Genomic DNA, 54837 nt, shown 5'->3' on the forward strand with positions numbered 1-54837 from the left:
TGTGCATTAGCAATACAGTCGGCGACAGCGGCAAGAATATTCCGGCAGATGTACGCAGCCTTCAGTTTCTGCTCAACCTCAACAGCGGCCAACATGGCCTGGTCTGCAACCTAGCCACTGATGGGGCGTGGGGGAGCGGCTCCCGTGGGGCGCTGAAGGCTTTCCAGCAAGGTGCAGGGGTTACTCCGGGGGCTCTGGTAGCGCCGTGTGACCAGACAATGGCGGCGCTGCGCAGGGGGCTGCCACCAGGCCTGACGGTAGAAAAGTTGCGCATCATCATGACCACCGCCAGCGCCTCGCGCGTTGCCGAGTTTTTCCAGCCGATTGTCGATGTGCTCAATCGCTACAAGATCAATACACCGCTGCGCATTGCACATTTCCTGGCGCAGATCGCCCACGAAAGTGGCTGCCTGGTTTACACCGAAGAAATCGCTTCTGGTGCTGCTTACGAAGGGCGCAAAGACCTTGGCAATACGAAGCCAGGCGATGGAAAGCTGTTCAAGGGCAGGGGGCTGATCCAGCTCACGGGCCGTGCCAACTATCGCCAGTACGCCCTGGCCTGCCACCGGGATTTCGAGGGCACTGATGCGCCTGGGCAGGTGGGCACAGACCCCTACCTGTCGGTAGACGTTGCGGGCTGGTTCTGGTCCAGCAGGAACCTCAACGACCAGGCCGATGCCGACAATGTGAAGGAGGTCACGCGACTCATCAACGGCGGCGCCAATGGCCTTGCCGATCGAATGGCCTACCTCGAGCGAGCCAAGTGGCTGCTGATGAATTAACCCCGTTTAAGGCCTTCCTGCGCTGCGAGGCGCGGGAGAAGGGCGCAACCGCGCCATCCCCTTTAAAAGGGGAATAGATGTGAACGCAACCTCTCTCAATGTTCGCAACCTCATGCAAGGAGCAAGACCATGAGCACAACCCTGCTTTGCTGGTGCCGTGATGACAGCCAGCTAACCGCCGCCGCGCGTAATTTTCGCGCTGATTATCGCTACAGCGGCTGCCGCCGCGCCGCCCTGCCGCAGACACTCGGGCGCTTGCGCAATGGCGATGTCCTGGTCATCACCGCGCACGGCTCCCCGCAAGCCTTCGGCGAAGAAGGGGTCAACTTCACCGACTTCACCCCTCGTCAGTTCGCTGACGCATTGCTGGCCAACCCGCCGGGAGGGTGGAGCGGCAGCTTGTACTTCGATATCTGTAACGGTTATGCCTTCGCCCAGAACGTACGCCCGCTGATTAGCGCCGGGCTTCCAAACCTGCGCCTGTTCGGATGCGAAGGTGATACCGATATGGCTGTCGACTTGAGCCGTCATCGTGAGGCCACGGCGTAAGCCAACAACCCTGCCGTGTTTCCATTGGAACACGGCAGGACCATGGTCCAGGTACTTGGCGATGTTGTACACATCCGGCAAGACGGTTAGCCTTGCGCTCCGATGTCATCAGCCATTTCAAGGAAGGAAGCGCGTGTGAAGGTTTTTCAAGGAGTGATCGGGCTATCGCTATTGAGCTTGCTGTTCGGCTGCAGCACCGGGCCTGTGCAAACGCTGAAGTTCAATGTGCCACACGGTTATTACGGCAACTACCTCAAGCAGAAAGTCGGAAATCACGGGCAGTTGACCTGCAACGTGACCACTGAAAAAAACAATCTCGGTGAGGAATGGGTGTCTTCGGTCATTCTCGGAGCGGGCGAGGACGATGCCCAGGACAATATCCTGTTTCTCTCCAGCTACCCGCTAGGTACCGACGACCAACGGGCTTTCCAACTGCGGCTGTTCAACAAGGCACAGCGGGTCACTGATAGCCTGGTCCTGACCACTCCCGATCACAACGGGGTCTACTCACTGCGCCTGGCTTGGGCCGCCGATGGCTCCATCAGCTACCAGGTCGCCAGTGGTGGGCCATGGTCTGAAAAGAAAACGGTGACGCACCCCGGCTTTTCCGTGCGGTACGTCAGCATGCAAGCCTCGGGTATAAAGGGCACGGCTGTCTGTGAACTGGCGGCTGATCGTTGAGAATCTTCGCGCTCATCTTTGCCTTGCTCGTCACCACCTCCGCCCAGGCCAAAGACGGCATCTCCTTTGCCGACGATCCGCTGGGCTGGTCATGCCTGAGGTTCTCCACCTTCACCTTGCTGACGTCGGAACTGACGACGCGCCCGGGCAGCTTTCTTTCGGCCAAGAATGACGCATTGGCGTTTGTAGGGTCCGACGGCGAGATTCGTGGCGCGTATTTCGAACAGGCGCTGCTGAGTTTTCGCAGCGCTGGCGGTAACGCTGATGTCAGCGATGCGCAGTTTGCCGAGGCGGTGGCGGTAATTCAGTGATGCATACGATCAGGCTATGAATACCTTCTTGGATCAGGAATTTACAGAAAGCTGAATGCCGTCGACATTAGCGGTTTTTTGAGCCGCTGATCCGGTTTCTTCAGGGAGTCTTCACTATGCCATTCATCCATACCCAGCTCCCCATGACCGTCGACGGCGTACCGTTGAACATCGCCGCGATCCACCGCGCGGGTACCCTGGCGCCAATCGTGTTCCTGCATGGCTTTGGCTCGACCAAGGAAGACTACGCCGACATCGTCCAGCAACCTGCCTTCGACGGTCATCCATTTTTGGCTTATGACGCCCCGGGTTGCGGTGAGAGCCATTGCGATGACCTGTCGAAGATCTCCATCCCGTTCCTGCTGCAAACCGCCTTGCAGGTGCTGGAGCATTTCAACATCGAGCGCTTCCATCTGGTAGGCCACTCCATGGGCGGGCTTACCGCGCTGATGGTGGCGCACCGGTTGCCGGGCCGGGTGCTGAGCTTTGTCGATATCGAAGGCAATATCGCCCCGGAAGACTGCTTTCTCAGCCGGCAGATCGTCGACTACCCGGCGGATGATCCCGAGGCGTTTTTCAGCGCCTTTATCGAGCGCACCCGGCAGGCACCGGCCTACGCCAGCGCGCTGTATTCGGCGAGCCTGCGGCACAAGGTGCGTGCCGGGGCGGTGCGGGGGATCTTCCAGTCGATGGTCGAACTGTCGGATAACGCCGACTTGATGGGCAAGTTCCTCGGCCTGGAATGCCCGCGCATGTTCATGTACGGCGAGCAGAATGCCCATTTGTCGTACCTGGCGCATATCCAGGCGCAAGGCGTGCGGTTGGCGCCGATTGCCCGGTGCGGGCACTTCCCGATGTACTCCAACCCGATCGCGATGTGGCAGCAGATTGCGGACTTTCAACACGGCTGATACCCATCGCCAACGATCGGCCAGGCCCGAAAGCACAAGACTTACGCCTCGAAACCCGGATAATGGCGGCCATATTTTGCTCGCTATTCTGGTAATCCCGCATGGAAATCAAGGTCAATTTTCTCGACAACCTTCGACTTGAAGCCAAGTTCGACGACTTCACCGTGGTGGCCGACCAGCCTATTCGCTACAAGGGCGATGGCTCGGCCCCCGGTCCGTTCGATTACTTCCTGGCGTCGTCGGCGTTGTGTGCGGCTTACTTTGTGAAGTTGTACTGCGAAACCCGCAACATCCCTACCGACAATATTCGCCTGTCCCAGAACAACATTGTCGACCCGGAAAACCGCTACAACCAGATCTTCAAGATCCAGGTCGAATTGCCGGCGGACATCTCCGATAAAGACCGCCAGGGCATCCTGCGTTCCATCGACCGCTGCACCGTGAAAAAAGTCGTGCAGGCCGGGCCGGAGTTTGTCATCGAGGAAGTGGAAAACCTGGATGCCGATGCCCAGGCATTGCTGATGCCGAGCGCGGCGTCCGACGCGGGCACCTACATCGCGGGCAAGGACCTGCCGCTGGAAACAACCATCGCCAACATGTCGGCCATTCTGGCGGGCCTGGGCATGAAGATCGAGATCGCTTCGTGGCGCAATATCGTGCCCAACGTATGGTCGCTGCATATCCGCGACGCGCACTCGCCGATGTGCTTTACCAACGGCAAGGGCGCGACCAAGGAAGGCGCATTGGCGTCGGCATTGGGCGAGTTTATCGAGCGGCTGAACTGCAACTTCTTCTACAACGACCAGTTCTGGGGTGAAGACATCGCCAACGCGGCGTTTGTGCATTACCCGGACGAGCGCTGGTTCAAGCCGGGCCGCAAGGACGAACTGCCACCGGAGATACTCGACGCGCATTGCCTGCACATCTACAACCGTGACGGCGAGCTGCGCGGCTCACACCTCTATGACACCAACTCCGGCAACGAGGAACGCGGCATTGTTTCGCTGCCGTTCGTGCGCCAGTCCGATGGCGAGGTGGTGTATTTCCCGTCCAACCTGATCGAGAACCTGTACCTCAGCAACGGCATGAGTGCCGGTAACACCCTGGCTGAAGCGCAGGTGCAGTGCCTGTCGGAAATCTTCGAACGCGCGGTAAAACGCGAAATCATCGAAGGTGAATTCGCGCTGCCGGATGTACCGCAGGAAGTGCTGGCGAAATTCCCCGGTATCCTGGCCGGTATCCAGGGCCTGGAAGCCCAGGGCTTTCCGGTACTGGTGAAGGATGCGTCCCTGGGCGGTGAATTCCCGGTGATGTGCGTGACGTTGATGAACCCGCGCACCGGCGGCGTATTCGCCTCGTTCGGCGCGCACCCAAGCCTGGAAGTGGCGTTGGAACGCAGCCTCACCGAACTGCTGCAAGGCCGCAGCTTTGAAGGCCTGAACGATCTGCCGCAGCCGACGTTTGAAGGCCATGCGGTGACCGAACCGAACAACTTTGTCGAGCACTTCATCGACTCCAGCGGTGTGGTGTCGTGGCGCTTCTTCAGCTCGAAGTCGGATTACGAGTTCGTCGAATGGGACTTCTCCGGCCAGGGTGAAAACTCCAATGCCGAGGAAGCCTCCACGTTGTTCGGCATCCTCGAAGGCATGGGCAAGGAAGTCTACATGGCGGTGTACGAGCACATCGGCGCGACCGCCTGCCGCATCCTGGTGCCCGACTATTCGGAGATCTACCCGATCGACGACCTGATCTGGGACAACACCAACAAGGCGCTTTTTTTCCGCGAGGACATCCTGAACCTGCATCGCCTCGACGAAGCGGAATTGAAGGGGTTGGTTGAGCGCCTGGTGGAAAGCGAACTGGACGACTACACCGACATCACCACCTTGATCGGCATCGAGTTCGATGACAATACGGCGTGGGGTCAACTGACCATCCTGGAACTGAAGCTGCTGATTTATCTGGCCCTGCAGCAGTTTGAAGAAGCCAAGGAACTGGTGGAGATGTTCCAGCAGTACAACGACAACACCGTCGAGCGCGGCTTGTTCTATCAGGCCGTGAATGCGGTGCTGGAGATGGAGCTGGACGAAGACCTGGAACTGGCGGACTACGAAGTGAATTTCCGCCGGATGTTTGGCAACGAGCGGATGGACGCGGCGATTGGGTCGGTGAATGGCAGTGTGCGGTTCTATGGTTTGACGCCGACGAGCATGAAGCTGGAAGGGCTGGACCGGCACCTGCGGTTGATCGACAGCTACAAGAAGCTGCACGCGGCGCGGGCCAATACGGCCAATTAAAAGCTGACACCGTACCTGTGGTGAGAGGGCTTGTTGTGGCGAGGGGGCTTGTCCCCCGTTGGACTGCGTAGCAGTCCCTCTTTTTTGGGGCCGCTGCGCAGCCCAACGGGGGACAAGCCCCCTCGCCACAGGTCAGTGGTCACTCGGGTTATTTGTCACAACGTCCATCCCAACCCCAGCGCCTTGTGCAATGACGCAAAGTCCTTGAGCAACAGCGCATCCCCGGAAATCCGGCTTTCCTGCGCCTGGTACCGCGTACGCTCCGCGTCCAGCCAATCCAGCGTGCTCGCCGTACCTGCCTTATAACGCTGGCGCGTCAGGTCCGCAGCCCGTACTGCCGAAGATTCCACGTTACGCAGCAGCACCACGTTCTGCCGCTGGTTGCCATACCGCGCCAGGGCCACATCCGCATCACGCAACGCACTCAACACCACGCTTTTGTAATGGGCCAGGGCCTCGTCGCGCCCGGCTTCCGCACCTTTGACACTGGCCGCCACCCGGCCGAAATCCAATGCGTTCCAGGTCAGCCGCGGCAACAGCAGCCAGGTGCCGCTGTCCTTGCGCGCCAGGTGCCCGGGATCGGCCGCCGAGAACGACAAGTCGCCCATCAGGCTGAGCTTGGGAAACCAGTCGGCGGTTTTCTCGCCGATCTGCGCGTTGCTGGAAGCCAGTTGGCGCTCGGCCACCCGGATATCCGGGCGTGCTTTCAGGATCGCCGCCGGGTCGGCAAATGGCACTTGGCTAGGGATAGCGGGCAGGGCGCGGGGAGTGTTGAGGCTCGCGTCCAACTCGCCCGGTTCCAGGCCGCAGAGCAGGTTCAAATGGTCAATCGCTTCGACGATTGACGCTTGCAGCGGCAGGCGTTGGGCCCGGGTGTTTTCGGCCTGTGTCAGGACCTGCTCCAGCTGTAACTGCGAGGCCACGCCACGGCTGCGTCGCTGCTGGGTCAGGTCCAGCGCCTGTTCCTCAATCTCGACACTGGCGTCCACCAGCGCCAGTCGCGCCTGCTGGTCACGCACGTCGGCATAGGTCTGCACCACCTCGGCTGCCAGTTGCACCTGGGCATCGGCCAGTTGCGCCTGCGAGGCGTCGTTTTCCGCCTGGGCCGCCTCGATTGCACGCCGGGTGCCGCCGAACAGGTCGGCCTCCCAGCTGGCATCAAAGCCGGCGAGGTACAGGCTCAATGGCCCGCGACCACCGCCACTGCTGCCACCCAGCGCCGAGGTGTCGGGGGAGCGCAGCTTCAGCATCGCTGCATCGCCGGTGATCTTGGGCAGGGCGTTGGCGTTGGCGCCACTCAGGCTGGCTCGCGATTGCTTGAGGCGCGCCTGGGCGGTCGCCATGTCCGGGCTGTTTTGCAGGGCCTGGGCCACCAATTGGTTGAGCTGCGGATCGCCCAGGGCTTGCCACCACTGGGCGACCGCCGGTGTGCGCGGCAGGCCTATGTCGGCGTGGGGCAAGCGCCCGGCCGCGAGGGTCTTTGGCGAGGCATCCGGCGCGCCTTGGTAGTCCGGCCCCACGGTACACGCCGTCAGCAGGCCGACGGTGAAGAGCAAGGGAAGTGAGCGATAAATCATGTTCGTTGGCCTGCCTGCGCCGCGCGCTTTTTCAGGATGAAGATCAGGGGAAGGCACGCCAGCATGGCGAGTCCCAGCACGTAGAACGCGTCGTTGTAGGCCATCACCGCCGCTTGTTGGGCGATGTCGTTGGCCAGATGACTGAGGGCCTGCAGCGAGGCGGTGGACGGGTCGCCGGTTTGCGCCAGGTAGCTGGCGGTATCGCTCGCCATTTGATCCTGGGTCAGCTGGGTGTTGGCCTGGATGCCTTCGCGCAACATATCGTCGTGGAAGTGGCTGCGCCGGTCCATCAGTACGCCGAGCAGCGCCAGCCCCAAGGTACCGCCGAGGTTGCGTGACATGTTGTAGAGCCCGGCCGCGTCACCCGCATCGCGGGTTTCCACCGAGCGCATCGACAGTTGGCTGAGGGGCATCATCACCAGGATCTGCCCAAAGCCCCGCAGGATCTGCGACCCGTAGAAATCATGGCCGACACTCTGGGCGGTGAGCTGGGTGTCGAGAAAACAGCTGGCCCAGTACATCAACAAACCCACGCCGACCATCATCCGCAGGTCCAGGCGGCCAAGCATTCGCGGCAGTATCGGCATCAGCAGGAACGCCGGAATCCCCGACAGCAACATGATCGAACCCGACTGTTGCGCGTTATAGCCCGACAGGATGCCGAGGAACTGCGGCACCAGGTACGCCGTGCCATACAGCCCGGCGCCGACCGCCGTGGCGATCAGCAGCACGCTGCCAAAGCTGCGGTTGAGCACCAGTTGCAGGCGCAGGATCGGCGTACTCGAGCGGAGTTGCCCGACGGCAATCAGGAAAAAGCCGATGACCATCGTGATGCTCAACCAGATGATCAACTGCGAGTCGAACCAGTGTTCGCGCTGGCCTTCTTCCAGCACCACGGTGAGTGAACTCAGGCCCATGGCCAGGCCAATGATGCCCAGCCAGTCGGCCTTGATGAATTGCTGGAGGTTCATGCGGTCGCTGGGCAGGCCGGTGATCAGCAAGGTGATCAAGGTGATGCTGACGGGCAGGTTGATGAAGAAGCACCAGCGCCAGTTGATATTTTCCGTGAGCCATCCGCCAATCACCGGGCCCAGCAGCGGACCGAGGATCACCGTCATGCCGAACATCGTGGTGCCGATTGCCAACTGATGGGCAGGCAGGCGGGTGCGCACGATGGTCTGCGCGGTCGGGATCATCGCGCCGCCGGCAAAACCCTGGCCGATACGCCCGGCGATCATCGCGCCGAGGCTTGAGGAGAGCCCGCAGAACATCGAGAAAAACGTGAACATCAACGCGGTGCCGATCAGGAACCGGCGCAGGCCGAATACCCGGGTCAGCCAGGCGGCGAGGGGAATCATGACGATTTCCGACATCAGGTAACCGGTGGCGATCCACGTGCCCTCGGTACCGGTCGCGCCGATCTGGCCCTGGATCTGCGGCAGCGCCGAGTTGGTGATCGAGATGTCCAGAGTCGCCAGCAAGGCGCCCAGCGAGCCGGCGGCGACTGCGATCCAGTCGGTCAGCGAAGCGTTGCGCGGTTTGTCCGCGGGCACTTCGGTCAAGATGGCTTCAGCCATGGTTGGCGTCTGCCTTGTGGGTGCGGGTGTCGACTTCCACGGTGGCGGACAAGCCGGGCACCAGTGCCTGGCGCACGTCGTCATCCGGTACATCCAGGGAAATCCGCACCGGCACGCGCTGCACGATCTTGGTGAAGTTGCCGGTGGCGTTGGACGGCGGCAGCAACGCGAACTGTGCGCCGGTGCCGGGGGACAGGCTGTCGATATGGCCCTGAATATCATGGCCTGGCAGTGCGTCCACATGCACGGTGACGGTCTGCCCGGCGCGCATCTCGCCGATCTGGGTTTCCTTGTAGTTGGCGGTCAGGTAGATCGCGCTCACCGGCACCACGGTCAACAAGCGTGTGCCTGGCTGCACGTATTGGCCGACGCGTACACCGCGATCAGCGACGCGGCCATCGAGCGGGCTGCGAATCACCGCGTCGTCCACGTCCAGCTGGCTCTGGGCTTCGCTGGCCTTGGCCACGCCGAGTTGCGCCTGGGCTTGCTTGAGCTGGGCTTCGAGGGTGCCGTAGCGGGTCTGGCTGGAGCGCAACGCGGCCTGCTTGGCGGCCACGGTGCTGCGGGCCTGGGCGAGCTGGTTGTTGAGCTGCGCCAGGCGTTCTTCCGGCTCGGCCCCGGAACGCGCCAGCGGCGCATAACGTGCGACTTCGGTTTGCGCGTGCTGGGCGTCGGCCTGGGCGCCTTGCAGTTGGGCCCGTGCTTCGGCGATGGTCGAGTCCTGTTGTACCAGGTCGGCCTGGGCCTTGGCAAAGTCAGCCTCGCGGGCCGCAATCGTCGCCGAGGCTTCGTCACTGACTGCCTGGTATTTGCGCGCATCCAGGCGCACCAGCACGTCGCCACGCTTCACGTTCTGGTTGTCGGCCACCAGCACCTCGGCGACGTAGCCGTTGATTTTCGGCGCCACGCTGATGCTGTCGGCTTGCAGATAGGCGTCGTCGGTGGTCTCGATAAAGCGCCCGGTGAGCCACCACCAGGCGCCCCACGCCAGCCCGGCCAACAGCGCCACGCCGGCGAGTGACAGTAGAATCCGTCGGGCTTTGCCACGTTGGCCGTTGACGGTGGTTTCAGGAATGACCTGAGGAGAGGGAGGTGCAGCGGACATCAAGTCACTCCAGTTTTATATCAGTTGGAATAAATTCGTTTTTTCGCGAATTTTTGTCAACTGGTATATTTTGGATACGTTAAAAAAATGGAGTGGCACATGGCACGACACAAACCGGCCGCCGAAGGGGGTTATCAGCGGGGTGAAGAAACCCGCGCACGCATTATCGAGGCGGCTGTCGAGGTATTTGGCGAGCGTGGCTACGACGGCGCGTCCACGCGAGACATCGCGAATGCTGCCGGCGTCAATGCGCCCGCGATCCAGTACTACTTCGATGGCAAGGAAGGCGTGTACCTGGAATGCGTCGAGCACTTGATCGCGCTGTTGTGGCAGAAGATGGCGCCCACCGTTGAAGCCGCAGAAGGTGCGCTGGCCGATCCCGGGGTCGACGATCAGAGGTTGATCGAAGCCTCACTGGGCATTCTCGGCGCGGTGGTTTCAACGATCCAGGACAGTCCCCAGACCACCGCGTGGCGAGCGTTTCTTGATCGCCATCAAGCCGGGCTCTGCCCTGAAAGCGCGACCATGGCGTTCGAGGAACGCTTCAAGGCGCGCATCGCCAACGTGATCCGCCTGCTGATCGCGCGCGTTGCCGGCCTTGCCGTTGACGACGAGCGCACGGTGATCCACTCGATGGCGCTGTTCACCCAGGGCCTGGCGTTTCGGGTGCAGAAACCCAAGCTGCTCTCCGCCTTGAACTGGACCGAAGTGAGCCAGAAGGAAATGGAACTGGTGCGGGATGTGGTGCTGATGCAGGCGCGGTTTACCCTGGAAGGCCTGGTACGGCATCGGGACCGGCGCTGACTTCAGCGCTTGCTGAAGGCCAGCCGGGCCGCGAACAGCACGAATATCATGCCGGTGGTGCGGTCCATCCACTTGATCACCTTTTCACGCCGCAGCATGCCGGCCAATGGCTGCGTGGCACCGATCAGTATCAGTGACCAGGCCAGGCTGATCACCACGTGGATGCTCACCAGCCCGAACGTCCACGCCACCAGCGGATGCCCCTGGGGAATGAACTGCGGCAGGAAAGACACGTAGAAAATCCCGATCTTGGGGTTGAGGACGTTGCCCATCATGCCTTTCAGGAACCAGTTGGCGCCGGGCTTTCCATCGGCCTCGACGGACGCCAGCGAACTGCGCGGACGCAGCAGCATGTTCAAGCCCAGCCACGCCAGGTAAGCCGCGCCGCAGTACTTCAAGACGTTGAAGGCCACCTCGGACACGGCAATCAACGCGCCCAGCCCAAAGGCCACCGCTGCACCCCACAGCAGGCAGCCGGCATTGATACCCAGGGTGGCGCGCAAGGCTTGTTGCTTGCCCTCCACCGTTGCAGTGCGCAATACCAGGGCCGTGTCCAGTCCGGGCGTCAACGTGAGCAACGTGGCGGCGAAGGTGAAGGCGAGCAGGTTGTCGGTGATGGACATGGATATTTACCTGAAATCAGAAACTCTCAAGACTGGCATTGATACCGGCGACACGCGCCAGTTCGATGGTTGCCGCGACCTGTTCAGCATCGATGATAAAGCCCTGGAAATCGTCATCTCCCGAGTCCAGATGAACGTAACGCTTGCCGAACCGAGCCAGCCATTGGTCGAAACGGTCCAGCACCTCAGCCATTGATGACCTGCATACGTTGTGTTCATCGTTCGTGGGGCAGATTACGGTCATGGGCGCGCGGCTGTCGATATTTAATCAAGAGCGTTGTGGCTTTCTGGAAAGGCTCATGACGCATTACACCGTCACGCCACGCGATTGCGCCCCGACGACTTGGCCCGATACAACTGCTGATCCGCACGCTTGATCAGCACTGTGGTGTCGCTGTCCGACGCTTCAACGAGCCCGACGCCAATACTCACCGTGACCTGCCCAGCGGTCTCGAAATACGCTCCGGCAATTGCCGCGCGAATCTTCTCGGCCACCACATCCGGGCTGTCCGGCGCTTCGATTTCCGGCAACAGCACCGCAAACTCTTCACCGCCGTAACGGGCGACGAAGTCAGTGGCGCGGGTGGCGTCCTGAATCAACTGCGCGAGCTGGCGCAGTACATCGTCCCCGACGGCATGCCCATGGGTATCGTTGATCCGCTTGAAATGATCAACGTCGATCAGCAGCAAGGCAAATGCGCGCCCGCTGCGCTGGAACAGCAGGCTGTACTCCGCCAGTTTTTCATCGAAGCGCCGACGGTTGTAGACGCCGGTCAGGGCGTCATGGCTGGCCAGGTTCAACAGCTCGGCATTGGCCTGGGTGAGGGCGGCAGTACGCTGGGCGACGGTGGCTTCCAGGGACGCATTGGTGTCCTGCAGTTCGCGCTCTTTGCCAAGCAGCGATTGGGTCATGCCCTTGATGGAGCGCCCGAGCTGGGCGATTTCCAGTACGAAATGGTCTTGAGGGAAATACGCGCCAGGCTGTTGGTTTTGGACCTGCTTGGCTGAACGCGCGAGTTCTTCGATGGGCCGGCTGAGGTACGACGCCAGGTAATACGCCACGAGGCCGAAAATCACCGCGGCAATGACGCCCAACAGCAGCAGTTTGTAGAGCAATACGCGGGCAGGGTGCAGGGCGATTTCCAGCGGCTGGCGCATCACGATGTACCAGGTCAGGCTGGAATTCGACGGGCTGGGCACCGCCACGGCGCTGGTCACGTAGCCGTTGTCGACCGACCAGCCGGTGTCATTGGCCAGGCGGTCCTGGGGCAGTTGCTGGCCGGCCAGTTGTTCCGGGTAGAGCACCTTGCCGTCGTTGTCGATGATCAGCGCCTCGATGTCCGGCGTATTGCCTTTGGCCGCTTCGACAATTTGTGTCACCCACGTCCAGTGGGCGTGAGCCCCCAGTACGCCGATCACCTGGCCCCCGGCATTGCGAATCGGTGCGGCAAAGTCGATGAAGCGCCAGGGCTCACCGTTGGAGCCCGGCAGCAGCTTGGCAAGCAGTACCGCCTCGTGGGGATCGCCGGTGTAGTTGCCCTGCAAACCCGCCTGGAACCAGGGCCGTGCCGTTACGGATTGGTTGACCAGCAGCCCATTCACCGCCTGGCGCACACGCCCGTCGGTGTCGGCGACGCCCATCCATGCGTACTCGGTGCGGGACTGGGTGCGCTGTTCCATGGAGGTCAGTATGTCCGGATCGTCCAGGTTGCCCCGTCTGAACAGCGGTGCGCGGCTGAGCAGCGACACTTCGAGCTGGCGTTCACGCAGCTGCACCGCCAATAGCGCGGCGGTGGAGCGGGCAGTGCTCAACAAGGTATTGCCACTGGCCAGTTTCAGTTGCTCGGTAGCGATGTGCCCAACGTAGAACCCTACGCTCACCAGGGTGAGCAGCGACAAACCGGCAAACCAGAGGGTCAGGTGACTACGCAGGCTGGCTTTGATCATTGGGGGCTATCTGAAAGGAGTGTGACTACATGGTAGTCGTACCATTCGGATAGTTGCCATAGCCTGAAGGTTTATACGCACATTGATTTCCCACCTGCTTTCCCATGACGGGCATGCCAGAATATGGCGCTTAGCCACTTAGGGAACTCAAGGATGAAAACGCTGTGTGCTGCGCTGTTGTTGATGGTTGTCACCGGGCTGGCTCAGGCCAGTGAGGTGAGGACCGGGTTCCAGGAAATGGTGATTCCCGACGCTGAACACGGCAGACCGTTGCAGGTGGCGGTGTGGTACCCGACCGATGCCACCGGCACGCCACAACTGATCGCCGACAATCCGGTTTTCTACGGCGCGCCGGCCTTGAAGGACGCCGCACCGGCCGCCGGCGAGCATCCGTTGGTGGTGATCTCCCACGGCATCTTTGGCAACTGGATCAACCAATCGTGGCTCGCCAGTGCGTTGGCCGGGCAGGGTTACATCGTCGCCTCGCCCAACCACCCCGGCACCACCAGCAAGGACCGCACACAGCCTGCCGCTTCCGAGCTGTGGAAACGGCCCCTGGATATCCATCGGGTGATTGATGCCGTGATTGCCCAGCCCAAGCGTTTTGGCGCGGTGGCCGACCACAGGATCGCGGTAGTGGGGCACTCACTCGGCGGCTGGACCGCGATGGAAGTTGGCGGCGCACGCTTCGACCCGCAGCGCTTCACCGAGGATTGCAAAGTGCATCCCGAGATTGCCCCTTGCAAAGCGTACGACCTGATCGAGGTGGGTCGCACGGAGCAGGCCAAACAGCGCCTGGCCGAGGACTTGAGCGACAAGCGCGTGGCGGCCATCGTTTCGCTGGACCTGGGCTTCGCCCGCGGCTTCAGCGATGCCAGCCTCGCGGCGCTGAACCGCCCCACGCTGGTGATTGCGGCGGGCACGCCGTCGCCGGAATTGCCCGCCGCACTCGAGTCGGCCGACTTGGCCAAGCGCCTGCCGCAGAAGACTTCACGCTACGTGGAAATCAGCGACGCCACGCACTTCAGCTTCCTGCCCCTCTGCAAGCCGGGCGCGGTGGAGCGGATTGAACAGAGCGACCCCGGCGAAGGCTTCATTTGCCTGGATGCCAAGGGTGCTCGTCCCAAGCCGCAGATCCAGCAGCAGGTACTCAGCCTGATCAGCGAGTTCCTGCAGCAGTCCCTGCACTAGCCGTCAGATGTCTTCGGACAACACACAGCCTGTGGCGAGGGAGCTTGCTCCCGCTGGGGGTGCGAAGCGCCTCCAACGACAGGACCGCTACGCAGTCCAACGGGAGCAAGCTCCCTCGCCACAATGGTATTTGCATTGGATCACTTCCCCACCCGCCCCGGAATCGCCACCCGACTTGTCGCCTTCACCTCCCGCAACGCCAGGCTCGACTGAATCGACGCAATCCCCAACTGCCGCCGCAACACGCTCTCCACAAAATCGCTGTAGGCGTCCAGATCCTCCGCCAGCACCTGCAGCAGATAATCCGCATCCCCGGTGATCTTGTGGCAGGACTGCACCTGCGGCAGCTCCTTGATCACGGCCTCAAAGTCCTCTGGCGTATGGTCGGAATGCACGGCAAACCGCACATGCACAAACGCCATGATCTCCAGGCCCAGCATCTTGCGATCGAGGTTGGCCTGGTAGTCCTTGATCACGCCTTCTTCCTCCAGCCGCTTGCGCCGTCGCCAGCATGGAGTGAGGCTCAATGACAGCCGCTCGCTGAGTTCGGCGTTGGAAATACTCGCGTCTTCCTGCAGCAAGGCGAGGATGGCGAGATCGGTGTCGTCAAGTGCGACCTGTCTGGTTTTATTTTTCTTCATGGCGGCTCTTTGGGGTAAAAAATCCCGATTACGCTAGCATCGGCGCACGTAAAAGCAAAGAAAGCCCACCGCAGCCAGAACAAAATAATCACCTGTCTTTCACGGGTGGATGTCTTTCATGTTGACTGTTTTCAGCGACTCTCATCGTTTGCACCATGGCACCGAACTCAAGGATGGCGTGCTCAAGCCGTCCTTCGAACAACCCAGCCGCGCCGACACGGTGCGTGATCGGGTCAAGCACGTTGGGCTGGGCGATATCATCGTGCCGCGCACGTTCGACCGGGCCTGTTACGTCAATGCCCACAGCGAACGCTACGTGTCCTTCCTGGAAACTGCCTGGGCCGAATGGACGGCGATTGGCCGTGCCCATGACGCCTTGCCGCTGGTGTGGCCGGTGCGGGACCTGGCCAATGAGCAGGTGCCGGAATTCATCGACGGCAAGCTCGGGTTTTTCGCGATGGATGCCGGTTCACCGATCACCAGCACCACCTGGGAAGCGGTGAAGACCAGCGCCGATATCGCGCTCACCGGCCTGGCATTGATTGATGAAGGCCACGACAGCGCCTTCGCCCTGTGCCGGCCACCGGGCCACCATGCGGCGCGGGAATACATGGGCGGTTATTGCTACCTGAATAACGCAGCCATTGCCGCGCAACAGGCGATCACCCAAGGCGCCAAACGGGTCGCGGTGCTGGACGTGGATTTCCACCACGGCAACGGCACGCAGAACATCTTCTACAACCGCAATGACGTGATGTTCGTCTCGCTGCATGGCGATCCGTCCGTGTCGTATCCCTACTATTCGGGCTTCAGTGCCGAGCGCGGTGCCGGGGCGGGCGAGGGGTTCAACCTGAACTACCCGCTGGCGAAAAACACTGGGTGGAGCACCTACAAAGAAGCGTTGCTCGACGCCTGCAATCAACTCAGAACGTTCTCGCCGCAAGTGCTGGTGATTTCCCTCGGCGTCGACACCTTCAAGGACGATCCCATCAGTCATTTCCTGCTGGAAAGCCGCGACTTCCTCGGCATCGGCGAGATCATCGCCAGCGTCGGCGTGCCCACGCTGTTTGTGATGGAAGGCGGCTACATGGTCGATGAAATCGGCATCAACGCGGTCAACGTGCTGCACGGTTTCGAGAACAAACACGCCTGACCCCGATGCCATTCCAACAATAAACAACGCCTGACTTTTTTCTGCCAAAACTCAAAAACATAACAAGAGGTTTTGTGATGAAAACAACCGTGCCCGGGCTGATTGAAAAGCCCGCTTTGCAACGCACCCTCAACAACCGCCATATCCAACTGATGGCCATGGGCGGTGCGATCGGCACCGGCCTGTTCATGGGGTCGGGCAAGATCATCGCGCTGTCCGGCACCTCGATCATCCTGATCTACATGATCATCGGGCTGTTTGTGTATTTCGTGATGCGCGCCATGGGTGAGCTGCTGCTGTCCAACCTGAACTTCAAGAGCTTCGCCGACTTTGCCGGTGCCTACCTGGGGCCGCGTGCGGCGTTTTTTCTTGGCTGGTCGTACTGGCTGAGCTGGAGCGTGGCGGTGGTGGGGGATGCGGTGGTGGTCGGGGGCTTTTTCCAGTACTGGTTCCCGCACGTGCCGGCCTGGATACCGGCGATTGCAATGCTGCTGACCCTGTTTGCCTTGAATGTGCTGACGGTGCGGCTGTTCGGCGAGGTGGAGTTCTGGTTTGCGATCATCAAGATCATCGCCGTGGTGACCCTGATCAGTGTGAGCGTGGTGTTGATTGCCAGCTCGTTTGTGTCGCCCACCGGCGTCACGGCTTCCCTGAATCATTTGCTGGATAAACAGGCGGCGTTTCCCAATGGCGTGTTCGGCTTCTTTGCCGGGTTCCAGATGGCGATCTTCTCGTTTGCCGGTACCGAGTTGATCGGCACGGCGGCGGCCGAAACCCGTTCGCCGGAGAAGACACTGCCCAAGGCAATCAACTCGATTCCGCTGCGGATCATCCTGTTCTACGTGCTGGCCTTGGCCTGCATCATTGCGGTGACATCCTGGGAGCAGGTGTCGCCCAGCAAGAGCCCCTTTGTCGAGCTGTTCCTGGTGGCCGGCTTTCCCGCCGCCGCCGGGATTGTGAATTTCGTGGTACTGACCTCAGCGGCTTCTTCGGCCAACAGCGGGGTGTTTTCGGCGAGTCGCATGTTGTTCGGCCTGGCGGACCTGGGAGACGCACCCGGGATATTCCGACGACTGTCGAAAAACAGCGTGCCGTTTATCAGCCTGGCGTTTACCACCTTCCTGATGCTGCTGGGCTTGTTGCTGCTGTTTATAGTCCCGGAAGTGATGACGGCCTTTACCATCGTCTCCACCGTTTCGGCGATCCTGGTGATCTTTACCTGGTCGACCATCCTGGCGTCCTACATCGCCTATCGGAAAAAGTGCCCGGAGCTACATGAAAAATCCCTCTACAAAATGCCCGGTGGCGTGCCGTTGGCGTGGGTTTCACTTGGCTTCCTGGCGTTCGTACTTTGCCTGCTGGCACTTCGCCCAGATACCCGCCTGGCCCTTTGCGTGATGCCTGCATGGTTTATGTGGCTGGCGGTTGCCTACCATTTCTCGCATTTTCGCCACCGACTCCAGCCTGATCAGCGCACGGCGCAGTAGCGGTTGTCGTACAACCGCAGGCCATTCAACCCTCGAAAAAGGCCGGCTTGTACGGCCTTTTCATGACGGTTTTTTCATCGGTACATGACAAAAATTTCACATTCTGCGCCATCAGCCCCATGCCACAATCCGCAGCGTTTGCAGGGCCGCAACGGTATTCGCTCGAAGGACAGTAAAAAAATAATGTTCACAGGGGCGCAGTAAATGAAACTCTCTACATTAGCGTTGGCCATCACGGCGGCTGTCCTTGCACAACACGCCAGCGCAGACGGCTTTGGTCTTGGCTCACTCGGCACGGGTGACGGCCATAGCGGCTTCCTCGAAGACAGTCATTCTTCGATCAGTTCGCGCACCATGTACTACAACGCCGACGTTCACTCCGGCACGGCGAACGACCTGCGGGAAGCGGCTCAAGTACTGCGTTTCGACTATAAATCCGGTTACACCCAGGGCACCGTCGGCGTAGGTTTCGACGTGATGGCTTTCGGCGCGTTGCGTCTGGACGGTGGCGATGGCCACGCAGCGGGCAATGGCCTGTCGGGTAACGGCAACAGCTTCTTCCCGGTGAAGAACAATGGCACCGAGCCTGCTGACAGCTTCGGTCGCGCAGCCGGCAACGTTAAATTCCGTATTTCCCAGACTGAATTGCACGTGGGCGGTGGTTTGGCGCCGATCCTGCCGATCCTGGTGTCCAACGACAGCCGTGCCGCGCCGCAGACCTTTGACGGCGGTATCCTGACCTCCAAGGACATTCCCAACGTCACCTTCACCGGCGGCGAGCTGAACAAGGCTGAAGGTCGTGCATCGAGCAACTCCACGGGCTTGAGCGTGGCCGGTGCCACTCGCGACAGCGACAGCTTCCGTTTCGGTGGTGTCGACTACCAGCCGTTTGGTTCTTCTGACAACGTCATCGCTAAAAACCTGACGTTGCAGTACTACTACGCCAACCTGGAAGACTTCTACAAACAGAACTATTTCGGCCTGGTCCACGTATTGCCGTTGGGCAATGACCAGTCGTTCAAGACTGACCTGCGTTATTTCGACAGCACCAGCGACGGCAAAAACGGTTCGGCCGGCTATGCGTTCAACAACAACGGCGGCTATGCCAAGCACGCCGGTGAAGTCGACAACAAAACCTACAGTGCTGCCTTCACCTATCAGTTGGGCGGCAGCCAGTTGATGCTCGGCCATATCGGCGTGAGTGATGACGGTGGCTTCGTCTGGGTCAACCAGGGCAGCATCGCCGATCCAACCGCCCAAGGCGCGGCCGGTTCCGACTTCTACCTGTTCACCGACGCGGTGGTTGGCCAGTTCTCCCGTGCGGGCGAGCAGGTCAATTTCGGTCAGTACCTGTATGACTTCAGAACCCTGGTGCCGGGCCTGAAAGCCTCGATTGCCTACCTGAACGGCAGCGACATCAAGGCCAAGGTTGCCGGTGGCAGCGATCAGTCGGAACGCGAAACCGATTTCCGTCTTGATTACGTCGTGCAGGAAGGCCCGCTGAAAGGCTTCGGTACTACGTTCCGTACCGGCAGCTACCACGGCCATAACACCGGCACCGCCGACCAGGATCAGACCCGCCTGATCTTCAACTACACCTACGCGCTGTTTTAATCAGTCGTCGGTAACTGCTCCAGATGAAGGCCGCCCATTGGGCGGCCTTCTTTATTGGCGTGGGGTTCCAGCCAGAGCAGGGCGCTACAGTTGTTTTTACACAAGGCAACGTTTAATCATGCGCGGCAATTCCCAACCTACAAGTCAAGACAAGAACCGTTTCCATGAAAGTCAGTGCACGCAACGTATTCAAAGGCCAGGTCAGCCAGGTCCAGCACGGCGCGGTCAATGCCGAAGTGGTGTTGACCCTGCCCGGCGGCGAGCCGTTGGCGGGCGGTTCGAAGGTGTTTTCCATCGTGACCCGCGACGCGGTGGCCGAGTTGGGCCTGAAGCCGGGCGTGAGCGCCACGGCGTTTGTTGTTGAAAAGGGCTATTGCGCTAAGGCGCCAGCCGGGTGAACACATAATCGTGGTTCTTCACCAGCGCCTGATGGCAGGCAAAGCACGTCTCATGCTGCGCCTGGTCCACCGGCTTGCCATTGATGAACCGTCCAAAGCCCCAGCCTCCGGTCGCTGCGTATTTCTTCGAGTCCTTGACCATGAACTGCACGGTGGTCGCCGCGCCGGGAATCGACGCGGTCTTGAACTCCGGCGATTGCACATGTTTCCAGGCCAGTTTCGCCAGCACAGTGCCGTCGGGGAAGGGCAGCGTGCCGTCGCGGTACGCCTTGAGCGCCACTTTATTGCCCAGCACCACCCGCAGTTCATTCAGCGGGTCGGCTTCCTGGGCCGGCGCGATCAGCTCCCATTGACGGTAGCCGTCGGGAATGGTCACGCCGTAGATCGGCGAAGGCTCGCTGGTGGCCGGGCCGCCAAAGGCGAACCCGGTAGCGGTGGCCACCACGGCAGCTGTTGCAGCGACGAGTGCAGCAAGATGCAGGCGCTTCATCACAGGTGGTCCGCATCGATCACAGCCTTGGCAAAGGCTTGCGGTGCTTCCTGCGGCAGGTTGTGGCCGATGCCGCCGGTGATCAGCCGGTATTCGTATTTGCCGGTAAAGCGTTTGGCATAGTCCTCTGCGGCCGGGTGCGGCGCGCCGTTGGCGTCGCCTTCCATGGTGATTGTGGGCACGTTGATGGAGGGTGCAGTGGCGAGTTTGTGTTCCAGCGCAGCGTATTTTTTCTCGCCCTGCACCAGCCCCAGGCGCCAGCGGTAGTTGAAGATCGATACGGCGACGTGGTCGGGGTTGTCCAGGCCTTTGGCGCTGCGGTCGAAGGTGGCGTCGTCGAATGCCCATTTTGGCGAGGCGATTTGCCAGATCAACTTGGCAAAGTCGTGGGTGTTTTTCGCATAGCCGGCGGCGCCGCGATCGGTGGCGAAGTAGAACTGGTACCACCATTGCAACTCGGCCTTGGGCGGCAATGGGTTCTTGCCCGCGGCCTGGTTGCCGATCAGGTAGCCGCTGACCGATACCAGCGCCTTGACCCGCTCAGGCCACAACGCCGAGACGATGTCGGCGGTGCGCGCCCCCCAGTCATAGCCGCCGAGCACGGCCTGCTTGATCTTCAGCGCGTCCATGAAGTCGATCAGGTCGACGGCGAGGGCGGCCGGCTGGCCGTTGCGCAGGGTCTTTGCCGACAGGAAATGGGTATCGCCATAGCCGCGGGCGTAAGGCACCAGCACCCGGTAGCCCTGGGCGGCCAGCAGCGGCGCTACCTCGGAGTAGCTGTCAATGTCGTAGGGCCAGCCATGCAGCAGGATCACCACCGGGCCATCGGCCGGGCCGACTTCGGCGTAGGCCACATCCAGCAAGCCGGCTTTCACATGCTTCAACGGGCCGAGCGCGCTGCGGGCAGTTGCGCTGGCAGCCGCCGGTGCTTGCGCGTCCTGTGCACTGGCGACGCCGAGGGCACCGAACTGCAACAGCGCAAAGGCCAGCAGCGACGCGCCCATCAGGCGGCGGGGTGGGGTGTTCAACTGTGTGTGCATGGTGAGTCTCCGGCGGCGGGTGGTGTGCCTGGCTCACAGTTGAACGTAGTTGTGTATCCCGTCTGTTTCGAGAAAACCCGTGGGTTAAAGGTTTTGTATCGCAGCGGTGTTTGGACACACTGCGATACAAAGGTCAGAGGGCCCGCCGGGCCACATACACCAGGCTCGGCGCCTGACCGGGTACATCGTCCAGCTCATCGATGTACTGCATGCCGATTTTCTCCAGCACCTTGATCGACGCTGTATGCGCCGGACGCACCACGCCGTACACCTGCGGCTGGTCCAGTTCGACAAAGGCAAACTGCAACGCCGCCCTGGCAATCTCGGTTGCAAAGCCCTGGCCCCAGGCGCTGACCGCAAAGCGGTAGCCCAGGTTGATCCGCTCAACGTCGTTGTAGGGGTACAAGGTGATGCCACCAAAGCCGATCACGCGGTCCGGCGCCTCTTGTGTGGCAATCGCCCATTGGCCGAAACCATGTTCTGTCCAGTGCAGCAGCCAGCGAGCCAGGGCGGCCTCGGCTTGGCCCAGGTCCGTCAAGGGGCCCGCCGGGTTGTAGCGGTTGGTCTCGGGATCGCCATAAATGGCAAATACACTGGCCACATCGTCGGCCGCTGCGGGCCTGAGAATCAGGCGTTCGGTGGTAATCGGGTGGGTATTCATGGGTGGACTCTGATCCTTGGAGCGAGCGAGAAGGTGTTCACCTATATTTATCCTGCTTTCGGCGCTCTAGCACGCTTGATTCAGTTGTTAGGGCTACTGGCAGGATGCCACAATGGCACTTTGTCGCGGCAGTAAGATCAGGCGGACCAAATGAATGGCCTTGGGCGTGGGCAGGACCAGGATTGCTTCATCGAGGAGCAGGTACGAACAGATCGATTGCACCAGCTGTTTCGCCAGTCATTCTCTGCAGTGTTCGGCAGTTATATGGCGGCCGCCATGCTGTGCTGGCTGTGCTGGGAACGTTTTGATCACCGGGTAATGCTGGTCTGGCTGGTGGTATTGGCGGGGACGTCGTTGCTGCGGGTGTGGATGTTCATGGACTGGTTTCGCTGCCCCAACAGTGAACGCACCCCCGCGCGCTGGGAGCGGCGCTACTGGGTAACGCTGATGTTGTCGGCCGGGGTCTGGGGCATCGGCGCATTCGCCCTGATGCCCACCGACGACCGCCTGTCCCAGGCCCTGGTGATGTTGTTCACCGTGGGCATGTCGGTCAGCGCAGTCTCGTGTTATTCAGCCTATCGCTACATGACCCTGGTCTCCATGGGCCTGGTGCTGCTGCCGTGCACCCTGTGGCTGCTGTTTCAACCGTCGTCGATGCAAGTCGGCATGGCCCTGGCGGTGCTGGTGTTCTCTTCGTTTGTCGGTGGCGCCACGCGCAAGCTGTCGGATGCCCTGGAAAAAGCCTTTCGCCTGACCCGGCAAATGGAACGTGCCCACAACATCTCCGCCCGCGCCGCACAAACCGACGAACTCACCGGCCTGATGAACCGCCGGGCGTTTTTCGAGCATGCGCAGTTGCTCTACGAACAGTGCCGGCATAACCAGCAGCCGTTGTGCGCGCTGATGATGGACATGGACCACTTCAAGGACATCAATGACACCTACGGCCACCAGGCCGGGGACCAGGTGCTGCGCCAGATCGGCGGGGTGATCAGCGCGTCGTTTCGCCAGGCCGATGTGTACGGGCGGCTGGGGGGCGAGGAGTTTGCGGTGTTGCTGCCGGATACGTCGCTGGAGACCGGGCGGGACATCGCCGAGCAGTTGATCAAGGCCATTGCCGGGCTGACCAGCGAGCCGGTCAAGGGGTTGACCGCAAGCCTCGGCGTGGCCTGGGCCCGCGCGGTGGACCAGGACCTGCACGGCCTGATGAACACCGCAGACAAGGCGCTGTACCGCGCCAAGGCCCTCGGGCGTAACCAGGTGGCCGTCGCGGAATAGGCCTCAGCCCTTGAGCAGCGCCTTGGCCAGCACCTGTGAGACCTGGTCGGCCGAGTAGGGCTTGGGCAGGAACACCAGGCCTTCATAGCCGCTTTCCGCCAGCTCCTCGCTGTAGCCCGAGGTCAGTACCACCGGCAGGCCGGGCCGGCGGCGTCGCAGTTCCCTGGCCAGGGCCACCCCGGTGATGCCGGGCATCACCACGTCGGAAAACACCGCATCGAACCCCAACGCGTCTGCGCCGGCCAGTTCCAGCGCCTGTTCGGCATTGGTTGCCCAGGTGGTCTGGTAGCCGAGGTCCTGGAGGATCTGATTGGCAAAGCGGCCCACTTCCAGGTTGTCTTCCACCACCAGGATATGGCGCTGGGCGCATTCGGTGATCAGCCCGCAGGTGTCCGGGGTGTCACGTTGGAAGGTCTCTTCAGGTACCACTTGCGGCAAGTACAGGGTAAACACCGTGCCCTGGCCGACCTGGCTGGCCACATCGACGTTGCCGCCCGATTGCTTGGCGAAGCCGAACACCTGGGACAGTCCCAGGCCGGTGCCCTTGCCGACTTCCTTGGTGGTGAAGAAGGGTTCGAAGATGCGCTCGAACGTCTCCCCGGGAATCCCGCTGCCGGTGTCGGTGAGTGAAATGGCGATGAACGCCTGGCGTGAACCGGCGTCACCACGGATGCTCGGCAGTGCTTGATCGGCGTCCAGTCGCAGGGTCAGGCTACCCTGGCCGTTCATCGCGTCCCGGGCGTTGAGGGCGATGTTGATCAGGGCGGTTTCAAACTGGCTGGAGTCGGCGCGGATGTAGCACGGCTGCCCGGGCAGTTCGACGTGCACATGAATCCGCGCGCCAGTCACCGTCTCGAGCATCTCGCCGATGTTTTTCACCCGCAGGCCTGCATCGAACACTTCCGGGTTCAGCGGCTGGCGCCGGGCAAATGCGAGCAACTGGCTGGTCAATTTGCCGGCCCGGTCCACGGTGTCGGTGACCGCGCTCATGTAGCGCTGGCGACGCTCTTCGGACAGGCTCGGCATCCGCAGGAAGTCGACGGATGAGCGAATGATGGTCAGCAGGTTGTTGAAGTCGTGGGCCACGCCACCGGTCAACTGGCCGATGGCTTCAAGCTTTTGCGATTGACGCAAGGCGGCTTCGGTCTGGGTCAGCAGGGTGGTCCTTTCGGTGACGCGCTGCTCCAGGCTTGCATTCAGCTCGGCCAGGCGCTGGGACAAAACCACGGTGGCGGTGGTTTCGGTCACGGTGTCGAGCATGCCGACCACCTTGCCCTGTACGTCGCGGATCGGGCTGTAGCAGAAGGTGAAGTACGCCTGCTCCGGCGCGCCGCCGCGTTCGATCGTCAGCGGGAAGTTTTCGATAAAGGTGGCTTCACCTGCGAAGGCGGCATCCGCGATCGGACTGATCTGGGGCCAGGCTTCCTGCCAGATCTCGTTGAATGGCCGCCCGAGGGCATCAGGCTTGTCGCCGAGAATCGGGATAAACCCGTCGTTGTAAAGCGTGATCAGCGCAGGCCCCCAGACGATCGCCTGGGGGAAACTGGAGGCAAGGCACAGGGCGACGGTGGTCTTCAGTACGTCCGGCCAGTGTTCCAAAGGCCCCAATGGCGTATTGGCCCAGTCGTGATGCCGGACCCGTTCGGCCATTTCGCCGCCGCCTTGCAGCCAGTTTGTCATTCGGTGAACGCCTTCTTGCCACGGTTCGCTGAGGTAGGGATGCCAAGCTACAGACATCCCGGGACTCAGCCAGTTCAGCGGGATTATCCACTAGATGGCACTTTAATTTCTCGGCCGGATAATGCTTCGCTGAGCTCCCTTCAGGCCACCGTAATCGTTACCGCGATATTGCCGCGGGTGGCCTTGGAATACGGGCACGTCTGGTGGGCACGGTCCACCAGTGCCTGCGCCGCCGAGTGTTCGATACCCGGCAGGCTGACCCGCAGGCGCGCCTGCAGGTAATAGCCATCTTCCGGGCTGTTCACCAGGTCCACTTCGGCACTCACTGCCGTGTCGGCGGGCAGGCGGATGTGAAGGGTTTGTGCGGCTTTGCCCATTGCGCCGATAAAGCAGGCGGACCAGCCGGCACCAAACAGTTGCTCGGGGTTGGTGCCGGGAGCCTTGGAGCCGGGCGGCGACAGCTTGATGTCCAGGTGCAGGTCATCGCTGTGGGACGCGCCTTCACGCCCGCCGGTGGTGTGGGTTCTGCCGGTGTAGAGCACGGTGCTGTTCTGGGACATGACGGTTTCCTCGCAAGTGGCCCGGGGTGGGCCGGTGTGCACAGGAAACCGCGCCGGCGTATCCGCAATGTGTCATCGCCGGGGGCCTGCACCTCGCAGTGTGTCGCCTCGCCGGGAAGATACGTTGGGATACAAACCGTTATTGCTGCTGCACGCCAAACAACCCGGTCCAGTAGATGCCGGCATCACTTTTCGGGTCCATGGCGTAGGCGGCGCCCATTTCGCGGAACTGCGGGTTCATCAGGTTGGCACAGTGCCCGGGGCTGGCCAGCCAGCCGTCGACCACCTTGCGTGGGGTGTCCATGCCGGCGGCGATGTTCTCGCCGATCTGCTGGCCGATGTAGCCTGCCAGTTCAGCCCGGTCACCCGGGGTGCGGCCATCGTGGTCCAGGTGATCGAAGAAGTTGCCGTTGGCCATGTTGCGCGCGTGGCCGGCGGCGGCGTTGGCGAGTGCTTCGTTCCAGCTCAGGGGTGTGGTGGCGGCAAAGGCCTGGGCGCCACATTGGCGTGGTTGCTGGCGGGCGGTGTTGATCAGGTCGAGCACCTTCTTGCCTTCGGTCTGGGTCTCGCCCAGGCCGCTGGTCAGCAGCGGGCGGGCCAGCACGATGCGCCAGTCCTGGCCGCTGTTGCTCACGCCGATATCAATGAACTGCGGGTCGAGCACCACCCGGCAAAAACTTTCGCGCACGGCTTTCATCGCGGCTTCGGCGTTCCTGGGCCCGGACAGGCTGATGGCCTGGACGTTGACCATCGGGTACGCCGCTCGCGCCAGCGCCTGCTGCAAGTCGCCGACACTGTTGACCGGCAACACCAGCCGCGTGTCGCTGGCCAGCGGTGGCAATTCCTGGGAACCCTGGTTGCCGCAGCGCTGGACCTGGCTGCGGTATTGATTGATCGAGTCGACCAACAGGCTTTCTTCACCCGCCTGCGCCTGGGCGGTAAACACCAGACTGGCGGCCAGCGTCGTAAGACCCATCATCAATGACAGAACGCGCATGGACGTTTCCCTTGAGCTTGAAAGTGCCCATGATGCGCGATGAAGGGGCATCCATGCACCCGTTGGTCCGAACTTTTTGCCTCAGTTCTTGAATGCCGAGTGTTTACGGCCCTGATCGCACAAGGCGAACACCACCACCAGCAGGGACGAGATCGCGAGGATTATCACAACGCCATCAGTGGAGTGAGTGGCCGACGCCGCCACCATCGACAACGCCCCTAATGGCGCCAGGCCACCTGCGATCGCGGTGCCGATTTCCCGCCCGGTGCCAAAGCCCGAGGAGCGGGTCTGGGTCGGGAACTGGCGGCTCAGGAACGAACCCTGCGGCGCAAACATCATCGGCGCGAGGATGCCGGTGCCCACGCCAATGGCGACGTAGATCATCAGGCTTTCACCGGTATTGAGCAGCGCAAGGAACGGGTAGGCAAACAGCAGCGACAGCAGGCCGCCGAGCATCAGCACGGTCTTGCTGCTCCACTTGTCGCACAACCAGCCGAAGCATGGCACGGCGACGATGGCGATCAGGCTGGCAATGGTCACCGACAGCGACGTGACGTGCACATCGACACCCTTGAACTGGGTGAGGTAAGCCAGGGAAAAGGTCTTGAAGATGTAGCTCAGCGCGTTGTAGCCAATCGCCACGAAGAACACCACGGCCAGGCCCTTGAGGTCGTTCTTGAACAGCGCCTTGAGCGGCGACGCCTTGGCCTTTGCGGTTTCCTTGCTCAGTTCCTTGAATTCCGGGGTTTCCGGGATGCTGTTGCGCACCCATAGGCCCACACCCACCAGCGCGATGCTGCAAATGAACGGAATCCGCCAGCCGCCGGCCAGCAGGAATTCATTGCCGTTGATGGTCAGCAGGTACACGGTCAGCGAAGACAGCAGCAAGCCCAGGTTCAGCCCGAGCGCCGGCCATGCACCCTGGCTGCCGCGCTTGCCTTCTGAGGCGTGCTCGTAGGAGGTAACCGCCGCGCCGGACAGTTCGGCACCGGCCCCCAGGCCCTGGATGATGCGGATAAACACCAGCACGATCGGCGCCCAGATGCCGATGGAGGCGTAGCTGGGGATCAGCCCGATCAGTGTGGTGCACACGCCCATCATGCAGAAGGTCAGCACCAGCACTTGTTTACGCCCGAACTTGTCGCCCAGGTAGCCAAACAGAATGCCGCCGAACGGGCGCGCGATGAAGCCGATGGCAAAGGTGGAAAACGCCATCAGCGTAGCGGCTTTCGGGTCGCTGTTATCGAAGAAAATCTTCGAGAACACAATCGCCGCCATGGTGGCGTACAGGTAAAAGTCATACCACTCCAGCATCGAACCGAAGATCGTCGCGGCCGCGACTTTGCGCAGGCGTTTCCTGGTTTGCTCGGGGGTTTCAACGTCCGGGGTGCGGGCTGTAGCCGTCATTCTGTACTTCCTTATGAGTCATTATATTTATTGTCAAAGTGAGGCGTGGTGCGGTGCGTCAGTGGGGCTTGGACATGCGGTCGGCGATCATTGCGCCGATGGGAATCGCGGAGGTGGCAGCGGGTGAGGGCGCATTGCACACGTGGAGCATTCGCGGGGTCTGGGCGAACAGGAAGTCGTGCACCAGGGTGCCGTCGCGCATCACGGCCTGGGCGCGGATGCCGGCTTCATAAGGCAGCAGGTCTTCGATGTTGAGCGATGGGCAGTACTTGCGGCACTGCTCCAGGTAGCCGGACTTGAACAGCGAGTTCTTCATCTCGACGCTGCCCGAACCGAGGTTCTGCCAGATGGTTTTCCAGAAGCCCGGGAAGCTCGCGTACTGCGCCACGTCGCGCCAGTTCACCGAGAATTTGCGGTAGTTCTCGCGACCCAGGCCGAGTACGGCATTCGGGCCAACGGTGACGCTGCCGTCGATCATGCGGGTCAGGTGCACGCCGAGGAAGGGCAGCTCCGGGTCGGGAATCGGGTAGATCAGGTGGTTGACGATGGTGTTCTTCGATTCCGGCAAGCGGAAGTATTCGCCACGGAACGGGATGATCTGGTGGTCGATCTTGACGCCGGCCATCACGGCCAGGCGGTCCGATTGCAAACCTGCACACACCACCAGATGCCTGGCCTGCCAGCTTTCGCCCCGGGTGCTGACGGTGACTTTGTCGGTGTCCTCGACGATCGCAGTGACGGTGCGTTCCAGGCAGATTTCCCCGCCGGCGCGACGAATTACCCGGGCCATGGTTTCGCAGACTTCGCGGTAATCGACAATGCCGGTGGCGTCGAGAAACAGCCCGCCCAGCCCGACGATGTTCGGTTCGCGCTGGCGCAACTGGTCGGCGTCCAGGCGTTCGACTTTCATGCCGTTGAGCTGCGAGCGGGCGTACAGCGCTTCCATCCGTTGTACTTCCAGATCAGTCGAAGCCACCAGCAACTTGCCGCACACCTCGAACTTGATCCCGTGCTCGGTGCAGAACTGCTTGGTCGCTTCGGCGCCACGCTTGCACAAGTCGGCCTTGAGGCTGCCCGGCGCGTAGTAGATGCCGGCATGGATCACGCCGCTGTTATGGCCGGTCTGGTGTTTGGCCAACAGGCTTTCCTTCTCCAGGATCACCAGCGAGGCGTTGGGCTGGCGCTTGAGCAACTCCATCGCGGTGGCCAAACCGACGATGCCGCCGCCGATGATGCAAAAGTCATAAATCATTATTTTGAGTACCTACGCATTTCAGTCTGCTTATCAGGTTGTCAGACTAATGGTTTTGTTAAAAAAACAGCGCGCCATCGGCACGCTTTAAAAGGGTTCGGATCGGTCAATTGATAGCGGGCAGTTCCAGATGCAGGCGCCTTGCTGCGGCGCGCAAGTGAGCCTCGGCACAGGCGGCGGCGCCTTGGGCATCACCGTCGACGATGGCCTGGTAGAGCGCAGTGTGTTCCTGGGTGGCATCGGCCGAGCCGCTGACAAAGCGGGTGGCGGAGTTTTCCCAGGCGGTCTTGCGGGCGCTGGCCAGTTGGCTTCTGAGGAAGTCATGGAAGGCCACGAAATAGTCGTTCTTGCTGGCCTCGGCGATGGCGCGATGGAATTCCACATCGGCCAGGGCGGCGGCGTCGAAGTCGGCGCGCTTGTCGTGCATTTCCTGCAGGGCGGTCTTCATGCGCTGCAGGTCGGCGGCGTCGCGGCGTTGGGCGGCAATCGAGGCGGCCTGGGTTTCGATCCACAGGCGCACTTCGAACATTTGCGCCAGGTCCGGGCGGCGACCTTTTTTTTCCGGGAAGCGGAACACGGTGCCGGCCGGGGTTTGCGAGATAAATGAGCCCAGGCCACGCCGTGCGGTCAGTACGCCGTCGGCCTTGAGCTGGGCAATCGCTTCGCGCACCACCGAACGGCTGACATTGAGTTGTTCAGCCAGTTGCTGTTCGGTGGGCAGGCGCGCTTCGGGCGCCAGTTGGCCGGAATCGATTTCTGCACGAATGGCGCTGACAACGCGCATAACGAGCGAATCAGGGCGCTGGAGCTCAAGCATGGGAAAACCTTGGTAATCAGGTTGTCAGACAATAGTCGTTACGATTTTACCTTGTCAAGACAGGTGTGGTGCCGAGGCGGGTGCGCAGGGCCAGGAAAAGACCTGCACCAATCAGTGCCAATGCCACGCCGAACGTGGCTTGCATCCCACTTCCCACGTCGCCGGGAGTGGCCGTGGAGAGGTCACCTGAAACCTGCGAAAACACTGCGCCCAAGGCCGAAGCCCCGGCGATCAGGCCCAGATTGCGCGACAGATTAAGCAAGCCGGCGATCACGCCACGGCGGTCTGCCAGTACGTCGCTCATCACCGCGGTGTTGTTGGCGGCCTGAAACTGGGCGTAGCCGAGGGTGAGGATGATCAGCGGGGTGATATACCCGGCAACCCCAAGGTTCAGCGGCGCCAGCGAGAGCAGCAGGCAGCCCGCCAGCATCGCCAGCAGCCCGGCGATGGTCATCGGGCCGCTGCCGAAACGGTCGGTCAAGCGTCCCGCAGGGATGCCCGTCAATGCCGAAACGCAGGGCCCGACTGCCATTGTCAGGCCCATCCAGGCGGGGTTGAGGCCTGCACCGTGGGTCAGGTAGAAGGGCCCGACCACCAAGGTCGCCATCATCACCGCCGATACCAGGGCGCTCATGGCCAGGCCAGCGCTTAGCGTTGAATCCCGTAAAGTCGACAAGAAACTGAACCCGGATTGCGCGGGCTGTAGCCCATGGCGGTCGACGCGCAGATAGCGCCGGGCGAGGGCAAATGTCAGCAAACCCAGCGGCACGGTGATGAAAAACAGCGCGCGCCAGCCAAACCCCGCGATCAACACCCCGCCAAGGCTTGGCCCCAGCGCGGTACCCATGGCCGACATCGTGCCCAGCAATCCCATGGCGCGGCCGGTGCGTTCCTTGGTCACGGTGCCGCCCACCAGCGCCATGGTCATCGCCATCATGACCGCCGCGCCCAGGCCTTGCAGGGCGCGGGCCGCAATCAACAGCCCGAGGGACGGAGCCATGCCGCACAGGGCCGAGGCAACGGTGAAAAGCAACAACCCGGCCAAGAGCAGGCGGCTGCGGCCCATCAGGTCGCCCAGTCGCCCGACGCTGACGATCACCGCGGTAATCGCCAGCAAGTAGGCGAGCACCACCCACTGCGCCGCCTGGAACGATGCATCAAGCGCCTGCACCAGGCTCGGCAGGCCGACGTTGGCGATGCTGGTGCCCAAGGACGCCAGCAACATGGACAGTGACAGGGCGACGAGAGCGCCACGGGGTGCAGGTGATTTCATCAAGAGGCTCCTGGGTTTGACCGCTGTCAGAAATCTACGCCGTCACCTAACATGGCGGAAGGCGCAGCATTTGCACTTTATACGTGCGCCAAACGCCCTATGAGGTTTGCCGTGTCGACACCTGATTTCAATCTGCTGGTCACCCTGGATGTGTTGCTCGCCGAAGGCAGCGTCGCCCGTGCCGCTCAACGCTTGCGCCTGAGCCCGTCGGCGATGAGCCGGGCGCTGGCGCGACTGCGGGAAACCACCGGCGATCCGTTATTGGTCCGTGCCGGCCGCGGCCTGGTACCCACGCCGCGCGCTCTGGCGTTGCGCGAACAGGTCAGTCAGTTGGTGCAGGACGCCGAAGCGGTGTTGCGACCCGCTGCGACGCTGGATGTGAGCCAACTGGTACGCACCTTCACCTTGCGCACCAGCGACGGATTTGTTGAAAACTTCGGCCCGGCGCTGTTGACGCGGATCGCCCGGGAAGCGCCTGGCGTGCGGTTGCGCTTCGTGCACAAGCCGGACAAAGGCAGTACGCCGCTGCGCGATGGCAGTGTCGACCTGGAAACCGGCGTGGTCGACAGCAGCGCCAGCCCCGAGGTGCTGACCCAGGCGCTGTTCCGCGACCGGTTTATCGGCGTGGTGCGCAAGGGCCATCCGCTCAGCCAGGGCGAAGTCACGCCGCAGCGCTTCGCCGAAGGCCAGCACATCTACGTGTCCCGGCGTGGCCGTGATCAAGGCCAGATCCATCAAGCCCTTGAAGCGCTCGGGCTGACCCGGGACGTGGTGACCATCGTCGCCGGCTTCTCGACCGCCCTGGCCCTGGCCCGCAGCACCGACCTGATCGCCAGCGTGCCGGAGCGGCATACCGCCAACCTGCACAGCGACCTCTACCGCTTTGCGCTGCCGTTCGTGTTCCCGGACTTCACCGTATCGATGCTCTGGCACCCGCGCCTGGACGCCGACCTGGCCCATCGCTGGCTGCGCGGTTGCCTGCGGGAGGTATGTGCGCAATGAGCCGAGCAGCCCCCCTGTGGCGAGGGAGCAAGCTCCCTCGCCACAATGGGTGCTTGCGGGTCCACGGCGGCCCTTCAGCAGGTACAATCCGCCGGGCCTTAAAATGAAACACCAGGAATTCAAATGTTCAGCCTTACCCATTACGAAACCCCATGCCCCGAGCCGATCAACGCGCAGATCCTGCAGATGGTGGTCGACTACCTGACGGACATCAGCATGGTCGCCATCCCGCCAAGCAATCTGCTGTACAACGTCTACCAGTACGCCATCGGCTACGAGGTGCACCTGTACCTGGAAGCGCTGGACGGGTCCAAGGGCATTGCGGTGGAATTGATCGTCGCGCTGGACGCGCAGGAGCAGGTGATCGGCTTCCTGCTGTACCTGCCGGTGAAGGACGATCCCGAGGCGTGCGGCGTGGCTTACATGGCGGTGCACGCCAGCCATCGGCGCAAAGGCGTGGCGCGGGCGATGATGCAGGACATGCTGGCCCGCTACCCCCATGCCGAACTGACCTGCGCAGTGGAGAAGGTCCCGGCGTTCGAGTCCATGGGCTTTCAACTGCGCGGTGTGCGCGGTACCCAGGTGTTGATGAACACCCGCGACTACAGCACTGACGGCTTGATGGGGTTGCTGGATGTGGCGTCGATCTACAGCTCGCTGGAGGTGCGGCAGATCCACACCTACCTCCTGCAAAAGCACGGCAAGCGGGCGATGGTCGATGCCGAAAAACAGCGTGATCGTCACTTCGACCAGATGACCCACAAGGCTCGGATGTTCGTGCACGCAAGGCTGGGCTAACGCGCTCCTCGACTCACCATCGACTTGATGCTCGCAAACAGCTCCTCTTGCGCCTCCAGCGGGCTGATCTCCCCGCTGGCCGCAGCATGGGACAAGGCGTCCGCCGCGCCCAGCATTGCGCGTAAACCGGGCTGGCCAATCACACCGTCCACGGCAAAGGGGGAGAGGGCATCGCGACACTTACCAAGGAAAATTGCGTCGTACTCACGCTTGATGGTCTCCAGTTCCGGGCTGCCGGCCAGGGCCGCAATCACTCCCGGAATTTCCCGCCCTTGTAGCAACACACAATCGACGTAGCACGAGGCGATCACCCAGGCGCGGTCGTCCAGGGTGGGTTCGCTGGCCTCGATTGCGGCGGCAAATACCTGGTTCTGACGGGCGTCGAAATCTTCATACAGCGCGGCCAACAGCCCCGCGCGATCGCCAAAATGGTCATACACCACCGGCTTTGTAACGCCGGCCAACTCAGCCAGATGCCCCAGGGTCAGGGCATCGGTGCCTTCTTCTCGCACCAGTTGCCAGGCCACGTCGAGCAGCTGGCGCAACCGGTCATCCCGGGACAGGCGGCGGCGAGGGGCAGGGGATTGATCGCTTGACATGCTTATATACCAAAAGTAACTTACCAACGGTAACTTAGCTCAAGCCTACTCAATTTGCCTTCTCATCGCTACCCCGACGGAGTCACTGCCATGCACGCGCTGATCGTTGTTGCTCACCACGACTCACACTCCCTGACCCACAGCCTCGCCAAACAGGCGGCTGCCGGCATAACCGCCGCCGGCCACACCTTTGAAATCGCCGACCTCGCCGCTGAAGGTTTCGACCCGCGTTACAACGCCGCCGACCATAAAGTGCATCGCACCCGCGCCACGCCGCCGGCCGACGTACTGGCCGAACAGGCCCGACTCGACCGCGCCGACGCCTTGGTGCTGGTGTACCCGATCTTCTGGTGGTCGATGCCGGCCTTGCTCAAGGGCTGGATCGACCGGGTATTCGTCAACGGTTGGGCGATCGACTACAGCCTTGAGACGAAGGTGGTGAAAAAACTCGGCCACTTGCAGGTGCACTTACTGGGCGTTGGCGGGGCGGACGAAGGGGTGTTTGAACGCCACGGCTATGCCGACGCCATGCGCACGCAAATCGACCATGGGATCTTTGATTACTGCGGTGCGAAAGTGCTGACATCCGAGCTGCTGCTGGACTCGGAAAGCGGCGCTGCCGAACAGCATCTGGAGACGGCGACGAAGTTGGGGCGACAACTGTTCGTCACCCTGCAACCCTGCGAAACCGCCTAAACCAGGCTGCTCTGTATGAGCGCTGCCAGCTGTGCGACCGCAGCGCCTGGCGCTGGATGGCTGCAATGCAATTCATAGCCAAGGGACGGCACCGGCGGCAGACCGTCGAGTACACGCAGGTGCGCAGGCAAACCGATACGGGTGCGCAAGGTCACACCCAACCCGGCATCGACCGCCGCCCAGATCCCACCCACGCTGGGGCTGGTCAAGGCAATGCGCCAGGCAATGCCGGCGCGGTCCAGGGCTTCGGTGGCGGCGCTGCGCAATACGCAGGGTGCCTCGAACATCACCAGCGGCAGCGGCGCGTCCTCGGCGCGCGGTAGTTGGGGTTTGTCCCGGGGCCCGATCCAGTGCATGGGTGTTTGCCCCAGGAGGGTGCGGCAGGACGATGTCTGACCGGTTTCCCAGGTCAGCGCCAGGTCCAGGCTCGCGCTGTCGATCAGGGTCAACAGCTCGGCATTGCGGCCTATCCGCACTTCAAGGCTGATCATCGGATAAAGCCTGGCGAAGCGCCGCAGGATGTCACTGAGCACATGCTCGCCGAAATCCTCCTGCAAACCGAGGCGCAAAGTGCCTGCGGTTTGGGTTTCGTTAAGGCTGCTGAAGACAGTGTCATTGAGGTCCAGCAACCGCCTGGCGTGGCCGAGCAGCGCTTCACCCACGGGCGTCAGCACCAGCCCGCGCCCGGATTTGCTCAGCACCGGCGCGCCGACCTGTTCTTCGAGTTTCTTTAATTGCGCGCTGACGGCTGAGGTCGAACGGCCCAGGCGATCCGCCGCCTTGGCAAAGCTGTTCAGCTCGACGCCGGTGACGAAGGTGCGCAGTACATCAAGGTCGAAGGTGGGGCGGCGCATTGAATGGTCCATTAAAACGGGATGGTTGATGCTATTAAATCTGATATTCGGAATGATCCTGGCTTGCTAGTTTTTGCCCGTCAACTGAATTGTCGGAGCGAGTGCCCATGAGCAACAAATTTACCGAGCTGACCCGCGACGTGCTGTTCGCCGATATCTGGGAGCGCGAGGACCTGTCGCCCAGGGAGCGCAGCCTGATCACCGTGGCGGCACTGGTGGCGATGTACCGTCTGGAGCAACTACCGTTTCACTTGCAGCGGGCGGTTGGCAATGGCTTGAGCGTCGAGGAACTGGGTGAAGTCATCACTCACCTGGCGTTTTACTCCGGCTGGCCGACAGCGGCGTCGGCACTGAACCTGTTGGCAGCCATCCATCCTGCGGAGTAACCACCATGCCTTACGCCCGAATCTCCCTGCACCGCGGGAAATCCCCTGAGTATCTGCAAGCACTTTCACAGGGATTGCATGACGCTCTGGTTGAAAGCTTCAAGATTCCTGACGCGGATCGCTTCCACGTGATCCACCAGCACGAAATTGGCGAGATGATCATCGACCCCAACTATTTGGGCGGCCCGCGCAGCCACGACTATGTACTCATCGCGATCACGGGCGGTAAACCTCGTGATACCGAGACCAAACGGCGGTTTTACCAGGTGTTGGTGGAGCGGCTGGAGGCTGCGATTGGGCTGAGCCCTGAGGATGTGATGGTGGTGATTACGACGACGGCGGCGGATGAGTGGTCGTTTGCGGGGGGAAGAGGGAATTAGTAGCACGGGCGTACTTTTCCAATTGGAATGATTGCCCACAAGGTATGGAGAGGTGATCGGGAAATGTCAGTCTGGAAAGGAGGACCTTTCTGACAACCTTTCAGGCGGCTCAGTCTTACTCTTTGCGTTCTCGTGGAATCCAGGAGTAAAGGAATGACTTCCAGCGTCTTGAAGGACGGTTTTCCAGCTGCCTATCGCACCACCCGCAAACGGATCGAAGGCAGTATCGACCTCGGCCCGTTGTTTGCCGCGATCGATGCTGACTCGGCGATTGCGGGGGCAGGAGTGGGTGCAACTATGAGTGTCATAGGCAGCGGCGTCTCCGGGAATATCCGGACACTGGCCATCGGCCTATATGAAGAGTTTGAATAATGGAGCTGAGAAATTCCCCTAGAGCTTTTATGGCTCACTATTTCCCTGTTTTCATCAGTGCTTTTATGTTTGCGCTTTTTGCTCTTGCGGTAGCGGGGTCGTCGATGGGTAGTACCTACATGCGAGGCGTGCCTGCTTATCGTAGTTACACGGGGCTGGATGTGGGCATCGCTTCCATTATCTTGTCAGCGGGCAACTTTCTTATCCTCCGAGGTCGCGACTGGGGCGTCTGGATACTGGCAGGCAGTTGTGTGATGAGCTTTTTCATTGTGCTGTTCACCTACAGCTATCAGCCCCATGTTTTTATCTACACAACGGGGCTGCTGTTCCCGCTGCTAAGCCTCTACCTGCTCAATACCCACCGCCACCGCCAAATGCGCGCAGAACTCGTCCTGCTTCGTCATGAACGCAAGCGCTACAAAGCCGGCCTTCGGCCCCCGCGTACTCAGGAGATGGCCCAGGCTCGCCTCGAATACCAACAGGCCCGCAGACTCAAGCGAGAAAATCGCCGCAAATGGAAGGCGGCCCTCAACCCTCGCGAAACAAGTCATGAGCATCCAGCAACCGATACGCAATCTCCGGGCGCTTCTCCATGCCCTTGCGAATCGCCGCTGGAATCGACTGCCGGGTCTTGCGACACAACCCCGGCAAGTCATCGATAACGATCTGAATCCCGCGCATTGTCTTCACTTCCGTATGGCCCGGCGCGACATGCACGCGAATGCCCAGTTGCTGGTGCATCAGCTGTTGCATGCGCTCAAGGTCGGGCAGGCTTTGCAGGTTTTCGAGGCGTTCGAGCAGGCGTTTTTCTTCCTGGCGCGTCAGGTGCAGGATGCGTGCATCGGCGCCGGGAAGGTCGAGCAGTTGCTCACGATTGCAGTCGCAGACGCCGGGTGGGCAGGGTTGGCGAATCGTCATGCAGTCTCCCTCCCGTTATCGGCGCCGGCGGCTTACCAGGTCAAATGGACCCCAAGGCTTTCCAGCTCTTTCCAGTACTCAGGATAGGTCTTGCCGACGCAGTCCGGGTCCTGGATCCTGATCCCCGAGACCTTCAGTCCCGCCAGGGCAAAGCACATCGCGATGCGGTGGTCGGCGTGGGTGTCGATCAGCGCATTGCACGTGGTGCCCGCCAGGGCCGGGTCGCTGGCCACCAGCAAGTCATCACCTTCAATGGTCGCCAGGCCCGGACGGATTTCATTCAGACCGTCATGCAGGGCCTGCACCCGATCACATTCCTTGACCCGCAGGTTGGCCAGTTCGGTGAAGCGCACCGGCGTGTTGTTGAACGCGGCGAGCACGGCGAGGGTGGGGATTGCGTCCTGCATCTGCGAACCGACAACCACCGGTTGCATGTGCGGGAACTGCGCGATCACTTCCTGGGCCTTGGCATCGGGCTGGGTGAAATCCTGCGGGGCGACACCGAGGTCGATGCGGCCACCGGTCAGCACTTCAGCGGCCCACAAATAGGTGGCGGCGGAAGCGTCAGGCTCGATCAGGTAGTCGTGGGCGGTGTAGCCGGTCGGGGCCACGCGCCAGGTGCTTTCATCAACGATGTCTACCTGGGCACCGAAGGCGCGCATGCAGTCCAGGGTCAGGTCGACATAGCCACGGGCGCCAATGTCCTTGCCGGTCAGGGCCACTTCAATCGGGGCTTCGCCGCACGCCGCCAGCATCAACAGTGCCGACACGTACTGGCTCGACAGGCCACCGTCGATCTCGAAACGCTTGGATTGCACGCGGCCAGTGCCATGGACGGTCACGGGTGGGCAACCGCTAGGGCTGTCGACCTGGATGCCATTCTGGCCGAGGGTCGCCAGCAGCGGGCCGATCGGGCGTTTTTGCATGTAGGCGTCGCCGTCCAGCACCACGGTGCCTTGTACAGTGGCCACGGCAGCGGTGAGAAAGCGCATCGCCGTGCCGGCGTTGCCGAGGAACAGCGGCTGCGCCGGCAATTGCAGCTTGCCCACGCTGGTGACGACGAACGTGGTGTCGTCCGGTTCATCGATCACCACGCCCATCTGCCGCAGGGCCACCGACATGTGGCGAGTGTCATCGCTTTTCAGCGCGCCGCTCAAGCGACTGGTGCCCTTGGCCAGGGCCGCCAGCAGCAAGGCACGGTTGGTAATGGATTTGGAGCCGGGGGGCGCTACCTTGCCGTTCAGAGGAAAGTTGGGCGGTGTAACGGTCACGGTTTTCTGCGAACTCAAGGTACAAGGCTCCTGCTTCAAGGCGGGTGGCGTTTGGCGGACACGAATAATCGGCCAAACACGCCACCCTTGTCGAGCATGGATCTACGCCTCCAGCCCTGCCACCGGCTTCCAGGCGGCCAGTGGTGTCAGGAAATGCAGCTCAAAGCGCCGCTCTCTGAACGCCCATTGCCCTTGCCGGCGTTCGAACCGATCGTGATAAAGACCGCTGATCTGCACCTGCCCCAGTTCGTTATGGGTGCACAGGCAATCCACCGCAACCCTCGCGCTGGCGGTATCGCCGCTGATGTCGATCAGCGGGTTGGCCATCCAGTGATGCATATGCGGCATGGCTGCCCAGTTGAGGTGGGCGGAAGCTATGATCGCGGCGACGCCGTCATGGCAGCCAAACGCGGCACCCAGGTCCAGCCGTGCGTCGTCGTGCCAGATGCTGCGCAGCAGTGTTTCGTCGCGGGCGTCGAAGGCGTGGGCGTACTCACTGATCAGGCGCTCCAGGGCGAAGCGGGTTTCCAGCTGTTCTACGCGGGTGATGAGGTCAGTCATGACAGAGGCCTTTATTGAGGAAAATCGGTGGAGGTGGACAGCGAGCGCCAGCGTTCAAGATCGGCGCGAACCTGGTCCAGCTTGGCTTCGACGACACTCAGCGCATCGCTGCCAGCGACGAAGCGCAACGGCGGTGCTGCCAGAGCCTCCAATTGCACAACCGCCAGGCCGAGTCGGTACGGGTCGCCGATTTGCCGGTGATTACGAGCCTCGAAGACCGCCAGCGTGCGGGCGCGAAATTCGGCGTAATCCTCAAGTGCCCGGGTGCCGAGCTTGAGCGTGCGGCTGTCGAGAAAGTCAGTACGAAACGCCCCGGGCTCCAACAGCGTCAGGCGGATGCCGAACTCGGCGACTTCCTCGGCCAGGGCTTCGGAAAACCCTTCAATCGCAAACTTCGACGCCGAATACATCGAGGCCCCACGCACGCCCTTGAAGCCGCCATTGGACGACATCATCACCAGGTGCCCGCTGCGCTGGCGGCGCATCACCGGCAGCACTGCGCGGGTTACGTTGAAGGTGCCGAACACGTTGGTCGCGAACTGACGCTCGATGGCCTCGGGTTCGACTTCCTCGAAAGGCCCGAACTGTCCGTAGCCGGCGTTATTGACCAGCACATCGATGCGTCCGAATCGTGCGATGGCGGCGGCCACCACCGTTTGGGCCTGTTGCTCATCGCGGATGTCCAGCGCGGCGGTCATCACCTGGTCGCTGCTGTAGGTCTGGTCCAGACGGGCCAGGTCAAGGTCGGTGGCTACCACCTGGTCGCCGTTAACCAGCGCCGCGCGGGCGATGCCGGCACCCAGGCCGCCGGCGCTGCCGGTAATCATCCAGACTCGGCTCATAGCGGCATCTCGCTGCCGATCCAGTCGAGGATCGAAGCGTGCCGCGGCGCCCAACCCAGCTCGGCGCGAGCACGCTTGGCCTTGACCCGGCTATTGGTGCCGAAGGTGTAGTGCACATGCATCGGGTCCCAGTGTCGTTCGGCTTCGTCGGCCGGCCATGACTGCACCGCGCCCAGGTTCATGCGCTTGGCCAGTGCGGCGGCCATGTCGATGAATGACGCTTCACCGTTTTCCAGAAAGTAGAACGCGCCGGCCGGGGCCTTTTCCACGGCTAGCAGGAACAGTTTCGCGACGTCGTCAATGTGCACGTTGGACCAGCGATTGACACCGGCCCCGACGATACGCATCACCCCGGTTTCCCGGGCGCGGGCCATCAGGAACGGCAGCTGGAAGCTGTGATTGGTCAGGCCATGGCCCACGCCATAGATATTGCTCGGGCAGATCACCACGCTGCGAATGCCCAGGTCGGCGGCAGCCATCATGCGCAGGTCAATGTCGTAGCGGGCTTGCTTGGGGGCCTCGATGATGAACGGCGTGTCTTCGTCGAAGATGTGTTCTGACAGCGTATTACCCAACGCATCATCGCCGATGATGCTGGAGCCGCTGGTGTGGATCAGCAGTTTGCCGGAGCCCTGCAGCGCCTCGATAAACGCGTCGACGGCACCGGCGTGGTCGCTGTTGGCGGCATCAATCACAGCGTCGGCCTGGCGTGCTTCGTCGATCAGTAATTGGCGGTCATCCAGGCTGCCGATCACCGGGGTGATGCCCTGGGCCTGCAAGCGGCCGGCTTTCTGCGGGTCGCGCAGCAGGCCGCGCACGCTGTGCCCTTGGGCGATCAAGTGATGGGCAACGCTGCCGCCGACGAAACCATTGGCACCGGTAAGGAAAATCTTCATGGGAAAAAGCCTGTGGCTGGGGAACGAGCCACCACCATAGGCGTGAACAATTAGCGGAAAAACAGGCCTTAGTTCTGTTTAGAATGGACTCCAGAGTCCTTAATGGGTAAGCGTATGGAAAGCCTGAATGCCATCGGCGTGTTTGTCGCGGCAGCTGAAGCCCGCAGTTTTGTCGGCGCTGGCAGGACGCTGGGCATCTCGGCGTCGGCGGTGAGCAAGAGCATCGCCCGGCTGGAAGCAAAGTTTGGTGTGCGGCTGTTTCATCGCAGCACCCGCAGCATCACCCTCACGGCCCAGGGCACGCAGTTTGTCGAGCGCTGCCGGCGGGTACTGGCGGAGCTGGAAGTGGCGGGTGAAGAGCTGTCGCAAACCCTTGTCGCGCCCCAGGGCCCGCTGCGGGTTGGCCTGCCGATGATTGCGCGGCCATTCCTGGCGATGTTCGGCGAGTTCCAGGCGCTGTACCCGCAGATCCAGCTGGACCTGGATTTCAACGACCGCCTGGCGGACGTGATTGCCGAAGGTTTCGACGCGGTGATCCGCAGCGGCGTGCCGAAGGATTCCGGGCTGTCGGCGCGTCCGCTGGGCACCTATCGAATGTTGGTCGTTGGCTCCCCGGATTATCTGGCTCGGAACGGAACGCCGCGTTGCCCGGAAGACCTGCACGCACATCGCTGCATCCATTTCCGCTTTCCCGCCTCCGGCAAACTCCAGGCCTGGCAGATGCGCCGCGACGAGCGAGCGCTGGAGCTTGAGCTGCCGCGCTCGATGATCTGCAATTCGGTGGAAGGACGCATGGAGCTGGCGGTGCAAGGCCAGGGCCTGACTTATGCGGCCGACTTCGTGGTGCGCGAGGCACTCGCGGCCGGGCATCTGGTGGAGGTGCTTGGGGATTACACCTGTGAGGGCGGCCAGTTCAACCTGCTGTGGCCGTCGGGGCGGCAGGTGCCGCCCAAGCTGAGGGTGTTTATTGAATTTATTGTCGCCAATATGCCGTTGGTACGTGGGACGTCTTAACCCGGCATCGCAATCGTGAAACCACCACTGGTCGACATTTCCCACGTTGATGTCGATTGAGCGCCTGATTGATCGACTACAGGCAGAACAACCCGTCGAATCAGGAGAGTGATCATGTCTTACGTAGATGGCTGTGTGATCGCAGTGCCCACCGCAAACCGCGAACAATTCATCCAGCACGCCAAGGCCGCCGCCGTGGTGTTCAAGGAACATGGTGCGCTGAATATCATCGAGTGCTGGGGCGATGATGTACCTCAGGGGCAGGTGACCTCGTTTCCCATGGCGGTCAAGCTCAAGGAGGATGAAACCGTGGTGTTTTCCTGGATCGTCTGGCCGTCGCGGCAGGTGCGTGACGCCGGGATGAGCAAGGTGATGGAAGACCCGCGCCTGAAGGCAGACGTCAATCCGATGCCGTTTGATGGGCAACGGATGATCTATGGCGGATTTGAGATGATCCTCAACACCTGAGGCCAGGCGTTCATGGACGGCGGCTGTAGTCCGATCGCCTGTCGCAGGGTAGGACCGACGATAACTCTGGTGCAAGACCAGTGCGAAAACTCTGCAAAACAAGGACTTGACGCGATTTGTCTGACAGAAACGTCGGGTAGACAACCCGGCGAGGTGGGCTAAGTTCAAGGCGCTTCCCATGAGGGGAAGTCTTCAATCAAGGAGTGACTGAAATGAACAAACCCCAGACTCAACTCAGGCATGGTCGCGTCGTGACACCCGCCAGTCGTGGCTCGGTGGCGGTAGAGCGTGGCCTGCTGGAAAACTGGCAAGTCAACGAAATGGAAGGCGGCAAGAACTTCCCGGCCCTCAACGCCGGCCCGTTTCCGGCACCTTACGAAACTGACGATCAGAGCGTCACGCCCCCCGCCGACGGGCACATCCTCAGCGGCGGCAAGACCGATGCCCGCGACTGCGTGAACTTCACCGACGAAGAAATGGGTAAGAAGCTCAACACCCCGTTTAACTGGCCGTTGTTGAATGTTGAAGCCGGCCAGGTATTCAAGGTGCAGTGGGCTTACACCGCCGCGCACGTGACCCGTGGCTATCGCTGGTTGATCACCAAGGACGGTTGGGACCCCAAGCAGCGCATCAGCCGCGCTCAACTGGAGCCCAAACCGTTCTTCGAGGACTTCTATACCCAGGTGCCGTATTACCAGCACTCGGCTGAACTGAAGGCCAAGGTTGAACATCAGGTGACATTGCCCAAGGGCAAGAAGGGCCGGCATGTGCTGGTGTTGATGTGGATCGTGGCCAACACCGGCAATGCGTTCTATCAGGCGTTTGACGTCGATTTCAACTAGCGGCAACTGAACCTGGAGGAACAACATAAATGTGGCGAGGGAGCAAGCTCCCTCGCCACAGGTGTTGCGTTCAGCGCTGGGCCAACCAGTAGTCGTGCAACGCACGGGCGGCCGGTTCGATAGCGGCTACCCGTTGCTGATGGGCATTTACATCCAGGTCTGCCGGCAGTTCAAAGTTGTCCTGCTCGGCGCACCAGGAAATCTTTTCCAGTTGCCCGGCCTGTTCGGCAGGCAGCTCTGGCCAGTTGCCGATAGCGGCGCCACGGATATAACCAAAGCACCATTCTTCCGCCAGGGTCAGTGGCTGGTCCTGATGCTCGGTTTCCTCGAAACGTGCCTTGAAACCCTGGGCGTCGGTCGCCAGTTGCGTGGCAATGGCGTTCATATGGCGCACGCACAGTTCAAGGAACTGGCCAGCTTCTTCCGGGCTTTCCCAATCCGGGTTCTGCCCACCAAAGATACCGGGGAACCATTCGGCAACCTCCACCTGCGCGGGGCTTGAAACCAGGGCGGTGAAGTAACCGTCGAGCTCGGCCAGGTTCAGCACCGAATGGTCGTCGCCGTACTTGAGCAGGGTGTCGTCGATGAACTCGAAATCGGCGGGGGCGAGGGGTTGGTCGTGCATGGGCATATCCTTTGTGCGTGGAACGCCGCTGATGGGGCGGCTCAAAGCGCGGAGGATGGCGCGTGTCGGGGTTTTAATCCAGCTTCTTCAACGCTTTTCCCACAGGACGCACAGCTTGCTCATGCACATCGAACCTGCCACCGCGAGAATGATCGGCACCAGGAAGTCATGGTCGATGCGGGTGAATTCCGCCACCAGCACGATTGCCGTCAACGGCATGCTCATGCTCGATGCCAGGAACGCCGCCGCACCGATGATCGCGAACGCCCCCAGCGGCACGCCGGGCCATAGCAGGCTCCAGGCGCCGCCGAGGATGATGGCGAGCAGGGCGCCGTTGGCCAGCGCCGGGGTCAGCAAACCGCCTTCGGCACCGGCGCGCAGGCTGCTCGCAGTGATCAGTACCTTGACCACCAGCAGCACCGCGGCAAGGCCGATGGTCAGCTCATTGTCAAAGCCCAGTTGCGCCGGGCCCTTGCCGTTGCCGAGGATCTGCGGCAGGAAAATCGCCAGGCCCCCGATGATCGTGAAGTTGATCAACGACAGTACCGGCAACCGCCAGCCTCGGGCGGCGTTGCTGCGGGCCGCGCCGGTCAGCCGGGTGAATCCGTAGGCGGCCAGGCCAAACACCGGCCCGCAGGCCAGCGCCCAGGCGATCAAGCCAGGGCTGAGCACAAAGTGCGGCACCACGTATTGCGCCTCTGCGCCCAAGCCAATCCAGGCCACCGATGCACCGATGGCCGAGGTGGCCAACGCAATCACTGCCGCCGGCCAACTGAACACACCCACCAACACTTCGAGCACAAACACCGCGCCGCCCAACGGCACGTTGTACACCGCCGCCAGCCCGGCGCCCGCACCGCAGGCGACGATCAGCCGGTGCATGTCCGGCGCCAGTCGCGCCCGCTGTGACAACCAGGTGGCGGCCAGCGCGCCGACTTCCCGTGGCGCCACTTCACGGCCCAATGGCGAGCCGAGGGCCACAGTGATGATTTGCAGCACGGCGTGGGCGAGGGTGGTCTTGGGCGGCATGATCGGTGCCTGGGCGGAGACCGCTTGCTTGATGCTCACCAGTGGCCGGCCATAGCGGTAGATCAACCACCAACCCACACCGGCCACCAGGCCACAGGTGATCAGCACCAGCACCCGGCGTTCGGGCGCGGCGGCGGTGACGCCGAGCAAAAAGGTTTCATGGCTGATCAGGCTGTCGAGGCTGTAGCCGTAGGCCAGATGCTGGATGCCGTGCAGCAGCAAGGCGAGGAGCATGCCGCCCAGGCCGGCGCCTATGCCGGTGAAGATGACGACGAGTGCGAGAATCAGCAGCGAACGGGTTTTTGAGGGCATGAAGGGTCCAGGGAGCCGGGTTTCCGAGCCCGATTCTATAGCGCAATGGTGACGCCATAGCCCCGAGATGTAATGCACATGCGCGAACTGGCCTTCCACAACATTGCATTACGTTCAGATTACTTTAACGGCCCGGCCAATTGCCTGAATCGGACCTGTCGGCTTGCCGGTTTTCGACCCGCCGGGATTTTCCAGGGTCAGCTCAAACAGCTGGTTCGGCGCCAGTGGCGGGAGTTTGTCCAGGGGCACAGACAAGGTCTGCCCAGGCTTGACCAATCCCAGCGACACCGGGCCTTGCCAGTCTTCGCCCTTGGTCCAGAACTGCAGCGTCTTGTCTGCCGGTACTTCCATGATGCCCAGTGGAATCAGCTGGATTTCCTGGGTATTGCTCGCCTGGATTACCCAGCCCGGCGCCTGGTTTTGCGGGGCTACCAGCACCACCACATACGCGGTCGGGTTGATGGCGGCCGTACGGGTCAACAGCAGTGTCGCCAATACCAGGCTCGCCGCGATGCCGGCGCCGGCCAGTCCGCGCCACAACGCCAGCCTGTTCCACCATGAGACCGGCGAGTCCCGGGTGGCTGAATGCCCCAGGCTGCGCTCGATGCGTCGCCATAAATACACCGAAGGCGTTGCCGGGGCTGCCTGTCCAGTCAGTGGCAGCAGGCGCTGTTCCCAGGCGTCCACTGCCGCACGCAAGTCGGCATCGGTGGCCAGGCGCTGTTCCACCTCGGTGCGTTGCTCGGTGGGCAAGGTGCCCAGCACGTATTCGCTGGCCAGTTCGTCGATGCTGTTCATGCCATGCACTCACGCAATGCCGCGAGGCTGCGTTTGATCCACGCTTTCACGGTGCCCAGCGGGGTGCCGAGTTTGTGCGCGATTTCGCTGTGGGAATAACCGTCTACATACGCATGCAGGATGCAGTTGCGGCGGGCCGGGTCGAGTTGTTCGAGGCAGCTGTAGATCCGCGCCGAGTGCGCCTGATAGTCGAAGGTGTCAGCGCGCTCTGCGCTTTCATGCTCTTCGCTGAGGGGCACTTCGCGTCCATTGCTGCGCACGGCATTTAGCGCCAGGTGCCGGGTCACGCTGTATACCCAGCCGCGGGCCGAGCCTCTGTGCGGGTCAAAACTGGCCGCGCCGTTCCAGATCTTGATGAAGGCGTCATGCACGATATCTTCGGCCACCGCCTTGTCACGCACGATGCGCAACGCGACCCCCAGCAGCCGGCTGCTTTCCTGTTGATACAGCCGGCGCAAGGCCGGTTGTTCGCCACGGGCGCAGGCCAGCAGGCAGGCTTGATAGTCAAAATCGGCTTCAGGCAAAGACAGGTTCCCAGGTGGAGGCCCCGGCGGTGAGCCCGGGGCGCTTTCGCAGCAGCGTAGACGAATCTGGTCAGTTGGCCGCCCAGAAGATGTAGTCGGCCTGGTACTTGACCACTTCCTGCTTGCCCTTGTTGGCCGCCGTGCATTCCGTGCCTGGCGCCACGCCGCCCTTGAGGGCCACCCGCTGGATATACGCGACGCCACTCATCGCGCCCTTGCCTTCGGCGGGGTTGGCCTTGACCAGTTGATAAGGCAGGTTGCCAGGGCTGGACGGCGCCACGGCCAACTGGGTGCCGGTGACTTTCGAACCGTCCTTGGCCTGCCAGGTGGCCGGCGGGCCGAAGTAGCTACCGACCTGCTGGCCGCTGCGGTCATTGAGCACCGCCTTGGGCCCGACGAAAAACCATTCGGTCTGGCCGGCAGCATTGGCCTTGTCCCGGCATTCGTAGGTGATTTCGCCGACTCCGGTGGTTTCCATGGTCACCTTGTGGCCGTCCGGCACCTTGATGCTGTCGGGTAAACCGGTCTGGGCAAAGGCAGTCGGTGCAGCGGCGAACAGGCAGGTCACGCAGAACAGGGCTTTGGCGTTCATCGGTGTCTCTCCATAAGGGCAGCAAGGCGCTGCTACCTGTACTACCCACGGCACGCGCAAACGGATGCAGCGATTAGAAAATAAATCTTCAAGGGCGCACACTGTGGGCCCCCGCACTACCAGAGGAGAGATTGACGATGACCGGTGTTCACAAGTCTGCTCAACAGGGTTTCTCTACTCAGGCCGTCACGTACGCCCAAGGCCGGCCGGACTATCCACGGCAACTCACGGGTTGGCTCACCGACGCCCTGCAGATCAATCCCCACTCCACGGTCATCGACCTGGGCGCCGGCACCGGCAAGTTCACCCGCTTGCTCAGCACCGTGGCGCCGACGTTGATCGCAGTGGAGCCGGTGGAGGCAATGGGCGCGCAGTTGCACAAACTGCTGCCCCAGGTGCGCCTGCTGTCGGGCACCGCTGAAGCCATCCCCCTGGAGGCGGCCACCGCTGATGCCCTGGTGTGTGCCCAGGCGTTCCATTGGTTTTCCACGGAAGCGGCCCTGGCGGAAATTCACCGGGTGCTCAAGCCGGACGGTCGCCTTGGGTTGATCTGGAATGTGCGGGATGAGTCGGTGGACTGGGTCGCGGCCATCACCGAAATCATCACGCCCTACGAGGGCGACACACCGCGCTTTCATACCGGACGTTGGCGCGAGGCCTTTACCGGCGAGTATTTTTCCGCCCCCGAAATGACTTGCTTCCCCTACAGCCATGTCGGCAGCCCCCAGGAAGTGATCATGGACCGCTTCCTTTCCGTGAGCTTTATCGCCGCATTGCCACCGGCAGAAAAGGCGCAGGTGACTGAGCAGTTGCAGTCGCTGATCAACACGCATCCGGCCTTGCGCGGCCGTGAGACGGTTGCGTTTCCGTACCAGACCCAGGCTTATCGCAGCCAGCGGCTGATCAGAAAGGCATAAAGTCAGATCGTTTTGATATAAGTAGTTATAAGAAAAATCGCTATGCTGCGGCCAGAATTTTATAAGGCCGCAGGTAGTGGTAATGGATGTAGGTAATTTTGGTTTCTCGATTGCTGGCCTGATTGTTGGATTTATCGTGGGAATGACCGGTGTAGGCGGGGGCTCGTTGATGACGCCGATCCTGCTCTGGTTCGGCATCAACCCGGCCACCGCCGTGGGCACCGACCTGTTGTACGCCGCCATCACCAAGTCCGGCGGGGTGCTGGTTCACAGCAAGAATCGCAACATCGACTGGACCATCACCGGCTGGCTGACCCTGGGCAGCGTGCCCGCCGTGTTGCTGACCTTGTGGTTTCTCAAGAGCCTGGACACCGACCCCGCCGCCTTGAACGCGGTGATCAAGCAGTCCCTGGGCGTGGTCTTGCTGCTGACGGCCACGGCGATCCTGTTCAAGAACAAGCTGTTGGCCTTTGCCCAGCGGCATGCCGGCGACGACTACAAGATGGCGCCGCGCAACCTCAATGCGCTGACCATCATCACCGGCGCTGTCCTCGGTACCATGGTGGCCCTGACCTCCATCGGCGCCGGTGCCCTGGGCACGGTGGCGCTGTTTATCCTGTACCCGTTCCTGGCCACCAAGCGCCTGGTGGGTACCGAAATCGCCCACGCCGTGCCGCTGACCCTGGTCGCCGGCCTCGGCCACGCCAGCATGGGCAACATGGACTGGACCCTGCTGGGCTTCCTGTTGCTGGGCTCGCTGCCGGGGATTTATGTCGGCAGCCACATGGCCGGCAAGGTTCCGGACGGGATATTGCGTCCTTGCCTGGCGTTCATGCTGGTGATGATCGGCTTCAAGCTGGCGTTTTAACGCGCCGGCCCATTGCCGATCTGCCACACGAACGGCGGCTCGGTGCGGTTGATCACCCAGTCGCCGACAATCCGCGCCTTGTAGATCACCGGGTTGTGGGACGACACGGTGCGGGCGTTGCGCCAGTGCCGGTCGAGGGCTTTGCCCTGGCGCACATCCGAAGCCCCCAGTGCGTTGAACAGTTCAGTGGTGGCGCGCTGGATCAGTTCCGAGACCACCACCTGCGCCGTGGCTGATTCGATTTCGGCGGCCACATTGGCTTCGTGCTCCACGGCATCGTCCCCACCGAACCGCGCCACATAAGCCCGCTGCGCTGGAACTGCGGCTTTCAATGCGCTGGCTTCGGCGGCGTATACCAGTGCTGCAACTTCACCCACCACCTGCTGAATCTGCGAGTCCTGGCTCACATGGGCGGCATTGCCATGGCTGTAGATCCGTTTGCGGCTGCGCACCTGATGCGCCACATCCTTGAGGGCCGCGCGGCCGATGCCGGCGAGGGTGGCGAGCAGCACCAACTGATAGAACGCAGTCTGATATTTGAAGCGCGTGGCAAAGTCGATGACGTTTTCCGCCTCCACCACCGCATCGGTAAAACGCGAGGTGCCGCTGCCGGTGGTGCGTTGGCCAAAGCCGTCCCAGTCATCGCTTTGCACCACGCCGGGCTGGCGGGTGCGGGTGGCGGCAATCACATCGCCGCCGGTGTCGCTGCGTTGGGCGTAGACGTCGATCCAGTCGGAAAACAGGCTGCCGGTGCTGTAGAACTTTTCACCGTTGAGTTTCCATTTGTCGCCGTCGGGGCTGACTTTAGTGACGACATCGCCGATGGCCACGCTGCCGATTTCGGTCCAGGCGCAGCCCACGATGTCACCGTCGACAAAGCGTTTGAACCAGAGGTCTCGCGCCGCGCCGGGGGCGGCATTCAGGCGGTCTTCGGCAAACGCGAAGTGCCCGCGCAGGGCCTGGGGCACGTTGGAGTCGGCTTCGGCCAGTTCGATCAGCAGTTCGAATAGCTGGGGCAGGGAGGCGCCGCCACCGCCGTATTCCACCGGGACGCGCACGGCGCCAAAGCCGGCTTGCTTGAGCCATTGGATCGGCTCGTAGGGCAGGGCGCGGGTTTGTTCGCGCTCTACGGCACCCTCGGCGATGCGCTGGAAAATCGGCCGGAAGCGTTCGGCCAGGGCGTGATAATCGACGCCGGTGGACAGTGGATTGATCACGTGATGTTCGGTCATGGGGACGGTTCCTGGGCAGTGAGATAGGTGAGCTATTGCACGGTCCATGCCGGGCGCGAAGGCACGTATTTACGGGACGGGTGCCGATTCAACTGTTGTTCCTGCAACAGCAAAACGACAAACCGCTGCAATCCATGACAGCTCGGAGCAGGCTGCTTTTCGCCTGTTTCCGCGCTCGAAGGCCGGTAGTGCGGGCCTCTCACGCCGACTGGCACAGTTGCTGCTCCACACCTCGTACATGCCAATCCGCGAGGTACAGTCCAATGAGTCAGCAAGCCGTCAAATTTGCCTACTGGGTGCCCAACGTCAGCGGAGGGCTGGTGGTCAGCAAGATCGAACAGCGCACCCACTGGGGCATCGACTACAACCGCAAGCTGGCGCAGTTGGCTGAAGAAGCCGGCTTTGAATACGCCCTGACACAGATTCGTTTCACCGCCGGTTATGGCGCCGAATACCAGCATGAGTCGGTCGCGTTCAGCCACGCGTTGCTGGCGGCCACCACCAAGCTCAAGGTGATCGCGGCAATCCTGCCGGGCCCCTGGCAACCTGCGCTGGCGGCCAAGCAACTGGCAACCATCGACCAACTCACCAACGGCCGCGTAGCCGTCAATATCGTCAGCGGCTGGTTCAAGGGCGAGTTCCAGGCCATCGGCGAACACTGGCTGGAGCATGACGAGCGTTATCGCCGTTCCGAGGAATTCATCCGCGCCCTGAAAGGCATCTGGACCCAGGACAACTTCACCTTCCGGGGTGATTTCTACCGCTTCGACAACTACAGCCTCAAGCCCAAGCCACTGGGCGAGCCCCACCCGGAAATCTTCCAGGGTGGCAGTTCGCGGGCCGCGCGGGACATGGCGGCACGGGTGTCGGACTGGTACTTCACCAACGGCAATACCCCGGAAGGCATCAAGGCCCAGGTCGATGACATTCGCGCCAAGGCGGCGGCCAATAACCATTCGGTGAAAGTCGGTGTGAATGCGTTTGTGATCGCTCGCGACACCGAGGAAGAAGCCCGCGCCGTGCTCGCGCAAATCATCGAGCAGGCCGACCCGGAAGCCGTCAACGCGTTTGGCGATGCGGCGAAACAGGCGGGCAAGGCGTCACCGGAAGGTGAGGGCAACTGGGCCAAGTCGACCTTCGAGGATCTGGTGCAATACAACGACGGCTTCAAGACCAACCTGATCGGCACCCCGCAGCAGATCGCCGAGCGCATCGTCGCCTTGAAGGCGGTCGGCGTGGACCTGGTACTGGCCGGCTTCCTGCACTTTCAGGAAGAAGTGGAATACTTCGGCAAGCGTGTATTACCGCTGGTGCGCGAACTGGAAGCCAAGGCCGGGATCAAGCAAGTCGCCTGAACACCACCACCGCTGCCCGCAATTTGTTATTGCCGAACCGGCACATTCGCTCGAACTCCCCATGGCTGACCGGCAGATGCTGGCAGTCCATGGGCTGGCGATGCTGGCTGTGGTCCACGTCCGGGTCGTGCAGGTAGACGAAGTCCTCGTCGCAGTCGGTGACGATCACCCAATGGGGCGATTTGGAGCGTGTGAGCCGGTAGCTGCTGATCAACACCAGCGGCTGCCCACCGTCCCGCAGCACCTGGGGTAAATCCAGCGGGCCGCCGAGCACTTGCTCAACGTCGCTCAAGGCCAACTCTTCCTCGAAGGCGTCATGCACCAAACGCATGACGTCTTTTTTATGCTGATCACGTACCCCGTCGAGAAACAACGGCCCGCTGACATTGACCTGCATGCGCACCCGAAAGCCCCGGCGCCAGGCGGCGAGTGCCAGGCCTTGGGGGCTGCAACCGCCATGGCCGGCGGTCATGAACACGGTGGTTGCCTCGCGCCAGATCTGCAGTTCTTCCCGGCGCTGGGCCACCCGCGCAGGTTCCAGGGCACCCATGGCCATCAGCAGGCTGGCGGCGCCGCAGGTGAAGTCGGTGGTTTGCTGGTAATAGGGCACGCTCAAGGCGCGCGCGTCCTGGTGCTGGAGGATGCGTTTCTCCAGGCGCAGGGCCGGGGCGTGGTCTTCGTAGTAGTCGTTGACCAGGGCAAAGCGCCGGTAGCCGTTGCGCTCATACAGGGCGATGGCGCCGGGGTTGTCGGTACGCACTTCCAGGCGCAGGTAGGCGCAGTCATGCTCCACCGCACAGGCTTCGATGCGCGTCAGCAGTTGTTTGCCCAGGCCCAGGCCCCGGGAAAACTCGGCGATGGCGATGGAGTACAGGCGCGCCAGCGAGGTGCCACGGTGGAACAACACCAGGGCGTAGCCCAGCAATTCGCCGTGTTTTTCTGCCACCAGCAGTTGCCCGTGGGCGCGACTGACCATCCACTGGAAGCTGCGGGTGGAGAGCCGGTCCGTGGTGAAACAGTGCTGTTCCAATGCCACCAATGCAGGCACGTCATCGGGTGTTGCAACGCGAAAGGAAAGAGCCATGTGACCGCCGTAAAAGTTGCGTAACGAAACGGGACTTCTCTAAAAGATCGTGCTTAATAGAAAAGGTCTAGTTCTCTAAAGCGGATCAATCAATATGTCAGCGGTACAAGGTCATTGGCGTGAAGTATCCGAGCAAACAGTGGCGGCGACAATAACTTCCAACGGTTATTTTTCCAGCCCTCCCAAGAGTGCAAGTCAAGTCGTGATCATTGTCGAGCGCAAGGAAGACTGGGCCTCGTACTTCCCCAGCGAAGACATCGTCACCGCCCAGGAATACCTTGAGCAAACCCGGGAAAACGAGACGGGCAAGCGCGTGCAGGTGATCAACCTGTGCCGCAGCTACAAGTACCTGGGGCACGGCTATTACTGCTCGCTGCTGGCCGAGGCGCGGGGGCACAAGGTGATTCCGTCGGTGCGCACCATCAGCGAACTGACGAAAAAGTCCCTGTACGGCCTGGCACTGGATGACCTCGATAAAACCCTCGATAAAGCCTTGAGTCATCATCTCTACAGCAACACCGAAGGCTTTACCCTGACACTTTACTTTGGCCGGACCAATATTGAACCCTTGCAGGATCTGGCCCGCCAATTGTTTGAAGCGTTTCCCTGTCCGATCCTGTTAGTTGAGTTTCGCAAGAATAACGGCTGGCACATCGAAGGCATCAAGTCTGGCGTATTGCACAAATTGCGTGATGACCAGGAAGACCAATTCGCGAATGCCCTGGACAACTTCAGCCGCAAGATCTGGCGTCAACCGCGCTCCCGCCGTCTGGCCCGCTATGACCTGGCGATCCTGCACGACCCGCAGGAACAACTGCCGCCGTCCAACGCCCGCGCCCTGGAAAATTTCGTCCGGGTCGGCAAGGGGCTCGGCATCGACGTGGAACTGATCGAACGCAAGGACTACGCCCGCCTGGCCGAATACGACGCCCTGCTGATCCGCGAGACCACCAGTGTCGACAACCACACCTATCGCTTCGCGAAAAAGGCCGAAAGCGAAGGGCTGGTGGTGATGGACGACCCGGCCTCGATCCTGCGCTGTACCAACAAGGTCTACCTCACGGACCTGCTGAAAAGCCATCAACTGGGCATGCCCGCCACCGAAATTCTCTACAAGGAGCGACCCGAAGATTTCGAAAGGGTGGGTGAGCGCCTCGGCTTCCCGCTGGTGCTGAAGATCCCCGACGGGTGTTTCTCCCGCGGCGTGATCAAGGTCGAAAGCCAGCAAGCGCTGCTGACCGCCACCGCCGAACTGTTCGAGCATTCCGTGTTGCTGCTGGCCCAGGAATTTTTCTACACCGAGTACGACTGGCGCATCGGCGTCCTCAACCGCAAACCGATCTTTGCCTGCCAGTACTTCATGTCCAAGGGGCATTGGCAGATCTACAACCACAAGGCCATCGGCCAGGACATCAACGGCGAGTGCCGCACCCTGGCGGTTCACGAAGCCCCCAAGGCGGTGGTGGAACTGGCGGTAAAAACCGCCAACCTGATCGGCGACGGCCTGTACGGCGTCGACCTCAAGCAATCCGGCGACAAGGTGGTGGTGATCGAGGTCAACGACAACCCCAACATGGACGCCGGCATCGAAGATGCCTACCTGCAAGACGACTTGTATTCCCTGGTACTGGAAGAGTTCGTGCGACGCCTGGAGTTGAAGCGTCAAGGCCAGGTGTGGTGACGCGCGATGATCCAGCGCTTTGAATTAACCGATGGCAAGTTGTACAACAGCCTGGGGGACGGCGGGGATGTCTTGCTGTTCAGCAATCCTGACCCCCACGAGCGCAAGTACCTGCGCGACTGCTACAAGCTCGATGAACATGCCCTGGCTTCGGCGCTGGACCCGGACGAAGTGTCGCGCATCGAGTTCCACCCCGATAACCTGTTCCTGATCTGGAAGCGCCCGGAGAACTATTCGGGCGGCGGCAACCTGGTGTTTGAAGTATCGTCCTGCGGCCTGCTGTTTTCCGGGGACCAACTCCTGGTGATCGCCACCGACGACAGCCAGCTCTCCGGGCTGGGTGCGCGCCGGCCATTGCGCACGCCGCTGGATGTGTTGCTGGACTTGTTGCTCAACAACATCCATCACTACCTGGGCCACCTCAAGGTGATCAAGATGGTCGCCCGGGAACTGCAGCAGCAGTTCAATGCATCGATGAGCAATCGCCACCTGATGCAGATGTTCAACCTCAGCGAAAGCCTGATCTATTACATCAACGCCCTGCACAGCAACGGCGCGGTGCTGACGCGCCTGCGCAACCATGGGGAAAAGGAACATTTCAGCGCTGAAACACTGGGCCTGATCGATGACCTGATTATCGAGAACAACCAGTGCTACAAGCAGGCGGAGATTTACTCCAACGTGTTCTCCGGGCTGATCGACGCCCGGGGCAACCTGATGAACAACAGCATGAACAACCTGCTGCGCAAGCTGACGTTGATCAACGTGGTGTTCCTGCCGTTGAACCTGATCGCCAGCGTGGGCGGGATGTCAGAGTT

Annotated in this window: 58 protein-coding genes (2 of these 58 running past the window's edge); 27 read left to right on the forward strand and 31 right to left on the reverse strand. The window is 61.6% G+C overall.

From position 1 onward, the window contains the following. The 6 genes from HX818_RS08155 to HX818_RS08180 form a co-directional block, all read left to right on the forward strand. Positions 1-782, forward strand: the 3' portion of a protein-coding gene (locus HX818_RS08155; RefSeq protein ID WP_177019797.1) for a glycoside hydrolase family 19 protein. It extends 1 nt beyond the left edge of the window; 782 of the gene's 783 nt are visible here — the last part of the coding sequence; only part of the start codon is in view: it crosses the left edge, with 2 bases visible at positions 1-2; the stop codon is at positions 780-782. A 129-nt stretch (positions 783-911) separates the two neighbouring features. After that, on the forward strand, positions 912-1331 hold the full coding sequence (locus tag HX818_RS08160; protein WP_008436331.1) for a hypothetical protein: 420 nt from the start codon (positions 912-914) through the stop codon (positions 1329-1331). Positions 1332-1466: 135 nt separating this feature from the next. Continuing rightward, positions 1467-2012 (forward strand): hypothetical protein, encoded by a 546-nt coding sequence (locus tag HX818_RS08165; protein WP_371315702.1) that lies wholly within the window; start codon positions 1467-1469, stop codon positions 2010-2012. Beyond that, positions 2009-2323 (forward strand): DUF2388 domain-containing protein, encoded by a 315-nt coding sequence (locus tag HX818_RS08170; RefSeq protein WP_177019798.1) that lies wholly within the window; start codon positions 2009-2011, stop codon positions 2321-2323. The genes HX818_RS08165 and HX818_RS08170 overlap by 4 nt, the downstream gene beginning before the upstream one ends. A 116-nt stretch (positions 2324-2439) precedes the next feature. Next, positions 2440-3234, forward strand: a complete 795-nt coding sequence (locus tag HX818_RS08175) for an alpha/beta fold hydrolase (protein WP_177019799.1) — start codon at positions 2440-2442, stop codon at positions 3232-3234. Between the two features lie 101 nt (positions 3235-3335). Beyond that, positions 3336-5531 (forward strand): OsmC domain/YcaO domain-containing protein, encoded by a 2196-nt coding sequence (locus HX818_RS08180; protein ID WP_102369200.1) that lies wholly within the window; start codon positions 3336-3338, stop codon positions 5529-5531. A 155-nt stretch (positions 5532-5686) separates the two neighbouring features. Here the strand turns inward: HX818_RS08180 and HX818_RS08185 are convergent, their stop codons facing one another. Genes HX818_RS08185 through HX818_RS08195 form a run of 3 tightly spaced genes read right to left on the reverse strand, consistent with a single transcriptional unit; the run spans position 5687 to position 9790 of the window. Beyond that, a complete protein-coding gene (locus HX818_RS08185) occupies positions 5687-7108 on the reverse strand; it encodes an efflux transporter outer membrane subunit (RefSeq protein WP_177019800.1) in 1422 nt (473 codons plus the stop codon). Next, positions 7105-8685 carry a DHA2 family efflux MFS transporter permease subunit gene (locus HX818_RS08190; protein WP_177019801.1) on the reverse strand — a complete coding sequence of 527 codons (1581 nt, stop codon included), beginning with the start codon at positions 8683-8685 and terminating at the stop codon, positions 7105-7107. Before HX818_RS08190 ends, HX818_RS08185 begins: the two co-directional genes overlap by 4 nt. Beyond that, on the reverse strand, positions 8678-9790 hold the full coding sequence (locus tag HX818_RS08195; RefSeq protein WP_008436342.1) for an HlyD family secretion protein: 1113 nt from the start codon (positions 9788-9790) through the stop codon (positions 8678-8680). The genes HX818_RS08190 and HX818_RS08195 overlap by 8 nt, the downstream gene beginning before the upstream one ends. A 99-nt stretch (positions 9791-9889) precedes the next feature. Here HX818_RS08195 and HX818_RS08200 point away from each other — a divergent pair, with 99 nt between their 5' ends. Then, positions 9890-10594: a CerR family C-terminal domain-containing protein gene (locus tag HX818_RS08200; protein WP_177019802.1), complete on the forward strand. Its 705-nt coding sequence runs from the start codon at positions 9890-9892 to the stop codon at positions 10592-10594. Positions 10595-10596: 2 nt separating this feature from the next. On the opposite strand, the gene HX818_RS08205 is transcribed toward HX818_RS08200, so the two are convergent. From HX818_RS08205 to HX818_RS08215, 3 genes are all read right to left on the reverse strand, one after another. Then, entirely contained in the window at positions 10597-11217 is a 621-nt protein-coding gene (locus HX818_RS08205; protein ID WP_177019803.1) for a LysE family translocator, read from the reverse strand. Positions 11218-11233: 16 nt separating this feature from the next. Then, positions 11234-11410: a hypothetical protein gene (locus tag HX818_RS08210; RefSeq protein ID WP_177019804.1), complete on the reverse strand. Its 177-nt coding sequence runs from the start codon at positions 11408-11410 to the stop codon at positions 11234-11236. A 122-nt stretch (positions 11411-11532) separates the two neighbouring features. Further along, on the reverse strand, positions 11533-13164 hold the full coding sequence (locus HX818_RS08215) for a sensor domain-containing diguanylate cyclase (RefSeq protein ID WP_177019805.1): 1632 nt from the start codon (positions 13162-13164) through the stop codon (positions 11533-11535). A gap of 153 nt (positions 13165-13317) precedes the next feature. Between HX818_RS08215 and HX818_RS08220 the strand changes: the two genes are divergently transcribed. Next, on the forward strand, positions 13318-14355 hold the full coding sequence (locus HX818_RS08220) for an alpha/beta fold hydrolase (RefSeq protein ID WP_177019806.1): 1038 nt from the start codon (positions 13318-13320) through the stop codon (positions 14353-14355). 140 nt (positions 14356-14495) lie between these two features. Here the strand turns inward: HX818_RS08220 and HX818_RS08225 are convergent, their stop codons facing one another. Further along, entirely contained in the window at positions 14496-14996 is a 501-nt protein-coding gene (locus tag HX818_RS08225) for an Lrp/AsnC family transcriptional regulator (protein ID WP_008436349.1), read from the reverse strand. A 118-nt stretch (positions 14997-15114) separates the two neighbouring features. Between HX818_RS08225 and HX818_RS08230 the strand changes: the two genes are divergently transcribed. The 4 genes from HX818_RS08230 to HX818_RS08245 all read left to right on the forward strand — a co-directional run bounded on the left by HX818_RS08230 (position 15115) and on the right by HX818_RS08245 (position 19648). Next, a complete protein-coding gene (locus tag HX818_RS08230) occupies positions 15115-16149 on the forward strand; it encodes a histone deacetylase family protein (RefSeq protein ID WP_102369196.1) in 1035 nt (344 codons plus the stop codon). Between the two features lie 77 nt (positions 16150-16226). After that, a complete protein-coding gene (locus HX818_RS08235; RefSeq protein ID WP_102369195.1) occupies positions 16227-17636 on the forward strand; it encodes an amino acid permease in 1410 nt (469 codons plus the stop codon). A 204-nt stretch (positions 17637-17840) separates the two neighbouring features. Further along, positions 17841-19250, forward strand: a complete 1410-nt coding sequence (locus HX818_RS08240; RefSeq protein WP_023658889.1) for an OprD family outer membrane porin — start codon at positions 17841-17843, stop codon at positions 19248-19250. Between the two features lie 164 nt (positions 19251-19414). Further along, positions 19415-19648, forward strand: a complete 234-nt coding sequence (locus HX818_RS08245; RefSeq protein ID WP_177019807.1) for a molybdopterin-binding protein — start codon at positions 19415-19417, stop codon at positions 19646-19648. On the opposite strand, the gene HX818_RS08250 is transcribed toward HX818_RS08245, so the two are convergent. The 3 genes from HX818_RS08250 to HX818_RS08260 all read right to left on the reverse strand — a co-directional run bounded on the left by HX818_RS08250 (position 19629) and on the right by HX818_RS08260 (position 21839). Next, a complete protein-coding gene (locus HX818_RS08250) occupies positions 19629-20138 on the reverse strand; it encodes a cytochrome P460 family protein (protein ID WP_003215197.1) in 510 nt (169 codons plus the stop codon). The two genes, HX818_RS08245 and HX818_RS08250, sit on opposite strands and share 20 nt — an antisense overlap. Continuing rightward, a complete protein-coding gene (locus HX818_RS08255; RefSeq protein ID WP_177019808.1) occupies positions 20138-21178 on the reverse strand; it encodes an alpha/beta fold hydrolase in 1041 nt (346 codons plus the stop codon). The genes HX818_RS08250 and HX818_RS08255 overlap by 1 nt, the downstream gene beginning before the upstream one ends. A gap of 133 nt (positions 21179-21311) precedes the next feature. Then, the gene (locus tag HX818_RS08260) at positions 21312-21839 is read right to left on the reverse strand and encodes a GNAT family N-acetyltransferase (RefSeq protein ID WP_008436356.1); all 528 of its coding nucleotides are present in this window, start codon (positions 21837-21839) and stop codon (positions 21312-21314) included. A 150-nt stretch (positions 21840-21989) separates the two neighbouring features. Between HX818_RS08260 and HX818_RS08265 the strand changes: the two genes are divergently transcribed. Further along, the gene (locus tag HX818_RS08265; protein WP_177009439.1) at positions 21990-23117 is read left to right on the forward strand and encodes a sensor domain-containing diguanylate cyclase; all 1128 of its coding nucleotides are present in this window, start codon (positions 21990-21992) and stop codon (positions 23115-23117) included. Positions 23118-23120: 3 nt separating this feature from the next. On the opposite strand, the gene HX818_RS08270 is transcribed toward HX818_RS08265, so the two are convergent. The 7 genes from HX818_RS08270 to HX818_RS08300 all read right to left on the reverse strand — a co-directional run bounded on the left by HX818_RS08270 (position 23121) and on the right by HX818_RS08300 (position 31103). Continuing rightward, complete coding sequence (locus tag HX818_RS08270; protein ID WP_177019809.1) at positions 23121-24797, reverse strand: ATP-binding protein; 1677 nt, start codon at positions 24795-24797, stop codon at positions 23121-23123. Positions 24798-24937: 140 nt separating this feature from the next. Continuing rightward, entirely contained in the window at positions 24938-25357 is a 420-nt protein-coding gene (locus HX818_RS08275) for an organic hydroperoxide resistance protein (protein ID WP_087695064.1), read from the reverse strand. Between the two features lie 139 nt (positions 25358-25496). After that, a complete protein-coding gene (locus tag HX818_RS08280) occupies positions 25497-26354 on the reverse strand; it encodes a CAP domain-containing protein (protein WP_003215212.1) in 858 nt (285 codons plus the stop codon). An 81-nt stretch (positions 26355-26435) separates the two neighbouring features. Further along, entirely contained in the window at positions 26436-27761 is a 1326-nt protein-coding gene (locus HX818_RS08285; RefSeq protein ID WP_008436370.1) for an MFS transporter, read from the reverse strand. 58 nt (positions 27762-27819) lie between these two features. Beyond that, positions 27820-29013 (reverse strand): L-2-hydroxyglutarate oxidase, encoded by a 1194-nt coding sequence (gene lhgO / locus HX818_RS08290; RefSeq protein ID WP_177019810.1) that lies wholly within the window; start codon positions 29011-29013, stop codon positions 27820-27822. A 106-nt stretch (positions 29014-29119) separates the two neighbouring features. After that, positions 29120-29830 (reverse strand): FadR/GntR family transcriptional regulator, encoded by a 711-nt coding sequence (locus tag HX818_RS08295; protein ID WP_177019811.1) that lies wholly within the window; start codon positions 29828-29830, stop codon positions 29120-29122. Between the two features lie 46 nt (positions 29831-29876). Continuing rightward, a complete protein-coding gene (locus HX818_RS08300; RefSeq protein ID WP_177019812.1) occupies positions 29877-31103 on the reverse strand; it encodes an MFS transporter in 1227 nt (408 codons plus the stop codon). A 111-nt stretch (positions 31104-31214) separates the two neighbouring features. Between HX818_RS08300 and HX818_RS08305 the strand changes: the two genes are divergently transcribed. After that, a complete protein-coding gene (locus tag HX818_RS08305; protein WP_003215222.1) occupies positions 31215-32105 on the forward strand; it encodes a LysR family transcriptional regulator in 891 nt (296 codons plus the stop codon). A gap of 123 nt (positions 32106-32228) precedes the next feature. After that, positions 32229-32903, forward strand: a complete 675-nt coding sequence (locus HX818_RS08310; protein WP_177019813.1) for a GNAT family N-acetyltransferase — start codon at positions 32229-32231, stop codon at positions 32901-32903. On the opposite strand, the gene HX818_RS08315 is transcribed toward HX818_RS08310, so the two are convergent. Then, a complete protein-coding gene (locus HX818_RS08315) occupies positions 32900-33502 on the reverse strand; it encodes a TetR/AcrR family transcriptional regulator (protein ID WP_003215225.1) in 603 nt (200 codons plus the stop codon). The genes HX818_RS08310 and HX818_RS08315 overlap by 4 nt on opposite strands. A 90-nt stretch (positions 33503-33592) precedes the next feature. Here HX818_RS08315 and HX818_RS08320 point away from each other — a divergent pair, with 90 nt between their 5' ends. Beyond that, positions 33593-34198 (forward strand): NAD(P)H-dependent oxidoreductase, encoded by a 606-nt coding sequence (locus HX818_RS08320; RefSeq protein WP_177019814.1) that lies wholly within the window; start codon positions 33593-33595, stop codon positions 34196-34198. Here HX818_RS08320 and HX818_RS08325 read toward each other — a convergent pair. Further along, a complete protein-coding gene (locus HX818_RS08325) occupies positions 34195-35052 on the reverse strand; it encodes a LysR substrate-binding domain-containing protein (RefSeq protein ID WP_177019815.1) in 858 nt (285 codons plus the stop codon). The two genes, HX818_RS08320 and HX818_RS08325, sit on opposite strands and share 4 nt — an antisense overlap. 107 nt (positions 35053-35159) lie before the next feature. Here HX818_RS08325 and HX818_RS08330 point away from each other — a divergent pair, with 107 nt between their 5' ends. The 3 genes from HX818_RS08330 (at position 35160) to HX818_RS08340 (ending at position 36190) form a co-directional block, all read left to right on the forward strand. Continuing rightward, entirely contained in the window at positions 35160-35438 is a 279-nt protein-coding gene (locus HX818_RS08330; protein WP_177019816.1) for a carboxymuconolactone decarboxylase family protein, read from the forward strand. 5 nt (positions 35439-35443) lie between these two features. Continuing rightward, positions 35444-35818, forward strand: a complete 375-nt coding sequence (locus HX818_RS08335) for a tautomerase family protein (RefSeq protein ID WP_008436392.1) — start codon at positions 35444-35446, stop codon at positions 35816-35818. A 153-nt stretch (positions 35819-35971) separates the two neighbouring features. Further along, entirely contained in the window at positions 35972-36190 is a 219-nt protein-coding gene (locus HX818_RS08340; RefSeq protein ID WP_177019817.1) for a hypothetical protein, read from the forward strand. A gap of 528 nt (positions 36191-36718) precedes the next feature. On the opposite strand, the gene HX818_RS08345 is transcribed toward HX818_RS08340, so the two are convergent. The 5 genes from HX818_RS08345 to HX818_RS08365 form a co-directional block, all read right to left on the reverse strand. Next, positions 36719-37108: a hypothetical protein gene (locus HX818_RS08345; protein WP_017475570.1), complete on the reverse strand. Its 390-nt coding sequence runs from the start codon at positions 37106-37108 to the stop codon at positions 36719-36721. Between the two features lie 32 nt (positions 37109-37140). After that, complete coding sequence (gene aroA / locus HX818_RS08350) at positions 37141-38397, reverse strand: 3-phosphoshikimate 1-carboxyvinyltransferase (RefSeq protein WP_177019818.1); 1257 nt, start codon at positions 38395-38397, stop codon at positions 37141-37143. Between the two features lie 84 nt (positions 38398-38481). Further along, positions 38482-38940 carry a nuclear transport factor 2 family protein gene (locus HX818_RS08355; protein WP_177019819.1) on the reverse strand — a complete coding sequence of 153 codons (459 nt, stop codon included), beginning with the start codon at positions 38938-38940 and terminating at the stop codon, positions 38482-38484. 11 nt (positions 38941-38951) lie between these two features. Then, positions 38952-39782: an SDR family NAD(P)-dependent oxidoreductase gene (locus HX818_RS08360; RefSeq protein ID WP_177019820.1), complete on the reverse strand. Its 831-nt coding sequence runs from the start codon at positions 39780-39782 to the stop codon at positions 38952-38954. Further along, positions 39779-40678, reverse strand: a complete 900-nt coding sequence (locus HX818_RS08365) for an NAD-dependent epimerase/dehydratase family protein (RefSeq protein WP_177019821.1) — start codon at positions 40676-40678, stop codon at positions 39779-39781. Before HX818_RS08365 ends, HX818_RS08360 begins: the two co-directional genes overlap by 4 nt. Positions 40679-40792: 114 nt before the next feature. On the opposite strand from HX818_RS08365, the gene HX818_RS08370 reads away from it, so the two are divergent. From HX818_RS08370 to HX818_RS08380, 3 genes are all read left to right on the forward strand, one after another. Continuing rightward, the gene (locus HX818_RS08370; protein ID WP_003215249.1) at positions 40793-41692 is read left to right on the forward strand and encodes a LysR family transcriptional regulator; all 900 of its coding nucleotides are present in this window, start codon (positions 40793-40795) and stop codon (positions 41690-41692) included. Positions 41693-41806: 114 nt separating this feature from the next. Further along, complete coding sequence (locus HX818_RS08375) at positions 41807-42160, forward strand: DUF1428 domain-containing protein (protein ID WP_177019822.1); 354 nt, start codon at positions 41807-41809, stop codon at positions 42158-42160. 212 nt (positions 42161-42372) lie between these two features. Next, a complete protein-coding gene (locus tag HX818_RS08380; protein WP_102369181.1) occupies positions 42373-43002 on the forward strand; it encodes a lytic polysaccharide monooxygenase auxiliary activity family 9 protein in 630 nt (209 codons plus the stop codon). 70 nt (positions 43003-43072) lie between these two features. On the opposite strand, the gene HX818_RS08385 is transcribed toward HX818_RS08380, so the two are convergent. The 5 genes from HX818_RS08385 to HX818_RS08405 form a co-directional block, all read right to left on the reverse strand. After that, complete coding sequence (locus HX818_RS08385) at positions 43073-43627, reverse strand: UPF0149 family protein (RefSeq protein WP_008430812.1); 555 nt, start codon at positions 43625-43627, stop codon at positions 43073-43075. 87 nt (positions 43628-43714) lie between these two features. Beyond that, on the reverse strand, positions 43715-44968 hold the full coding sequence (locus HX818_RS08390) for a chloride channel protein (RefSeq protein WP_003215260.1): 1254 nt from the start codon (positions 44966-44968) through the stop codon (positions 43715-43717). A gap of 114 nt (positions 44969-45082) precedes the next feature. Continuing rightward, positions 45083-45766 carry an anti-sigma factor domain-containing protein gene (locus HX818_RS08395; protein WP_008430808.1) on the reverse strand — a complete coding sequence of 228 codons (684 nt, stop codon included), beginning with the start codon at positions 45764-45766 and terminating at the stop codon, positions 45083-45085. Next, entirely contained in the window at positions 45763-46290 is a 528-nt protein-coding gene (locus HX818_RS08400; protein ID WP_087692699.1) for a sigma-70 family RNA polymerase sigma factor, read from the reverse strand. The genes HX818_RS08395 and HX818_RS08400 overlap by 4 nt, the downstream gene beginning before the upstream one ends. 70 nt (positions 46291-46360) lie before the next feature. Then, complete coding sequence (locus HX818_RS08405; RefSeq protein ID WP_003215266.1) at positions 46361-46882, reverse strand: DUF3455 domain-containing protein; 522 nt, start codon at positions 46880-46882, stop codon at positions 46361-46363. Between the two features lie 137 nt (positions 46883-47019). Here HX818_RS08405 and HX818_RS08410 point away from each other — a divergent pair, with 137 nt between their 5' ends. Beyond that, positions 47020-47799 (forward strand): class I SAM-dependent methyltransferase, encoded by a 780-nt coding sequence (locus HX818_RS08410; protein WP_003215268.1) that lies wholly within the window; start codon positions 47020-47022, stop codon positions 47797-47799. An 82-nt stretch (positions 47800-47881) separates the two neighbouring features. Next, a complete protein-coding gene (locus tag HX818_RS08415; protein ID WP_008430805.1) occupies positions 47882-48667 on the forward strand; it encodes a sulfite exporter TauE/SafE family protein in 786 nt (261 codons plus the stop codon). Here the strand turns inward: HX818_RS08415 and HX818_RS08420 are convergent. Continuing rightward, entirely contained in the window at positions 48664-49899 is a 1236-nt protein-coding gene (locus tag HX818_RS08420) for an acyl-CoA dehydrogenase family protein (RefSeq protein ID WP_177019823.1), read from the reverse strand. The genes HX818_RS08415 and HX818_RS08420 overlap by 4 nt on opposite strands. Before the next feature lie 263 nt (positions 49900-50162). Here HX818_RS08420 and sfnG point away from each other — a divergent pair, with 263 nt between their 5' ends. After that, positions 50163-51254 carry a dimethylsulfone monooxygenase SfnG gene (gene sfnG / locus HX818_RS08425; protein WP_087692696.1) on the forward strand — a complete coding sequence of 364 codons (1092 nt, stop codon included), beginning with the start codon at positions 50163-50165 and terminating at the stop codon, positions 51252-51254. On the opposite strand, the gene HX818_RS08430 is transcribed toward sfnG, so the two are convergent. After that, entirely contained in the window at positions 51238-52338 is a 1101-nt protein-coding gene (locus HX818_RS08430; protein ID WP_177019824.1) for a GNAT family N-acetyltransferase/peptidase C39 family protein, read from the reverse strand. The two genes, sfnG and HX818_RS08430, sit on opposite strands and share 17 nt — an antisense overlap. Before the next feature lie 94 nt (positions 52339-52432). On the opposite strand from HX818_RS08430, the gene HX818_RS08435 reads away from it, so the two are divergent. After that, a complete protein-coding gene (locus HX818_RS08435) occupies positions 52433-54019 on the forward strand; it encodes a RimK family protein (protein ID WP_003215278.1) in 1587 nt (528 codons plus the stop codon). A gap of 6 nt (positions 54020-54025) precedes the next feature. After that, positions 54026-54837 carry the 5' portion of a magnesium transporter CorA family protein gene (locus tag HX818_RS08440; protein ID WP_008430799.1) on the forward strand. It continues 130 nt past the right edge of the window, so the window shows 812 of its 942 coding nt (coding positions 1-812); it begins with the start codon at positions 54026-54028; its stop codon lies off the right edge, out of view.

Origin of the sequence: Pseudomonas sp. F9001, assembly GCF_013385435.1 — a bacterium.
Lineage (GTDB): Bacteria > Pseudomonadota > Gammaproteobacteria > Pseudomonadales > Pseudomonadaceae > Aquipseudomonas.

Excerpts from the sequence above, each read along its gene's own strand:
- HX818_RS08160 (WP_008436331.1), top strand. The coding sequence starts at position 912 with ATGAGCACAACCCTGCTTTGCTGGTGCCGTGATGACAGCCAGCTAACC.
- HX818_RS08175 (WP_177019799.1), top strand. The coding sequence starts at position 2,440 with ATGCCATTCATCCATACCCAGCTCCCCATGACCGTCGACGGCGTACCG.
- HX818_RS08180 (WP_102369200.1), top strand. The coding sequence starts at position 3,336 with ATGGAAATCAAGGTCAATTTTCTCGACAACCTTCGACTTGAAGCCAAG.
- HX818_RS08185 (WP_177019800.1), bottom strand. The coding sequence starts at position 7,108 with ATGATTTATCGCTCACTTCCCTTGCTCTTCACCGTCGGCCTGCTGACG.
- HX818_RS08190 (WP_177019801.1), bottom strand. The coding sequence starts at position 8,685 with ATGGCTGAAGCCATCTTGACCGAAGTGCCCGCGGACAAACCGCGCAAC.
- HX818_RS08195 (WP_008436342.1), bottom strand. The coding sequence starts at position 9,790 with ATGTCCGCTGCACCTCCCTCTCCTCAGGTCATTCCTGAAACCACCGTC.
- HX818_RS08200 (WP_177019802.1), top strand. The coding sequence starts at position 9,890 with ATGGCACGACACAAACCGGCCGCCGAAGGGGGTTATCAGCGGGGTGAA.
- HX818_RS08205 (WP_177019803.1), bottom strand. The coding sequence starts at position 11,217 with ATGTCCATCACCGACAACCTGCTCGCCTTCACCTTCGCCGCCACGTTG.
- HX818_RS08210 (WP_177019804.1), bottom strand. The coding sequence starts at position 11,410 with ATGGCTGAGGTGCTGGACCGTTTCGACCAATGGCTGGCTCGGTTCGGC.
- HX818_RS08215 (WP_177019805.1), bottom strand. The coding sequence starts at position 13,164 with ATGATCAAAGCCAGCCTGCGTAGTCACCTGACCCTCTGGTTTGCCGGT.
- HX818_RS08220 (WP_177019806.1), top strand. The coding sequence starts at position 13,318 with ATGAAAACGCTGTGTGCTGCGCTGTTGTTGATGGTTGTCACCGGGCTG.
- HX818_RS08225 (WP_008436349.1), bottom strand. The coding sequence starts at position 14,996 with ATGAAGAAAAATAAAACCAGACAGGTCGCACTTGACGACACCGATCTC.
- HX818_RS08230 (WP_102369196.1), top strand. The coding sequence starts at position 15,115 with ATGTTGACTGTTTTCAGCGACTCTCATCGTTTGCACCATGGCACCGAA.
- HX818_RS08235 (WP_102369195.1), top strand. The coding sequence starts at position 16,227 with ATGAAAACAACCGTGCCCGGGCTGATTGAAAAGCCCGCTTTGCAACGC.
- HX818_RS08240 (WP_023658889.1), top strand. The coding sequence starts at position 17,841 with ATGAAACTCTCTACATTAGCGTTGGCCATCACGGCGGCTGTCCTTGCA.
- HX818_RS08245 (WP_177019807.1), top strand. The coding sequence starts at position 19,415 with ATGAAAGTCAGTGCACGCAACGTATTCAAAGGCCAGGTCAGCCAGGTC.
- HX818_RS08250 (WP_003215197.1), bottom strand. The coding sequence starts at position 20,138 with ATGAAGCGCCTGCATCTTGCTGCACTCGTCGCTGCAACAGCTGCCGTG.
- HX818_RS08255 (WP_177019808.1), bottom strand. The coding sequence starts at position 21,178 with ATGCACACACAGTTGAACACCCCACCCCGCCGCCTGATGGGCGCGTCG.
- HX818_RS08260 (WP_008436356.1), bottom strand. The coding sequence starts at position 21,839 with ATGAATACCCACCCGATTACCACCGAACGCCTGATTCTCAGGCCCGCA.
- HX818_RS08265 (WP_177009439.1), top strand. The coding sequence starts at position 21,990 with ATGAATGGCCTTGGGCGTGGGCAGGACCAGGATTGCTTCATCGAGGAG.
- HX818_RS08270 (WP_177019809.1), bottom strand. The coding sequence starts at position 24,797 with ATGACAAACTGGCTGCAAGGCGGCGGCGAAATGGCCGAACGGGTCCGG.
- HX818_RS08275 (WP_087695064.1), bottom strand. The coding sequence starts at position 25,357 with ATGTCCCAGAACAGCACCGTGCTCTACACCGGCAGAACCCACACCACC.
- HX818_RS08280 (WP_003215212.1), bottom strand. The coding sequence starts at position 26,354 with ATGCGCGTTCTGTCATTGATGATGGGTCTTACGACGCTGGCCGCCAGT.
- HX818_RS08285 (WP_008436370.1), bottom strand. The coding sequence starts at position 27,761 with ATGACGGCTACAGCCCGCACCCCGGACGTTGAAACCCCCGAGCAAACC.
- lhgO (WP_177019810.1), bottom strand. The coding sequence starts at position 29,013 with ATGATTTATGACTTTTGCATCATCGGCGGCGGCATCGTCGGTTTGGCC.
- HX818_RS08295 (WP_177019811.1), bottom strand. The coding sequence starts at position 29,830 with ATGCTTGAGCTCCAGCGCCCTGATTCGCTCGTTATGCGCGTTGTCAGC.
- HX818_RS08300 (WP_177019812.1), bottom strand. The coding sequence starts at position 31,103 with ATGAAATCACCTGCACCCCGTGGCGCTCTCGTCGCCCTGTCACTGTCC.
- HX818_RS08310 (WP_177019813.1), top strand. The coding sequence starts at position 32,229 with ATGTTCAGCCTTACCCATTACGAAACCCCATGCCCCGAGCCGATCAAC.
- HX818_RS08315 (WP_003215225.1), bottom strand. The coding sequence starts at position 33,502 with ATGTCAAGCGATCAATCCCCTGCCCCTCGCCGCCGCCTGTCCCGGGAT.
- HX818_RS08320 (WP_177019814.1), top strand. The coding sequence starts at position 33,593 with ATGCACGCGCTGATCGTTGTTGCTCACCACGACTCACACTCCCTGACC.
- HX818_RS08325 (WP_177019815.1), bottom strand. The coding sequence starts at position 35,052 with ATGCGCCGCCCCACCTTCGACCTTGATGTACTGCGCACCTTCGTCACC.
- HX818_RS08330 (WP_177019816.1), top strand. The coding sequence starts at position 35,160 with ATGAGCAACAAATTTACCGAGCTGACCCGCGACGTGCTGTTCGCCGAT.
- HX818_RS08335 (WP_008436392.1), top strand. The coding sequence starts at position 35,444 with ATGCCTTACGCCCGAATCTCCCTGCACCGCGGGAAATCCCCTGAGTAT.
- HX818_RS08340 (WP_177019817.1), top strand. The coding sequence starts at position 35,972 with ATGACTTCCAGCGTCTTGAAGGACGGTTTTCCAGCTGCCTATCGCACC.
- HX818_RS08345 (WP_017475570.1), bottom strand. The coding sequence starts at position 37,108 with ATGACGATTCGCCAACCCTGCCCACCCGGCGTCTGCGACTGCAATCGT.
- HX818_RS08355 (WP_177019819.1), bottom strand. The coding sequence starts at position 38,940 with ATGACTGACCTCATCACCCGCGTAGAACAGCTGGAAACCCGCTTCGCC.
- HX818_RS08360 (WP_177019820.1), bottom strand. The coding sequence starts at position 39,782 with ATGAGCCGAGTCTGGATGATTACCGGCAGCGCCGGCGGCCTGGGTGCC.
- HX818_RS08365 (WP_177019821.1), bottom strand. The coding sequence starts at position 40,678 with ATGAAGATTTTCCTTACCGGTGCCAATGGTTTCGTCGGCGGCAGCGTT.
- HX818_RS08370 (WP_003215249.1), top strand. The coding sequence starts at position 40,793 with ATGGAAAGCCTGAATGCCATCGGCGTGTTTGTCGCGGCAGCTGAAGCC.
- HX818_RS08375 (WP_177019822.1), top strand. The coding sequence starts at position 41,807 with ATGTCTTACGTAGATGGCTGTGTGATCGCAGTGCCCACCGCAAACCGC.
- HX818_RS08380 (WP_102369181.1), top strand. The coding sequence starts at position 42,373 with ATGAACAAACCCCAGACTCAACTCAGGCATGGTCGCGTCGTGACACCC.
- HX818_RS08385 (WP_008430812.1), bottom strand. The coding sequence starts at position 43,627 with ATGCACGACCAACCCCTCGCCCCCGCCGATTTCGAGTTCATCGACGAC.
- HX818_RS08390 (WP_003215260.1), bottom strand. The coding sequence starts at position 44,968 with ATGCCCTCAAAAACCCGTTCGCTGCTGATTCTCGCACTCGTCGTCATC.
- HX818_RS08395 (WP_008430808.1), bottom strand. The coding sequence starts at position 45,766 with ATGAACAGCATCGACGAACTGGCCAGCGAATACGTGCTGGGCACCTTG.
- HX818_RS08405 (WP_003215266.1), bottom strand. The coding sequence starts at position 46,882 with ATGAACGCCAAAGCCCTGTTCTGCGTGACCTGCCTGTTCGCCGCTGCA.
- HX818_RS08410 (WP_003215268.1), top strand. The coding sequence starts at position 47,020 with ATGACCGGTGTTCACAAGTCTGCTCAACAGGGTTTCTCTACTCAGGCC.
- HX818_RS08415 (WP_008430805.1), top strand. The coding sequence starts at position 47,882 with ATGGATGTAGGTAATTTTGGTTTCTCGATTGCTGGCCTGATTGTTGGA.
- HX818_RS08420 (WP_177019823.1), bottom strand. The coding sequence starts at position 49,899 with ATGACCGAACATCACGTGATCAATCCACTGTCCACCGGCGTCGATTAT.
- sfnG (WP_087692696.1), top strand. The coding sequence starts at position 50,163 with ATGAGTCAGCAAGCCGTCAAATTTGCCTACTGGGTGCCCAACGTCAGC.
- HX818_RS08430 (WP_177019824.1), bottom strand. The coding sequence starts at position 52,338 with ATGGCTCTTTCCTTTCGCGTTGCAACACCCGATGACGTGCCTGCATTG.
- HX818_RS08435 (WP_003215278.1), top strand. The coding sequence starts at position 52,433 with ATGTCAGCGGTACAAGGTCATTGGCGTGAAGTATCCGAGCAAACAGTG.